Here is a 57,671-nt window from a genome sequence, read left to right as displayed (position 1 = left end):
TAACGCCACGCTTGAGCTTGCAGAGCCGGGGAAAATAGCCACAGGAAAACTGGATGATTCGGACAACGATGGCCTTTGGACTTCCATGTATTTAGCTTCGCAGGGTTTTAGATATGCCATGACCAAGGATTCGGAAGCCCTTGTTCAGATCAGACAATCCCTACTGGCTATGGAGCGCCTATTTACCATTAATCCTGTGGACGGATTTCCTTCCCGATCTTTTGAAAGGTCAGGCTATATAGAAAGACTGTCAGATCCCGAAAGATGGCAACACTCCCCGGATCCGGAATGGGACTGGAAATCCACTACCAGTAGCGATGAAGCAATCGGACATATGTTTGTCTATGGAGTGCTTGCTGAACTTGTAGAGGATGAGTGGGTGAAAAACAAATCCATTGAACTGATGGATACCCTAATGTCGCACATCGTGGCTCATGACATGTATTTATATGATTTTGATGGGAAGCCTACACTTTGGGGCAAGTGGAATCCGGATTATGTCAACAACTTCCCTATTCAGGTGGGAGACAGAAAACTCAACTCTTCCAATATCATCAGCATGCTTCAGACTGCTTACCGCTTCACCGGCAAGGAGAAGTATAAAGAAAAGGCATTCGAACTGATGGAGGATTACGGGTATTTGGAGAACCTTATGAGACCTATGAAAATCATCGGAGAAGCAGGAGACGGAAGCGATTCTTACAGCCAAATGCTTTCTGAGGCATGGAACCATTCGGATGATGAGATGTACTTTTTAGGCTATTGGGGACTTTATAGGTATGCTTTTGATGCTGAGTTGAAAGCAAAATTCAAAGAAGCAATCATAGACCACTGGGAATCAGAAAGACCGGAAAAAGATGCCTTGTGGAATATCATTACCGTTATAGTTCAACCTGAAAAATTTGACTTGGAAGAATCCATATGGTTCTTGCAAAAGCATCCTATAGATCTGATCAACTGGAATGTGCAAAACAGCCACCGTAAAGACATCCAAAACCTTGAAGCCAATTTCAGAAGACAAACCACTTCCAAAGTGCTGCCTCCTTCTGAGAGCAAAGTAGCAAGGCACAATGCCAATCGCTTTAATTTGGATGGAACAGGAAACGGAAGATCTATCTACAGTTCTGGCGACATTTGGTTACTGCCTTATTGGATGGGACGTTATTTAGGGGCAATCGAATAATTTCAGGCAATAAATACCTGTAAAAAAACAAGGCCTAAACTACAGCAATGAGTTTAGGCCTTTTTCATATGCTTCCGAAAGCCATGTTTATTAACGATAAGTTAACAATCTGATTATTAATCGGTAACCAATTCTAAATTTTCGCAAATTGAGGATTTAAATGCGTGATTTACGTATCTGATTGGGTTTATTTTTTCAAAATTGAGTAAGCAAATGAACCAAGCCCTATGACAGCACCTACTATAGAAACTATTGAAGATTTCAAAATGGGGAAACAGGAGGCGATTGAGTCAGTTTATTATTCCTATAAACCTACCGTGGTCAGGTTTATTTTATCCCTTATTAAAGACGCTGAAGAAGCTGAAGCTATTTTTCATAATGTGTTTCTGAAAATCCTAAGAAAGAGAAAAGAACTGGATACAGAAAAAGGAATCCAATCCTACATTTTCACCATCTCAAAAAACGAGGTGTTAGATTACTTTAACCATTTAAGTAGCGATAGAAAAAAAGCGAAGGATTTTTATAAAAACAGGATCGAAAGTTCGGTGGATCTGAAAATGGAAGAAGAAGCCCTTATGGTCCGGTTGGAAGAGGGGATAGAAAAGCTTACAGACCAAAGGAAGCAGGTTGTTAAACTTTCCTACTTCGAAAATCTTTCCTATCAGGAGATCGCAGATCAGATGCTTATTTCAAAAAATACCGTTAAAAACCATTTGATCAAAGCGAGATTGAGCCTGAGAAATTATTTAATGTGATTATCCGCAATGATGCCAGTAGCCTCATTTTCTTTGGTATAACGGCAGGAAGACCGATACTTCGACTACGCTCAGCACGAGTGACAGAAGACCGAAGTGGCCTCGACGCTAGTGTTTTCCAAATCCTATAATGCTTTAGTCTCTTTACTGGCAGAAAAGCGGATATACATAATATTTAATGTAAGCAAGTTAAGGATCAAAGGGGAATGGTTTAAAGATTAAAGGTTAAGAGATTAAAAGATAAGCTGGCAATTGGTCCTTATTTCTGGACTCCTGGATCTAAAATATTGGTACTTGATGCTATTATTGAAGGTTAATGGTTAAAAGATTAAGGTTTAAAGGTTAAAACGAAATTATGCCGTGACTCCAAATTATTCCTGACTCCTGTCTATCTTCTTGGTTCTTTGTCTCTTGGTTCTTGATACTTGGCTCTAAAATCTTGATACTTGAATCTTGTTTCTTGCTACTATTTCACTCCCTCCAATAATGATATATGTAAACCTTTTCCTTGAGTTTATATCCAAGTGATTCATATAGTCTACAGGCCGGCACATTGGCTTCTTGGGTACTCACAGTGATGGTTTTAGCTCCGTTTGAAAAGGCTTTTGCCTCAGCAGCTTTCATCAGTTTCTTCCCCCATCCTCGGCCGCGGCTTTTGTCAGATACTGCAATCAATCCTATACCGGCAGCCTCCTCTTTCAAATCATAAGATACCATGCCTTGAAGATTGACTGCCTCTAGTATGGACCCTGAATTCAATGCTTTTTTGATCCAAAGTTTATAGAGTTTTTCAAACTCATTTTGCGCTAATCGGGAATCCAGCTTAAATCTGGAATAGGCTCCACTTTCCAGAGCCAGTTTCAGTAAGTCCTCATTCATCTCTCCTCTATAAACAGCTATGTCCGAGCTCATTTCATCTGATTCAACAATTGATTTATAGTAGGTGATTTTAGTATCTACCAGCTGAATTGATGCATCAGTAATCGGCAGAGGCAATTCGGAAAAAATATAGACCAGCCGGTACTTAGCCGAGTTCTTCAGAAACTCCTGCTCATCCCAATCACCGGGAACGTAAATTTTACCCACGGGGTAATTGAAAAGGCTTGAGTCGAAGGAAAGATGGTTGATTTCTTGTTTCAAAGTTTGGATGGAGGGTTAAGCTGGTTAAAGATTAAGGGTTAATAGTTTAAGTGACAGTTTTGGTTCTTATGTCTTGGCTCTTGGATCTAAGATCTTGATACTATTAGAAGGTTAATGATTAAGGGTTTAAAGGTTAAGCAACAATTTTGACTCTTATGTCTTGTCTCTAGGCTCTTGATACTTGCCTCAATTATATTTTCCCAAAATCTACCCAATTCTTTTCTCCACAATATAAATAGGCCTATTCTTCACTCCTTCAAAGATTTTTCCGATGTAGAGTCCCACCATCCCAAGGGTTACCAGTAAGAAGCCGGCGAGCATCCAAAGCGAGATAATCAAACTTGCATAACCGGCTACAACAATATCTCCGTGCAAGTACTTGTATAAGGTATATAAGGCAAACAAAAATCCTGTCAGTGCGATTAGAAAACCCAGCTTAACAACAAGACGAATGGGTTTGTCGCTGTATGCCAGCATAATATCCAGTGTAAGATTGAATAAGCGTTTGAAATTGTAATTGCTCCTTCCCTCTCCCCTTTCAGCATGAACCACATCAAGGGTTGTTTGACGGAAACCTACCCACTTGACCATGGCAGGAAAATAGCGGATACTTTCGCGCATACCTACTATCTCCCTGATGACCTTACGATGATATATTCCGAAGTTGGCTATGCTCTCGTCCTGTGAGGAACCGGTCAGCCAAGCCAGTGTTCTATAAAACACTTTTGATGCTAGTCTTTTGAAAAAACTGTCTTGTCTCTTAACCCTTCTTGCGAGCACCACGTCGTATCCTTCCTGCGCCTTTCTCCAAAGATTGGTAATTTCCTCCGGGCGGTCTTGCAAATCACAATCCATCACCACTACCCAGTCTCCTTTTGCAGCATCCAGTCCTGCTGTAATGGCGTAATGCTGACCAAAATTACGGGAAAGTTTGATCCCCTTAACCTCTGGATGGATGCCCGAAAGCCTTTCTATTTCTGTCCATGAATTATCGGGACTATAATCATCTACCAGAATAATTTCGAATTCCGGCTCAGGCATAGCAGATTTGATTTTAGTGACGAGTTCAGCTAAGATATTTTCTGCACGGTAAACAGGAGAGACTATGGAGAGCAAAGGGAATTTGAAATTTTCGAATTTAAAATCTATACAGTTCTGCCAAGAGGGTGGATAGTGATCGGATTGTCATTGGTAGCTTATGGTTGTGTTTTGCACAAAAGTCCAATCGAAGAACTGCCGTTGAATTTAGAGCTGAATCCGCCATTTTACCAAACTGCTGTTTGCCGAATGTGCCTATCCTATCATCTCAAGTGCTTCGGTTTAAGATTTTGCCTCGCACTTTCCACAACTTCGTCAATGCGTTTTTGTCGCGTTTCCTCTCGTTTGGCAAGGGTAATCCAGCTTAAAATTATTTTTCTTGTCGATTTACTCAAACTTAGAAAAAAATCCTTTGAACCCTTGTGCTTGTTGAACGCTTTTTCCAAATTTTGGGGAATTATCAGTTCTTCAACTTCGTCTAAAATTGTCCAACTCCCGTTTTGTTTTGCGATTTCGATGCTTTGGTAACCTGCACTTGTCATCAGTCCATTATCGATGAGTTTCTGAACTTTCTCTTTATTGATTTTTGACCAAGTACTGTTGGGTTTTCTTCTGCTGAAAAATTGGTGTGAGGTTTCTTCGTCAATCTTTATTTTTTTGCTGTCTATCCAACCAAAACAAAGTGCAACATCAACAGCCTCATTCCATGAGATAGATTGTTTTGCCGAAGATTTTTTATAAAAGACAAGCCATACAGCTTGTTTTGAAAGATGATTTTTGTCTAACCATTTTCTCCAAGATGTAAGGCTTGTCGGATAATATATTTCCACTTCCTTATTAAGCATTCTGTTGTTCTAACCATTTTAAAATCACTTGGGTTGTTTCCTCCGGCTTTTCTTGCTGAATCCAATGACCACAATCCAGACTTACAACATCCAAATCAGAAACGACATTTTTTAGGTTTTTAGACTTTGGAATCGTGTCCTGTTCACCATATATCATAAGAGTCGGCTGATGAATGATTGGGGTTACGTCCGCCATTAAGTGCCAGTTTCTATCAAGGTTTCTGTACCAATTTATGCTTCCAGTAAACCCTGATGATTCGAAGGCAGAAACAAACACAGACAGTTCCTTGTCTTCCATTAAGGGTTCCCCAAGTGGTTTTTCTGCTCTTGCAAGATTTATCATTAGCATTCCCGGCTCCGGTGGTGTGGGAGGTACGTTTTTGCGGAATATGTTACGCAGGAACCGGGATGCGTTTTCATCCATTATAGCATCTGCTACTCCTGGCTGTCGATTGAAGTGAACAAAATAGAAGTCGCCTCCAACTATTGCTTCCATAAACTCAATCCATGGCTTTTCTCCACGCTCTTGATAAGGCAAAGCCAAATTTATTACCTTACTTACCCGTTCAGGATGCAATAGTGCCAGACTCCAAACGACATTTGCTCCCCAATCGTGACCAACAAAAGTGGCATCTTCATATCCAAAGTAATCGAGTAGTGCGACTAGATCACCTGTCAAGTGTTCAATATCATAATCCGTAACTTCGGTTGGACTGGATGAGTTGCCATAACCTCTCTGGTTTGGAATGATGACATGATAGCCAGCTGCAACAAGTGCCGGCACCTGATAACGCCAAGAAAAAGCATGTTCCGGAAAGCCGTGACAGAGTACAATAGGTTTTCCGGCATTTTGTTTACCTGCTTCAAAGACTTCCAGCTCCACACCGTTAACTGAAATAAGAGTGGGTTTTGGAAAATTGGTTGAATTAAAAATTGAATTAATTTCGTTTGTCATTTTTATCCTTTTAAAGATTAATTAATGATGCAAACTTCTACCTGTCAGGTGACAGCCCTATGTCAGGAGTCAAAAATAAATTAGTGATATATGATTATCCGCTTTTCTACCAGTAATGGAAGAAAGGTGTCATACTATTCGGCAAAGCCACTTCGGTCATCCGTCACTCGTGCTGAGCGTAGTCGAAGTATCGGTCTTCTGTCCAGTAAAACAAGGGAAATATGGCTATTTGCATCATTGCGGATAATCATATAGTGATATCTCTCAAAACACTCTTGCAAGGTCATTTTGTGAGGTTCAAATTTGTAAAGAACTTTAGGCAACATCCGCGAATATGCGTTTTACCCCGCCCCCTAAAGGGGAGAACAAGCCCACTTGACAAACTGTTATTTGGAGGAAAAATCCTTTTTTAACTTCTCAATTTCCGTCAAAATCTGCCAAAGTACTTCGTCTGTTTCATGAATTACAAATCTATTTTCGAACCTAATTATGTGAATTCCTAAATCCTTTAAATCCTCTTCTCTTTCTTTATCCCTTTCTATTTGATCTTTTAGCCGGTGGATTTCTCCATCTAATTCAATTGCAAACTGAAATTGGTGACAATAAAAATCGAGAATGTATTTAAAAATAGGATGCTGTCTTCGAAAATGTAATCCATTCAATCTATTTGCTCTTAATCTCTCCCAAAGAACAGCTTCTGCAGGAGTAAGTCTGTTTCTGAGTTCTTTTGCACGACGAAAAATTTCAGGTAAGGCTTTATGATGCATAGAGTCAATTATAGCGTAACAGTTATGAAAATATTTCTCAGACCTAATTCGGGACTTGCTCCCCTCTCACTTTAGGAGAGGGGCTGGGGGTGAGGTTAAGCTACATCCGCGAATATCCTTTCCATTCGGCGGAAATATAGCATGCCGAAAATAAAGAGGGCAACTGCTACAATGGCTCCGGGCCAGATCCATTCCCAAGGCATAGGGCGGTCAAGAAATGCTGCTCTGAACCCTTCGATAACCCCCACCATAGGATTCAAAGCATACAATTTCTGATATTGCTCAGGAACAGCGGTAGTACTGTATACAACCGGAGCAGCGTAAAGTAAGAGTTGCACCACAAAAGTCAATGCATGCTTGACATCCCTGTATTTTACCGCCATGGCGGACAGAATCATTCCCATTCCCAGACTGCACATCAGGAGCTGGATGATAAGTAGTGGCAACACCAGCAATCCCCAACCGGGAGTAACCTGATAATAGATCATCATCCCTATCACCACCACAAATGCGATCAAAAAATCCAAGAGCTTGGAAAGTATGGAGGAAAGGGGGAGCACCATTCTTGGGAAATAGACTTTGGTAATCATATTGGCATTCTGAATCAGGGAATTGGCTGATTCAGTGAGTGTGCCCGAAAAGTAATTCCAAGGCCAGAGTGCCAGATACGAAAAGAGTGCATATGGAATCCCATCTGAATCTACCTTAGCCAGATTGCCGAATACAATGGTAAACACAAGGGTAGTAAATAAAGGCTGGATAATCGCCCAAGCCACTCCCAGCACAGATTGTGCGTATCGCGCCTTTATTCCCCTTAATGTCAGAAAGTATAGGAGATCCTTATACCTCCAGAGTTCACTGAAGTCTACAAGCTGCCATCCGGAGGTCGGTTGGATGATTTTGATGTGTTCTTTGGAGCTCAAGTTTTGGGTAGAGAATTTGAGATGAAAATCAACTGCCGTCAGTGGATTTAATATATGGAGTTAAGAATGGACTAATAAACTGACCACCACAACTGAATTTAGAAGACTTATTATTTGGCATACACTAAAATACCCTGAATATCTCTAGGGTCAACCTCCATGATGGACACTTCTACTTTCCGCTGAACTTTCTCATAGGTCTTTTCTCTAATAAAGTCCAGGTATTCTTTGTCCAGATCCTTGCCGATAAGAATCATCTGCACGGTTCCGGAATCTATCCCTTTTGCATAGTCTCCTACGATATACGCCCTTTCCACATCCCCCATTCTTTTGACGATTCGCTCGATCAAATCATCAAGTCCAAGGAATTTAGAAACCATATTTTTGATTTCGTTAAAAAATGGATGGGCTTCATTGGCTTTGTAAAGCTTGGTTTTCCCATCTTCTTCTGACACCAGTAGCCCTGCATCCGTCAAGCGGTTTAATTCTACTCTGACAGAATTGGTGGACTCATCGAACTCCTTGGCAAGAGATCTCAGATAGCCTGAGTTGGTATGCGAAAAGAACTTCAGGAGAAGCTTGATTCGGGTTTTGGAAGTGACTAGAGATTCGAGCAATGATTTATTGAAAATGGGGGAATTGAGAATGGAGAAAGTCGGAATTCTATGCTAGCCTCCTTATAATTAAGGTTATGAAGACTTAGAATAGTTAATTGTTTTTAATATGTATATCTGCTTTTCTGCCGGTAAAGAAACAAAAGCAATATAGGATTTGCTAATCCCGATAGCTATCGGGACATTGAGGCTACTTCGGTCTTCCGTCTACTGTCTTCCCTCCCGTAAACCAAAGAGAATATGGCTACTGGTATCATTGCGGATAATCATAAATTAATATTCGAAACAGCTTCGCTCCCTCACTCCCATCTCAGAAATTAGCATCATCGAATAAAAAACCTACTCACTGAGTAACAAATTTACTCGGGTAACTGGTTTTTGCAAATTCAAGAAAATTTAGAGCGACAAATAACTCAGTGAAGGAAGGGCGAATAACTGCCAGCGGATTAAACTAGCTGTAATCAATAAAAATAGGACCGCAACACATTTGTTTGATTTCACTTTCTCCAAAACACCTTAATTAGTTGGTCATCTTTTATAGCGTATGTTGCATCCTCACTCCATTCACTCTTATCGAATGGAAACTCAAAGGTGTCATTGTAAAAAATAACAGCAATAGCTTCTGAATTGGAAAAAAAATATCTCAATTGATCACTTGACCATAGCCCCGGAGTTTTGGGATGCCTCTTACCTACCATATAAACTAGTCCGGGATTTCTGTAAATAGGCAAAACAACTTGCTCATCGTACTCAAAAACTAAGTTCGACAAATCGCTGTACAAGCTCACTTCAGGGAGTGGAAGTCTAATAAATTTATCTTTCCGATATTCCCAAAGTGCGGTTTCATCTTTATACGTGTACGAATTGAAAGCGTAAAGGGAAATACCGTTAACTACTAGAGCCATGGAAAATAAAGAGCAGAGCATATAAAGTGCACCTCTTTCTTTGATGTGTTCTTTCCTTAATAGGAATAGAATGGCTAGGATCCAAAAGACCCAATAATGTATCCCAAGTCTCAAAAAATACACGTTACTTCCAAAATGGAGAATAAAGGGAAATCCGATCAGAAGTAAAAGAAATCCAATTTGCCGTTTATCCGGTTTACAGGAAAAAGATGAAGCCCCAAGAAGGAACCCCATCGCAGCCAGTGTTCCTAATAACAAATAGTGATTAACCTCTCCGGTGATAGTTGTAAAATGTGAAATGAGGAGAAAAACAACAACTCCAATACCTGTTAAAATTTTAAAGTAAAAATTGTTTTTCCGCTTTAGGTATCCGGCGATTACGAATGGAATAACTACCAGCCCACACCAAAAAACACCAACAGCAGTATATTTTATAATAGTCAAAAGATGGTAGTCAGGCCTGTAATCTAGCATTTCTTGCGTAGCAATAGCCCGTGTCACGCCGGATTCACCCAACACTAAAGTGAAAACCAATTCGACTAGCAAAAATGGTGAACAAAGTAATAGAAGCTTTCTGCCGGCAGTTTTCCTATGACTTATGATTAAAAAAACAACTGTCAGTAAACTGAGAATTAAGCACACGGTCACTTTACTGTAAAAAAGTAAAGTGAGAGTGGCTCCAAGTAGGATTAATCTAGCCGTGGTAAGTTGACCGGATATTAATGCGAGCCATATACACCCACACATCAAGCTAATGGAATTATAAGATAAGGTTTGGGGCAAAAAACCATAGCTCCCAAAAACACCTAATAGGACTAATAGGAAAACAGATGATTTTTTAATAGTCTTCTGACTGAAATTTCCCCAAAAAACGGTTAGAGAAGCTGCTGCAATAAAGCAGGTAAAAAGTCTCAAAATTCTCAACCCCACTAGTCCAAACTCAATCCCCGTCACTTGGTAGAAAAGCTTGAAGAATAGGTCGTAATTGAAAACACCCGCAATGTTTTCCTGATCAGGAACAGCCAGTAAAGCATACATCCCTTCATCCGAAAGATCAAATCCACGGTTTGCTCCCAAAAGAATAATGAAAAGAGCAAAAATCGCAGATCCCGCTAGAATTTTGTTCAACTTGAATTTGAATTAATGATTTCCATGAGCTAATTTTTTAAGAGCAAAATAATAATAAGCACATAACCACTTTTAAAAGTACAATTATGTGGAAAACTTTATGCTCGTTAAACAAAAAAATACCCTGTACAGGGTATTTTTTTGTGACAGAACACTGCCTACCTTTATGTCAGGGTGATTAAGCAACTTTTCCAGCATTAGTTTTTTAATGAAAATATTAAAGGGATTTTTTATCAAATTTTTTAATCCCTTTTACTTCTCCTTCTACGAATAGGATTTAAACCAAGTGATTTGAAGCAGACGTAGAGAATACAAAACTCAGCGGATAATTCCCGATTAGAAATTCGCAATAGTGGTACTAGCGGAGCCAAGCCCTACTTGGTACCAGCTACTTGCATCTTGATACCTACCCAGTACGCCTTTTATCTCTCCCCTTTAATAGTACCTTACCTCACAATCAGGATTTGATGACTTGAAGCGATCTACCGTTCTGCTGTTGAGTCGTGTATTGAAGCAGGAAAGTTTCCGAAGGTTTGGCAATCCCTCTATAGGTTTGAGCGAGCGAAGATTTGTACTCGCAACGTCAAGCTCCTTCAGATTTATGTTACTCTCCAGTCCTTTCAAGGCTTTTAAATTGGTTCCGGAGACATTTAGAGTCTCAAGGTCCATCAGACGGGATAATGGGCTCAAATCCTCAATGCCTGAATTACTAATGTCCAGCTCTTTTAATTTGGTCAGATTTCTCAATGGAGAGAAATCCACTACAGGTACCTGAGAAATTCTCAATTTCTCCAATAAGACAAGTTCTTTCATTGGAGCAATGCTACCGATAGGTGCATCGAAAATGACCAAAGAACGCAAATTAACAAACGCTGTAAGCGGACCAATATCACTGACTGAAATACGCTCGAAAGTCAGTGATGACTTTTCCGTCATTGCATGAAGCTGCTCAGTATTAGGATCCTCAGGAAGTGAAAATTGTTTTGTGAAAATTTCTTTCCAAGCCTCATCCATGGACTCCCACCACGAATTCAATTCATCAGTACGATAGACTATTGTTAAGTTCGGCTTGTTAACTACTAACTCAGGTACTTCTTCCGCGAATATCCCGGAACCGTTGACATTCAGATATTCCAACTTAGGGAGATCCGCTACACTAAGAATACTGGATACGGGACTTCCCTCCAAATCTATTTTCTCCAATGCTTCATTTGATTTCAATGGAGAAATATCCTCCACCTGTGAATTTCTGCCCGTAATTTCCACCAGTGTTTTTACCTCACTTAAGGAAATCACCTCGGTCACCGGGTTATCTGAGAAGTCAACTTTGGTAAGTTTCACAAACCTAGTGATAGGATTGAGAGATTCCACTCCTGCTCCGCTCAAATCCAGTTCTTCCAGTCCAATAGTACTAGTTAATGTTTCTACACTCGGATCGTCCGTGGTAATTCCCGGGTTGGCCTTTTTCAAACTGGCTTTCCAAGCATCTGATAATCCAGCCCACCAGCTTTCAAGATCCTTCACATGGTGAATCAATAACACCTTGGGATTATTTCTGATAAAATTGTCAGAGGCTGCTACCGAAAGCTGTGTCTCGTCAGCCAAAACCTTGTTTAAGTGGGCTTTCCCGTTTAGGGAAGAAATATCGGAAACTTCTGTACCTGTGATATCCAGGACTTCAATATTCTTAAGTGCTTTCAAAGGCGAAAGATCCTGAATATTTGTTTCTGACAAATTCAAGTTCTTCAGAGATGTTAAGTCTGACAACTGGCTGAAATTAACCAAGTAATTCTTACTCAGGTCAAGGTTTTCCAAGTTTGCAAGATCCTTGATGTTCTCGGTGTTGTTAAATCCGCTTTGGGCTATATACAGGCTTTTCAGACTGTCAAATTCATTTAATACTGCAAAACTGAAGATCGGCGTTTCTTCCATACGAAGCGATCTTATGGATTTGAGGTTGACCAGTTCACTGATATCTCTGATCTTGGTGCCGGAAATATCCAAGTGTTTCAGTCGGTCGGAATACTTGATAAACTGAATATCAGAAGTAGGGGTATTGGACACGTCCAGGTATTCCAAGAAAGTGACGTTGGAAATAGGCCCCAGCTCGGTGATCTGTGTGTTGCTAAGGTTTACATACTTGAGATTTCTCATGGCTTCCATAGGACTGAGATCCAAAAGAGAATCTGTTCCGGAGATATCCAGAGAATCAACCTCTACGAACTTGTATAATAACTCTACACTTACTGTGTCAAAATCACTCACCGCAAAGCGATCTTTGAAGTAAGCTTGCCAGTGAGGATTGAGTATTCCCCACCATTCCGTCAGTTCTTCATCACGGCTTACTTTGGTGGTGTAGACGCTTGCGATTTTTAGTTCCTGGGTTTTACTGTCCAAATTAACCTCTACGAAGCGTGGTTTGGTATTATTTACTTTTTCATTGTTGATACCTGTGGCAGTGATCGTCCTGTCAAGTGACGCTGTAAAGTATACATCCCCATTGTCTTTCTGATGAGGTTTTACATCCCTAATCTTAAACTTAAAGTTGATGTCCCTGTAAAAAAATTCAATGTCTTTCAAATAGGCAGTAACATTCTTATTGGTCACAACCTTCCTATCGAGTAAGAGATCATCTTCAACCTGAACTTCCCCGTCCCGGAAAATCTTCAGGTAACTTTCGCGGATCACTACATCCTTATCCCTAGGCTGAGTCTCCGCAGATCCTATGGTATTGAGGATGTATTCCAAAAAACGGATCTGATCCTGCACTTTAGCCGAATAGTCATCTATTTCAGCCTTAGTATAGCCTTTTATGGTTTGAGCCATCCCGGAGGCGCTCACACAGAATAGAAGTAAACTTAGATATATGGCCTTAGTTCTGATCATAAATGTATTTCTGAATAGTTTCCCTGTCGCCGGGGTTAAGTTTGACAAGGTTTGAAATCAGCCATCCCGTGTTGAAACCAGGGCGGTTGAATTGATGTACTTCAAAATACCAGCCTTCTATTTGGAAGAAGTGAAATTTAACATTGGTTACGGTCTCATAACGAATGTTATTTTGCTTCATTTCGTACAAAAACAAGGTAAGGTAATCCGGTTTGTAACTGGATTCCGTATAAGCTTCGGGCGATTTTGAGTCTTGGAATGCCCGTCTGAGATTCATAAAACCCAGCTCATGACTAAGCGGGTGTAAGAAATCCTTCCTGTCGCCCACAGGTTTGTTAAACACATTCTTGAAAGGGGGAAATGACACTTCATCTATGACCCATTCATATCCTAGCCCTTCGGGCTGTAATTTCAATATCAGCGTAGCAGATTCTCTTTTTCCTTTGTAGGTAAAATCCGCCTGTACCTCAGCAAACCACCCATCTTTGTGGAAATTCAGGTATTGGGGATAATTTGGGGAAAGCACAGTATTGGTAAACTGGGTTTTCAAATCCTGACTTACTGAGGAAGTTTGATTGTCAAAAAGTATTTGAAGAAACCCTCTTCTGAGTGCTACACTGTGATAAGCTGTATCGCCCGGATAATAACGGACATTGCCGTCTGTAGGGGATTCTTCGGCATTAAATCTTCTGAAGAATTGGTTTAGTTGTTTGGTAGAGGCAGCAAATTTGCCATCATCTTTAACTGTCCCGGGGCTGCCTATGCCCTGCCCCGAGACAATTGAAATGCTTGCGATCAAGATCGCAAAAATAAAGGTTACTATTCTCATGCGGAAGTTTCGGTCACTCTCACGTCACCTAGCATGACGTCCCAAAATTCGATAGTTCTACCGGCAATCTGGGTTTGCTTTTTCTCAACGTAGATAGTGATATCCTTTTTGGTTGTGTCTTTGTAATTCATCCCTGTTTCAATAGAAGTACCTTCGAAACGCTGATACACTGTAACTACACCCACATATCTTCCATCAGGCTGTCTTTCCAAGTCTGAGATATACTGGATATCATACCATGTGATATTTACTCTATCGTAGTTCAACGCCATCAAACGCTCAAAATAACGTCTTACCTTGTAGTAAGCGATTTCGTTTGTATTGATGCTGGATACGCCCATTTCAGCCCCGGGAGAGAACAGTTCTTCTGCACGGTCCATTACTCGGTTTGCCTCAGAGAATTGAGTCTCCTTGCTTCCTATGATGCTGATATACTTACTTAAATCTTTTACTTTTTCAAGTGCAAGGGAATCAATTGCTTGCTTTCTAGCAGGGCTAATTGTTTCTGACTGGGCTAGTACGCTTACTGAAGTCGCAAGGAATAAGCCCAGGAAAAGGATCATTTTATTTTTCATGTGTAAATTAATTTTTCAGATGGGCAATTATTTTCTTCTAAGCTCCAGTTCAGAAACCTTGCCATTGGCATCCATGCGGATATCGCTGATGTAATTAAGGTTCTTCTTCGTGTCTTTCAAATATTCCAAATACTTCTTTATTGTAGTAGGCTCATCGTAATCTTTGATGCCGTTTTCTTCATGAATAACGATCAAAACAGGAGTTTCCTGATTAGAAAACATACCAAGAGCCTCTTGGATAGTCTGGTTTGCAATAGACACATTGCCTGCAGCAGCTACACTGTTAAAGTAATTTTCAAGTCTCTCGGCAGCAATTTCTTCAGCTGACGATACAGGTGCAGCCGGCGGAGCCACTTCTTCTTGAACTTGCTCTACAGGCGCGGGCGGTGTAGGTTTTACAGCTTTCTTTTTACTCTTACATGCACCCATGGCCAGCATAGCCACCAAGGCAATCATAAGTGAGCGATTAACCGAAATTGAGAACAATTTTTGCTTCATTTTGGGGATTAGATTAAGATGATAAGGTATTTTTTTAATTTTTTAAAAACAGGGACTCCCCTACTTTTTGATTTGGATACAAAGTAAATAAAATCATGTGATTAAGTCGCCATTGCTTTTCCAAATCAAAAGCACTTTTTGTTAATATTTTCAAATGCTTTCCAAGCGGTTCAAGTATTTGAAGAGAGATTACTCTTTTTGAACTCCAAACGCACCCATTTTAGCAAGCACTATCATATCAATAAGTGATCCAATGATTTTTGGAATTGCGAAAATCAGGGCAAAATCGGCCGAATTAGTCCCAAAACTCTTAAAAAATACCCTATATAGGGTATTTTTATTGTGTCTTTTATGGCCCAACTTTGACTGGATGTTAAGTTTTAATTAGGGCAGTAGCCGTACAAAAAGACCCAGAGCTTCTCTGGGTCTTTTTATTTGGGTGATTTTCTTGTCTTTACAAGCTATCGATTTATGCAGCTCATCATCTCAGAAGTTAATGTTTACGGGTTGATGCATCGATCAAGAAAAACTTCTCGTGGTCATCCACATGATGAAAACCGGTGAGATTAGGCCGAAATGAGGGATAGGCCGAAACAATTTTCTCTTCTCTGTAATTCTCCAGGGTAAGTTCTTTTATTTCATTGATATTCAACCCAAAGCCATACTTTCCGAAAACATTTCTTTGGCTTGGACGGAAGTACTTTCCGTCTTTTTTATAGATTTTGCCACCATTTCTAGCTATACGGGCATCAATAATCACCGGATTCTGCATATGTGGGTATATAATCCCCATCTTAGGCGAATCTACCTGATAAATGTACAGGTCAGAATTGAGATCAAACCAAAACCCTTTGCTGAAGAAAATCCAAGCCTTCCCTTCCTCATCTCTCATAAAGTTGACATCCGCCAATACTTCTCCCTCAAATGCAGTGGAATAGAGTTCCCATTGAAATGGAAACTGAACTGCCCGGTAAACTTCCAATCGCTTTTTGGCACAGGTTTCAGGTATCATGAAAATTTCTCCCTGATCCTCAAAAACATTTGGATAAGACATATGGGTGCCGTCGTCGATTACATCCTGTACATTTGAAACTTTACCGTCTTCCAGTACCCCCACACTTATACAGGCTATCCCTGTATCAAATTTATAGCGTTCGAAAAACAGGTATTTTACCCCATCTTTTTCGAATAAAAATGGATCTGCCCAAAATTCTCCTTTAGGCAGAGGAATTTCCTTCACTCTAAACAGGGGAGCGTGGAGAAAGTCTCCTTTTCCAATATATACTTTCCACACATTCTCGCCTTTGGACGGTGTGAGGCGGAGGATGAACGTTCCGATGAGTACTTTATAAAACTTATAAAGATACACTAACGTCGCTAACGCTCCGGGCGATCGGTACAAAGGATAGCTATAGGTAAGTGAATGTGTAGTGGCAAATTTACCAAACCTCACTTTTCTAATATTCTTCAAAACCAGCTGAATAGACGAAAACTGGATAAGCTGTCGGTTCTTATTGTGCGACCAACCGTTATTATAGAACCCCTTCTCTATAATTCTTCCTCCGTCCAACTCCGGGGTAAGCTGCTGCAGCGTCACTCCTATAGACTCGTGCCCTTCCACTATTTCCCAAAATCCCGCCGGACCTCCTCTATTTACAAAATTATCTCCGTGATGCAGGCTCCAAACCCCATATTTGGGTACGTTTAGAATATCTCCTTTGATAATATTGAATTCATGCCTGAGCACAATATCCAAATCCAGATGCCTGATTTTTTCACTCTCCGCATCTTCAAAAAAATCCACAAATCCACGGCGTATAGGAGTCATTGAACATTGGGGTACAGTATCAAACAGGAGTTTGACCCTTTCAGAATGTACTTTGACCGGTGTGAAGAGTTTCTTCTCAATGGCTTGCTGCCATCTCCACAGAAAGTTGCCCGGCCACAGTCTTCTGAGTCCTTTTGCTTTTTTTTGTACTATAGGTTGTGTTCTCCCATCAAAAATCAGAACAGAGATTTCAACAAACTCCAATTCAGCCAATTGGTCAAAAAGTTCAATCTCCCATGGATCCAGCAGGGCAAAAGGTTGTGTCAAGATCCCAATTTTGATCTTTTCAGTGTCTGGCATTATACAGTATATATGATTGTTTTTGAAACAGGATTATCCGGAACGGCTCAATTCATGTTGATAGGCCAATTCTCCAATCCATCAGTTTCCACCTTAGGTTTTGTAGGCTGAGTGACTCCCCATCCTCTCAGGCGAGGAAGCTCTCTCATGATCTTCATCTTAATGAATCTCGGAGTGATAACTTCCAAGACTATTCCCGTAATCAGGACAAGAAGGCAAACAAGAGGCAGCACCAGATTATCGGAAAAATCCCGCAATACAAAAACAACAAGTAGCACAACCAACTGCCCAATCGCCAAGATTGAAACTACCTTAGGTTGCTTCATCCCGAAACGGACCAACAAATGATGAAGGTGGTTTTTATCGGCCTTCATAGGATGCTTGCCACTGGAGATTCTTTTGGCAAACACTCTAGCCATATCAAATAAGGGAATCAGCACCATCGCTACGGCGAAACTAAAATTAGGCGTGATTTTAAACATATTCTCTACGGGTAGGTCCGCATTGATATTCATAAACGCAACAATCAAAATCGCAAGCGCAAATCCCACGGGTAACGAGCCGGTATCCCCCATGAATATCTTGGCGGGGTGCCAGTTAAACGTTAAAAATGCTACGACGGCACCCAATAATCCAAAACAAAGAATAGAATATCCTACATAGCCAACTGAATCGAACCAAAACCCCATGATCAATAAGGGTAGCATGGCAATAGTGCCTGCCAACCCGTCAATCCCATCAATAAGATTGTAAGCATTGGTAATAGCAAATAGAGTCACAATAGTAAACAGGAAGCTGGCCAACTCAGACAATTCATATACTCCAAGAAATCCATAAAAATTGGTAATACGGATATTGGCGAAATAAAATATCAGGAGCAAAGCCCCTAACTGCATTATAAGTTTGTGAGCAGCACTTAAAGGAGAGAAATCATCCCGTATCCCTATGAAAAACATAATGACAATGGATAAGAATACGAACCTCATAGATCCGGGAGACATATACCATCCCCATATCCCAAAAGATGCCAGACCTGAGAAAATAATGGCAATCCCCCCCATGGAAGGAGTAACCTTACTGTGGATTTTTCTTCCACCGGGAATGTCACCTATATTTGCCTTTTTCAGGATAATGATAAGGATAGGCAGGATAAGCACACACAGCCCGAAAGCAGAGATCAAGGATAAAAGTTGGTTCATTTAGCAGTAGAAATTTAACTTGCAAATACTTGATTCAGATTAATTTGAAAGCACAAAATAACGTCAAATTTTGAAACAAAACAATGGATATGCTTTATTTCAAACAAATAACTACGATTCACTTTTTTTGTTCAAACTAAAGATCAATTTAAAGTAACATACGGGTTATACCCTTAATTGGATTGAAAGTCATGCCAAGAAAAATCATCGTAGTGAGCAACGATTTTACTTGAATATCAAAAGCTATAAATCTTTCAAAATAAGCATGATATGAACTAGGGTAAATAGCCTCCCCTATTCGCGTGAATCTCAGATTCTATCTCCTAATGAAAATTTTTGAAGCTGGATCAATGGGAAAACTTACTGTACTATAAATTAAGATTATTCATTATTTTTTTTCTGTAAATGCGCTCACACAGGATAAACGTGGAATAAACATTACGGGAATTATAGTTCACAGAATGTGGTTATTATCCCCCAAAATCAAGATCTGTTTTCAACACCAAGGCATCATCCATGCATTGCCACCTAGCTTCCTAGCTTCCATATTCACCTGTTAGGCATGGAGTCCATCAACCCTTATTCTTCTCCGTAACCAATGCGTTGAAAATCCCCTCATATTGACTGACTATTTGGGCAGGTTCTACCTCTGACCAAAGTCTGTTTTCGTGGTTGGGCTGGCTAATGTCGGGGAATTGCAGGAAAAGCTTTTCCAAACCATTTTCTATTTGTTGCTGATTGGTATTATCGAATAGATGGAAGCCTTTTTCATTGGAAAAATAATCCGCTGTAACCCCTTTAGTTGGAGATAATGCGATAATTGGCTTTTTCAACGAAGCATAATCAGATAATTTACTAAGCATCAGGATCCCTTCAGGATATTGAGCTTCGAGTATCATCAAAAAATCGAATTCTGCTAGCCGTTGTATCATTTCAACATACGCTAGAGGATCATGGATGAAAATCGACTTGTTCAGCCCCCTCGATTCAATTTCCATCAAGAATTTCTCCTGAACTACTCCAAATACATGGAATTCGAAAACTATGCCTTTCTTTACCAACGAATGAAGAGATTGCAGCAGAAGGTCTAATTGAATATTGTTCAGCATATTGCCCGCATGGGCGACTCTGGGAACCTGACCCGGATTATGGTTCAACGAAAATTCCGGATAAAACCCGATATGGGGAATGATCTGTACTTTGGAAGAAAGGCCTTTTAAATTGGTATTCAAGAAATGGCGGTAAAGTCCTTCTGAAGGGAAAGTATTCATGTCTACCTCACTGAATGCCTTTCTGGAGATATATCTAAAAAAGAACGAGCTTTTGGCAGAGACGGGATGTCCTAAAGGCCGGATATCATCTGTAGGATCGTTCCAGTTGGAAATAATAGGGATACCCCAGCTTTTGGCAAGTCTCAACCCCAGCAAATGAGGAAAAAGAGATGGCATGCGGGTCATAATTAAATCAAATGGCTTATCCTGACTCAGTTTATAGGCTATTTTCTCCGCATCAATCCCCCATCGAATACCCTCCACAGGAAGTTTATAGTTGAGCAGCCCCTTCACAGACATGAGCACATTATTCAAAAATGATCGCTCTTGGATTTCAGGGTAATGCACTTGATCTTTCAGAGAAGCCCATGCGGCTGACCATGCATCTGCATAGTAGGTAGTTGCGGGACGGGCTATGACTTGTATATCATGCCCCTCATTTTTCAAAGCCATCGCCAACTTTGCATTTACCAACGCTTCAGAAAATTCGTATGGTGGAAACGCAGTGGTAATAAAAAGGATTCTATAGGTACTCATTTGTAAAAGCCGAAGGTCCGAAGTGTTTTCCTGACAGGCCTGATCAAAAACTGTGGCAGAGATGGGAAATCCCCTAGGATTTCTTTCTCTAATACCTGCGTACGTTTTGCTTTTGGGGCATCCATTCCCTTTTTAATGACCTTCATGTAGGACGCTATAGTAGTATCAATTGAATATTTCTCCACTATTGTCCGAATAGCCTTTTCTCTCATTTTAAGAACTCTATCCGGATCATTATAGATTTCCAAAATATTAGCAGCAAACTCAGCGGTATTACCCGGAGTTGCCAAAAAGCCATTTTCACCATGCTCTACAATCACATCAGTTTGTCCCACAAGCCTATAGGCTAATGGAATCAACCCACAGACCATTCCTTCCTTTATCACTAAGGGACTACCTTCAAACTTGGATGGAAAAAGTAAAAAATCATATGCTGAGAGCACTTCATACACCTTCTCAGGAGCAATGGGATCCTTAATATGAAGGCTGTCTTCTAAACCATTGTCATTTATCCTTTGAATCAACTCTTCCCTGTCGGGCCCCTCACCATAAAAATCCACACAAATGTCTCCAAGTTTGTCTGAGAGCAGATGAAAGATTTCAGGTATATCCAATACGCCTTTCTCGCTATTTGCAAATCTCCCTAAAAACACGAATTTTTTATTCCTGTTTTCTATTGTTTTAAGGCTAATCTTCGGGATATCCAATCCGTTTTCGATTACGTGAACCAAGTCTGCATTCACTCCGTATTCATCGGTCAACCTGTCCGCCAGCAGTTCACTCACACTGATAACAGATTGGACTTGAGACAAATTGAAAGATGCGTTGTATAACATGGAATCCAAATTACCGTGTACAATTGGGAAAATCCTCGTTGATTCGGGTAATAATCCTAAAATACTCTGCACGCAGGGCACATCATTCAAAAACAATAATTGATACTCTCTTAAGTGCGTCAAAACTCTATACGCATGGCTAACCTTACTCTCATAAGGACGGGGAAGTATTCTCACCACTTTCACCCCCATACTTTCAAATTTCTCACTCCAAAGACCTTTCTTGTCTACTTCAATAACAGTGGGCTCTAGCCCCTGCAGCTTAAAACCTTTGTAAAGGTTAAGAATAACGCGTTCTACCCCTCCTATCATCAGAGCGTATGTTACTATTCCTACTTTCAAAATATCTGGGATTGAATGGATGATTTTTTATAGAAATTAATATAAACCCAAACTAGGACGAGCAAATAAACCAGAAAAGCAATAAGTCTTGCGAGAACCAGCCCCATTGAAGAAAGGGATAGCAAGGCAAAGGTAAGGCCTATAAAGCAAATACTCCAAGCTCCAAAGATCAGTAAGCTAGTCCAGGTTCTTCCAGTTGCTACCAGCACATTATTCAATACAATACACAGTGACTGTGGGATTAGGGTAAATACCGATACAAATATCAACATCCCTGTTCCGGCGTATTCCGGACCATAGATCGTGGCTATACTCTCACCAAAAATCAAGAAGACTAGGCATATAGGAATGAAAACGGCAATGATCGTAAGTGAGGCACTTTTAACGATCCTGTTGACTTGGTTGTATTGTTTCTTGGCCCATAAGTCGGCGAATATGGGCAGAAAGCTGCTAACCAGAATATACGTAATGAAAATCAAGACATTGAACCATTGGTTTGCCACATTGAAATCCGCCAAATCATCGTAGCCTCCTCCACGGGTAGCCAGTAGTGACATTGTGTACCAATTGGTGGGGAATATCAAAAGTCCTGACAACAGGGAAGGCAAGCTATAGTTGAATAAAATCTTGTATTCCTTCAATGCTCCGGAAAACATAATCTTCAATCTGGAGCGGGTAAGAAGTTTTCTGACCAAGTAGAAGGTAGCCAAATAAGTAATCAATGGCTCTACTGTCATGCCGAGCACCGCACCGAAAAAACCAAACCAATAAGTCAGAGCAATCTTGACCAAGGTGAGAAAAATTCCCAGTGCAATTCCCAAAAATGAATTCTCCTTAAAAGCCTCAAGTCCATTGACGACACCATATTGTGCTCCATTCAAGGAGCCGAACAGCATACCCGCAGCCATCAATCGTAGACTTCCCTCAAGGTGAGGGGCTTCCAAAGAATTCTCTGCCAACAGCCCGGCAGTCAGCTGGACTATAATAAAAATCAGGAGGCCTAAAGCACCCGAAAACAAAAAGGACAACCCTATAATTCTCCCTGCCCTGGGTTTATCCAAATCCCTGAATTCAGCAATATGCTTGGTGGCTGTCTGAGAAATACTGAATGTAGTAAACATACCAAACATGGCAATTGTACTGTTCAGCATACCGAATTCACCATATGCCTCCTTGCCTATCAATCGGATAATGATCACCGTTCCGATAAAGGAAACCCCTTTGCTGAAAAAATTAAGAACCGCATTCCAAAAAGAACCTCTAAGGATTCGTTTGAAAATCTCAGATGAAAAGGCCCGCTGTAAAAGAGCATGTATTTTAGGATAAGCGTGAAACTTATCAATCCAATCGTTATTCATTAATTAAAGGAAAACCAACATAGAGGTGTCTGCGCGCCCGGCGATGTGCCGGATTACTTTGTAATGGTGGATATGAAATTGATACACTGTGGATTTTTCACTGAAATAAGAGAATTTCTTTCAATTGTAGTTTGAAAAAAATGACGCTACAACACTGCCAAACCGTAAACTAAGTGGAAGCGGAATAACGGGAATTGATTAGATAAAAGATGAATTTTGGGCTTGAAATAAAAGTCCTTTTCCATAAGCGTCTTGGTTCATTCACCAACCTTGGCAACCATTCAAGACCAAGATCAATCCAGACTTTGCTTGGCCGCTTGACTGTGCCGGCATAGAAGTCAAAAACTGCACCAATTGAACAGATAATATTCACATCAAGCAGGGCTTTATTCTGAAGAACCCATTTCTCCTGTTTCGGTGCTGTCATCCCCACAAATAAAACATTCGGATTAGCATCGGAGATGGCGTTCTGTATATCCATATTATCCTGCTCATCAAACTCCGGTTTGAAAGGAGGACTATAGCAATGGAATTCTATATTGGGATATTCGCTTTGTAATCTGATTTTGATTTTCTCCAAAGTCTCATCCGTAGAACCCAAATAAAATGCCTTGCCATGATTTTGGTTTAATAATCCAAGCAAATGTAGATGAAGATCATATCCGGCTACCTTCCTGATTTTGATGCCATACAAAAATCTACTAGCCCATACGATCCCAACCCCATCAGGTAATAGCAGATCTGAAGTGGTCAAAGCTCGTTTGAACTCAGGATCTTCTTCCGCTATACAGTAGGAATGCGGATTTATAGTATTAATTACACATTGATTGCCCGTCAAAGAGACCGGCAACTGGGTTTGTATAATATAATCTTTAAATCTTACCTCCATTATTTTAAACTTATATCTTAATCATTTACTTACCAAGGCTCTATTTATCGTAGTTAAAAAGTTTTTCTCAAACTTCTCAACGGTGAATTTTTGATTGAAATCCTCTAATGCCTTCTTGCCTAGGGTAGACCTCAGATCTTTTTCCTTAAACAATTTAATAATTGCCACTGACAATTGCTCAGGATTTTTAGAATCAACAATAAGACCATTTATACTATCCTGAATAATAGAAGGGATTCCGCCTTCACCCGTAGTAATAATAGGGAGTCCAAAAGACATAGCCTCCAAAATCACCAACGGGAAACATTCCTTTCGATAGTAGGTAGGAAATACGAATATATCAGCAGACCGGATCAGTTGGTCTTTTTCTTCGCCGTACTTTTTACCCAGATACACGGCTTCATCAGCTATCCCCAAGCTATCAATTTTCTCCTGTAACTGAGCAGAAGAAAAATCCCCCTCGCCTCCTACAATTTGACATTTTACCTCTATTCCCGCGGATTTAACCAGCACGAGTGCTTTGAGCAAATCTACCAATCCTTTCTCAATAAGAAGATTTGAAAGGAACAGGATTGTAAAAGGAGCTTTCTCCGGCTTATTACCTGAGCTGAGTGGAGAAGTGGGAATTCCGTTGGCACAAATGTGAACTCGATCCGCAGCCACATATTTACTGACATCGGGATACAGCTCCTCTGCCAGTATGATTACTTCTGTATTCTTGAAAAAACGTTTGTATAGCCAATCATCAAAACCTGAGTCATGAAATCTGGCAACCCCCTTATTATGAAAATGAACTATAAACTTATTTGAAAGCAGTTTACACAACATGGCTAGAGGCCAGTCTTTATAAAAGCCCATACCACCGGCAGTCGGGGTCATGTAGGTGAATTCGGGCCGGACTCGGATTAATTGAATAAGAAGCCGGAAAAATAAACCCGCGATCCTGAAATACTTTGAAAATCCCTGCCCTCCGATTTCATCCACAGACAAGGAGGTATTCAAATTGATATAAGTAATGCTGTAGCAGTCATTTATTAATTTACTGTCTTGGAGATACTTACCCATCATTGACGCCCCATGAACAGGAGGAGGAACGGACAATAAAAAGAGGGCTTGCTTCATGCTGCTAAATCCAATTGGGGCACAAAGATAGTCCTTTTTCTTCTTCTCAATTGAAGAGGGTAGTTAAACTTCCGATGCTTGTGAAATCCGGCAATTAACCACACTGTAGAACGGGCTTATATGTCGGATAATCCTTTACAATGAGTCCTGACTGGCAGAAATCCCGTAACGGTCAACTTGACAAAAGGTAAAAATCATATACAATTCATTCATCAGCGGGGAAAGGGATTTCCTACATCATGAGATAAAAGTCCAAGAATCTATTTTTTTGCCGACTTGACCTTATAATCGGCAATAACCTTTTTGTAATACTCCAAAAACTGAGGGACAATCTTCTTATCAGAAAAATTCTCAATTACATGTTGGATAGCATTGGTAGAAATAGTGATTTTCTCCTCATGGGATAATCCCAATACATGTTCTATCCTTTCTGCAAGACCTTCCGCATCTTTGGGTGTTGCCAAAAAGCCATTTTTCCCATCTTCTATCAATTCACTCATCCCACCTTCGGAACTTCCAATCACCAGAGCTCCAGAGTACATTGCCTCTAGTGTAACCAATCCCATGGCTTCCCAATGTGAGGGAAATACAGCCACACTGTGAGTCTCATAGACGTGTACCAACTCTTGCTTGGTAATATGACCTATAAAAGAACACCAGGTATCATCCTTTAAGTCTTGTTGAAGATTTTTGCCAAATGTACCCAGCTTGCCGGCAATGGTAAGTGTCAGATCCACACCTTTCCCTTTCAAAAGCTTACAAGCCTCTACTAATTCACCGACTCCTTTTTCGTAAGAAACAGTCCCTACGTAAAGAATCTTCAAAGCAGCTAAGGATTCCTCTGATCTGGTAAATTTCCAGTTTTTTAAATTTATAGGATTGTAGAGTACCTCAATCTGATTTTGGGGAATATTAAAATAGGTGGAAGTCCAGTCCTTTAGACTATTGGAGCATGAGGTTATGTAATCAGCAAACCTCAGCATCCTTTTCTCAAAATAACCTGTGAAGAAATTGGGGATCATCCCCAACCTAAACTTGAACACTCCCCCATTGCTCCGATCCAAAAGAGAAGAAGTATGTAGACGGTAAACGACCGGAAAATCAAACTTTCTAAAAAACACAGATTCCGCACCAAACTCGGCAACTTCCAATACATCCACATTTTTTAATTTTAAAACTTCCCGAAGTACCTTCATGCGATACGAAAAAAATCTAAAGAAAATTCTAAATTTCTTCATCTGTATCATTCCCGGCTCTACTTCAGGAATTATAAAATCGCCTCCTTCGAGATTCACCTTGGTAAATTTACCGTTTACGGCCACAGTATATTGTCGGGTATCATCAGAGGCAGTAATCAATGTAACTTGATGTCCCTCCTCCAAAACCAAGGTAATTAGATCATGGAGATAGGTGGCTATTCCCCCTCCTCTTTTGGAGTCATGATATTCTCTTGAAACAAAAACAATATGCATGTCTATACCTATTTAACTTGTAAATTTCCCTTGTGTGCCAATATAGCTGAGGCGATCCTCTGGGCTACCTCCTTAGGTGAATAATTACTTTCGATTTTCACGGATTCCTTACCCATTTCAGATAAATCCTGCGAATGGAAATATTCTAGAGCCTCAAGAATAGATTCAGGATTTAAGGAGTCAAACACCTTACCATTCTTCCCCTCTTTGACCAACTCCGGATAGCAGCCATTATAAAAGGTGGTGGCTACAGGCAGGCCACATGCCATTGCCTCAGGCACCACAAGACTCCAGTTGTCCTCCAAGGTAGGCATGATAAATACATCTGCGTTCGCATAGTGTTGATAGATATCATCATAGTCCACCGAGCCTAAAATCCTCACTGAGGAATAAGAAGAAATAATTTCCTGAATCCTCCCCCGTAAGTCCCCATCCCCTATTACCAGCAAGACATCTTCGGGAAACCGTTTCGTATGAGTAGTCCAAGCCTCACACAATTCCAGTATTCCTTTTCTGAATATCAGCTGGCCTACAAAAAGATAAGTAATCCCTTTACCCTTTACTTCCTTTGTCTCTTTTTGTTTTATTCCTTCTACTCTTGAAGATAAATTAGCACCATCTGCAGACATGCAACCTTCGATTATAGGTCTATTTGCAGTGTTTATTTCAGCTTTTAGGTATTCAGCAGTCAATGAACCATTGGCGAGATAGCCCGTCACGAATCTATTGATCACCTTTCGGTATATTTTCCTCCAAATAGGACAATTTCTCTCTGTATGAAATGTGCGCTCATAGGCTATCCAAAAAGGAATTCCTCTTTTTCGGGCATAATATGCTACCACAGGCGTCCATTGAAAGAATCCCTCTCCTATTATTAAGTCAGGCTTGATTTCTGTAATAGCCCGAAGTAATCCTGATTGAAACGGGATTTGTACCCCCTGATTTGACAATTCGCCCTGACGGCCCAATCTCAAAAACCGTTCTCCTTCCAATCCATAAGAATTTGCTCCCAATGCCCGTGCTACTTTCTCGACTACACGTTCTGGAATACGACTTTTGGAAAAAAGCACATGAAAGTTCCCATTAAAGCAATTATTCAACTCTTCATAAAGTGGAACTCTATAATCTAAAAATGAGGGGTTAACCCAAAGTACTTTCATCTAAAAGGGTTGATATATTTTGGAAATTAACTTTTTGGAGATCTGGGCTGGCAATAAAGTTATGCAAAATAGTATCACCAATTTAAAACGTTCTCCCGAGTAGGCAAAGGATTGAATGAATTTCCTCCTGGCATGGCTGTTTTTCCCTACCTCCAGGAGTAAGATCCCCTTACTTTTCAACCATCTGCCCAAATAAAGGCTATAGCCTACCTTTCCAGCTTGCAGAGCAAAAGGTAATAAGTCCAGCATCTCTTTTCCGACCGGATCATTGTCTGTTTCACGAATAGTCGAGGCTCCTTCATTGGCAGCGTGAAAAATATACTTGCCTAAAGGGCGGGTGGAGTAAGCCAAACGATGACGAAGCATCAGGCGTGTCCAGGTAATCAGATCTTCTCCCGATTTGATCCCTACCGGAAAACCTCCCACTTCAATTAATGCATTCTTCTGAATGGCAATAGCCGAAGAATTGATAGGTGGGTGGGAGGTGGCAGCCACTTGAAAATAATTATCCACTACACCCTGTGTTTCTGGGAATTGAATATGATTTATAACAGCATATTCTGTTCTACCGGAGGTATAAAAAAACTTATACGATGTAGCCAACACTTTTTCATCAGGAAAAAGCTTGTGTAAATACCTGATTTCCTTTAGGAATTCCAGATCCCACTGATCATCAGCATCCAGAAAAGTAACCCATTCATATGAAGCTAACTCAACTCCCCGGTTTCTCGCTGCAGAGACACCCTGATTGAGCTGAGTCACCAGTTTGATAAGCGGATTATTCAGCTGCTCCACTAGCTCATGGGATGAATCTTGACTTCCATCATCGACTATAATGATTTCATCAGGGATTTCGATCTGATTAAATACAGATTTAAGGGTCTCTAGTATCGTCTCCTCTTTATTGTATAAAGGAATAATTAAGGAAATTTTCATAACTACAGATATGCCAGCCCTTTCTTGCTGGTAGAATACGTTATACCTATCATCGTGAAAAAGTAATTGGGAAAGAAAATGGTGTATTTGAGGATATTGTCCGAGTACATAAAGAAAATAAAACCGATAAAGAGTGTCAGTGTGGTGCCTAAAATGATCTTAAAGAGAGGTATAGTATCTTTAAAGTAAAGCTTCATAAGCTGAATAAAGGTTACCCCAAAAGCGCCCAATAGGCAAATCAATCCCAACCATCCATAATTATAACGCACAGATAGATAATCATTGTGAGCTTCGGCAGATTCCTCTCCTGCCAGTTCACTCAGCACGGCATTGTCGGATCTGGGTCCGTTTCCAAACAGAGGATTTCTCGCCAAACCGGGTTCCAAGCCTAATTGCCAAGCAGTTCTGCCGTTTGTATTAAGATCATTGCCAGCCTCGTAATAGTTCACGCTCAAGTCTGAAATTTCTCCTTTCCCATCGTGGAAGGTCTTTTTCTGAAAGGATTCTGAACTGAAAACTATTGCAAACAGCACAAGACCCAATAAAGCATACGGGATTTTTGAAGAAATACGCTCGTTGGAAAAGTGGGCTACAAAAGAAGTTACAAAAACCAAAATTGCCATTCTGGTCACGGAAAGGAAAGGCATCAGAAAAAGAATCAAGAAGACGATCAGAAATTTCTTATCCCTAAAAACGTAAAACACACCCAGCGAAACGATAGCCATAATATAAAGCAACATCGGGGTAGATGCCATATGCGGGGAATACCCCGTGACAATAAAGTACACTACAAATATCAGGAATATTACGGCAATCAGTCTTGCAAACTGCTGATAGGCCCAGAATAGCTTGGGCCAGGAATAGGTAAATGAGGAGGCGACAATACCGACAAGTATGGGCAGAACATATTGGATGGTAAGCTGTAATCCTATAAAGGAAAAATCAACCGATAAGGCGATAATCAGGTAAATAATCCAGAATATCCAATTGAGCAAAGGGAAAACAGGCCTTTGCATTGTGAATAGCAGATAAATCGTGACTAAAAAACAAATAATCCATGAAATCCCAGTCCAGTTAAATCCGAAAAACAGTCCCGGTAATACGGGAATTATAGAATTCAGATAAGGAATCAAAGAACAGAGAAACAGAGTATTGAAGAATAGTTTAAAATTCTTATCCGGAATTTCTGTCCTTATACTAAAAAAGGTGATTATCTGTTCCATCCGATAATTTGGAGTAACTCAGGGTTTATTTGTTGCAAAATGTAGAGAATAAGTGCGCAAGTTAGAAGGAAAATCTTTATGAATCAGACAAAAGGCCGTAAAGCTTGCCTACCTTCTTTTTGTAGTCCGAAAAATCAAATCTTGATTTGATGGATTCACGGGCTGCCAGCCCCAATCTGTCTCTAAGGGGTGCATCCTGTATCAAACGCTCCAGTTTTTCAGCAAGTTTAGCAGCGTTTTCCACAGGAAACAAAAGGCCTGTAAGTTGATCCGTAATTACCTCGGCTAAGCCAAAAGTATCTGCTGCCACTACGGGCTTGCCTATGCACATAGCCTCCGCAGCATATAGGCCAAAAGCCTCAAATCGCGACGGAACCACCACGATATCCATCTTTGCTGTAGCAGGCAAGACCTCACCGGGAGCCAATTTCCCGGAAAAATGAACAGCCTCGTCCAGTCCAAGGTCTGAGACCATTTTTTTTAGCCTGGGTTCATCCTCTCCTTCTCCATAAATCAAAAGCTGAATCCGCTTATTTTCTTTTTGTCCTAAGAGATGAAAGGCCTCTATCAAGGTATCCACCCCCTTTACGTAATTAAGCCGGCATACCGTCCCGATCCGGATTATTTCATCTGTCGGTTTCACAGGGGATAATTGCGATACTTGGAGATCAATAGCCCTTGTATCCAGGGAATTGTATATTGTGCAGTGGGCGGGGACCTTCTTGTAGTGCTCTTCCGTAGAAAACACATGGCTGGATCCAAACCAAGACTGCTCAGTACTCTTGGATACTGACAAAAAGGATGTACACAAGCTGGCGGCAGACCTTAAAATCATTCCCGCAAATCTGCCGTGGGATGCAGTTTTGGGTTGATGGACAGTAGCAAGTATATTCTTCACTCCGGCGAATCTGGCCGCTACAATGGGTAGCGCACCGGGAGCCACATATTGCACATGGAAAATAACCGGATTGAGTGTTCTGATAATAGTGGTTAGATCCCTGATAAATTGGACCGCTCCCAGTGAACGTGGCCATTTGAGTAAAGTGACGCCGGCTCCTACTTCTTCAAACTCCCGAACCATCACCGGATCAAATTCAAAATAGCAAATCAGATCCACCCGGTAATTTTCAAGCACCAGTGCTTTTACCAAATTTAAGGTTTGGATTTCAGTGCCTCCTACAAGGAGACAGGGGATACCTATTCCTACAAGTTTTTTAGACAAGACTTTTCAAATGATTGGCCAAAATCAATGCTTGATTTTTCCGTGTAAAGAAAGAAGGATCGGTATCCAACTTAGTTTTCCAGGTCCCTTTTAGATATTGCTGTACCGCATCAGTCAAATAAAACTTCATCTTCTCGACAGAATCAATGGTTTCCCCTACTTGATATGTTTTTATTAATGCATCGAGCTCAGAGGAATCTCCGGGGACGCATACAATGGGCTTTTTTACCCCTGCATACTCAAAAAACTTCGTAGTCAATACCCCTTCTCTCCCCTGATTGGTGATAAGAAGCAAAGCGTGGCTGTTATTCATCACAGAGACAACCTCACTTAAGGGAATTCTTGGAAGAAAGTTTACAAAAACCTTGTTTTCAGGGGTTAGATATTGGGTTATCTTGGAATACTCTACTCCATAGAAATTTATCTGAAAATCCTTTTCAGCCAACTTATTTTCCCTCTTCAACTCGGTAAGGGCTTGGAATAACACGGTTGGGTTATGGTACCACTCCCCTAAGATTCTACCTAAGTAGGATATGGTAAACTTATCCTGTTCCGGTGCTTTATCTGAAGGACGGAAGAGCTCATCGTCGTAGCCGTTGAAGACCACTTCTGTCTTTTTACCCAACTTCTTCAAAAGAACACTTTTGTGAAACTCCGATACGGTAATAATAAGATCGGCCCTTCTAGTACAGATGTATCTTCTGAAAAGCATTCTATTTTCATGAAGCTTTTCTCTCAGCCCACGTTTTTCGAGCATTTCCTGCTCGTAGATATCGCGAAAATCAACTACAAATTTACAACCCGTCTCTTTAGCCAATTTTTCCCCCAGGCTTATTCCCCATTGATCCGGAGCCGATGCGAAAATCAAATCAAACTTCTGCTCGGAAATCAACTTCCTCCCAATGGGTAAGGCCTTCTCATAAAACCCGGGAGGCGAAGAGTATTCAGGAAAAATAAAATGCTTGATTTTATCTTTCAGTGATCTTTTTTTAAGGTATGAATCTCCATCAGGAGTGCTTATCCTAATGACCCTATCATCAAGACCATCAGGAAGTGCCGCAGCCATACCTTCATTCATCACTTTATCCTCAGTAGGAAGAGACCTTGTCAAAATCCAAACTTCAATATGCTGAAGTGTCAGGTATTTTGCAAACATAGCCGCCCTCACCCCACCTACATAAGCCTGTGGGGCAAAGAAAGGACATATTATTAAAATTTTATTCAAGCTTTACTCATGTTTAACATGCCACGTCTTGGCAAGGGCTTAGCATAGAAAGGTAAGTATTATTGTTTTTTCTTGCCAAACAAACGACTTAGCTTGCTGGGTTTATCATCATTGTAATATCCGTAATCTTTCCCATAGCCATAGCCATAACCATAGCCATAACCATAGCCGTATCGGTGGTCAACTTGGAAATCATTTAGAACCGTATAGAGCTTTTTGATTTCTTCCTTCTCTCTCAGGCTCTCTACAACCCTAATATTGGCCTTGTCAGAATATTTATGTCTGAAAACAAAGATGTTGATATCCGAATATTTAAAGAGCTCTTTGGTTTCCGACACAAGACCTACAGGTGGGCAATCCATTATTACTATATCATAGCTTTCCTTGATTTCCTGCATCATTTGGGCAAAAGAATCCTGAAGGATAAGTTCAGCAGGATTAGGAGGGACAGAACCTGAAAGCAGGATATCAAAATTATCGAATCCACTGCTTTTCACAGCATCTCTCCAATTCATCTTCTTACTAAGCACCGTACTAATACCTTCTTTATTGTCCAAACCAAAATCCTGCGCAATTTTCGGTTTTCTAAGATCAAGACCGAGTAAAATTACTTTTTTACCGGAAAGCGCATATACTGAAGCCATATTAATAGCACAGAAAGTCTTACCCTCTCCCGATACTGAAGAAGTAAACAAAATGACTATTTTACTTTTTTCAGGCACCAGATATGACATGTCAGATCTCAATGATCTGAAAGATTCGGTCACCCCGGATTTAGGGCTTTCCAACACTACTCTGGAATGATCCATATTTCCTTTGCCTATAATTCCAAGGAAAGGAATGTCTACGTGCTTCTCAAGGAAACGTGGATCATCTACTTTATTGTTAAAGTAAGTCCTGATGGTAATGAACAGGAACGGTATCCCCAATCCGACAAAGAATCCAATGATAAGATTAAGTGTCTTTTTAGGGAAAACAGGCACCAAACTGGATCTGGCAGAGTTCAAAATGGAATTTTTCGGGAAATTCGATGCCTTGGTAATTTGGGCTTCGTAGAGTTTCTCCTGCAAGTAAACGTAAATAGACTCGTTTATTTGAAACTGACGCTGAATTCCGACCAACCTACGCTCTGTTTCAGGAAGTTTATTGATCTCTCCATCGATAGCATTTATTCGCGTAGTCAATTGTACGATGGTGGCCCGGATATTGGAAATTGCAGAATTGACATTTTCAGAAAGCACCTTTCTGGTATTGGCAATTTTGAGATTAATCTCTACTACTGCAGGGTTTTGGTCTGAATACTGAGCGGAAAGTCTTGTCTTTTCTGACTGAAGCTGGATAAGGTTGCCTACCATAGTGTTGAGCAGGCTATTATCCATATCCGAAATAGAAGGAGCCATAAGGGCATCAAAATTCTCCCTTTCCAGGTATTCCTTAAGCTGACTGTAGTACCTGAGTGATAGTTCAGCCTTAGCACGTTCATTTTCAAGATCCAATAAGCTCTCATACACTCTTGAGCCCTCTTCACTTAAGTTGAAGATCTTATTGTCAGTCCTGTATTGCTGTAATCGATTCTCAAAAAAGGTAAGAGAATCCGTAATACCACTAAGCTGATTTTGAATAAACGAAATGGTAGCATCTGAAGCACGGTTTTTCTCAGCAAGTTCCCTTTCCAAATAGGCCTCCATCAGATTGTTGAGGTAGTTTTCCCCTCTTTTTCTGATTCCGGAGTGAAGCGAAAGTGATAAAATCGAAGCTTTCTCATCTACCAACTGAACGGAAAGGTCATTCGCCATTTCCAATGCCAATGAAGGAGTATCAGTTATCTTAAAATAAATTTCCTCACCGTGCAGGCCTCCTGCATTTTTGACCGTAAACTTGCTGAAACTATTGACAATAAGAGAATCAAAATAGTAGGTTCCATCTAAAAGATGCTGATTGCTTAAGGCTGAATTATAAAATGGATCTGCCGGATTATAAACGGACAGTCCCTCTTCTGCTATATTAAGTTGAAACTTAGTATCATCGATCACTTTAAGTTTGAACAAGCCACCTACTACTTGAGGGTGCTTCCAGTCCACATCCAGCATGACGGGCGTATTCCCGTATACCTGAGCTTTCTGAAACATCCCCTCTCTATAATAGGAAACATTAAAATTAAGCTCTTTAAGCGCCTCTTCAGCTAGGAAAAGAGATTTTAGAATCCAAACTTCATTTTGGGTATTCATCTTACTGTTACCCAGACCTGCCGAACTGAACAAATCCGCCGTAATATCAGGCTTCTCCTCATTCAAGATAACCGTGCCATTGATCAAATACACAGGCATCGCATACTTATTGAAAAGAAATGCCAGGGCTACGCAGATAACAATGCATGCAAGAAACCATTTCCAGTTCTTGGTGTAATTGATAATAATGGCTCTGAGATCAAAATCCTCAGTGGATTTTGAAACCGTAAAAACGGGATAGTTAAATGGGTTATTTGGCTGATTGGTGGACATTTAGAATTACTTTGAAAGGTTTAGCACCAAGGCTGCAAAAGTGAAAAGGGTGATCAGAAGTGTAAGGGTTTGGGCGGCAGTTTCTCCCGCTCCTACTTCTCTCACCTTGAGCGGCTCAGCGTAAATCTGGTCATTCGGTCTGATAAAATAAAAATCGCTGTACAACAAGTCACGGTCATTGAGATTTATATCATGTATTTCACTCCCATCAGCATATTGCCTGATCAGCTTTACATTGTCTCTTCTAGCCAAGGTGGTCAGATCACCCGCATTGGCGATCGCCTCAAAAATAGTCATTCTATCCTGAAGTATCACATATTTTCCGGGAGCCTTAAATTCACCAAAAGCACTATATCTGATACCTCCCAGTTTAACGCGAACAAAAAAATCACCCCGAATATAAGCTTTAAGGTTTTCTCTGATTTGCTCCTTTGCCTCATCCAGTGTGAGGTTTCCTACCTTAACCTGTCCCAATAGCGGTATTTCTATAAAACCGTTTTTGTCCACAGTATAGCCTGTCATATAATACACATCTCCTCCACCCTGTCCAGGCTGCATCCCCATGGTCTGCCCTGTTTCTGTGGTATTAAGACTAAAGCCTTTTCTCAGAATCTCATCATTGGTCAATACCTTCACATCCACGATATCGTTGAACTGCAATCGGTAATCCACCATACGATGAGGAATTCTTTTACCTGATTCCAGCGCCTCGTTGTTGTCTTCATTTTGAAGATAAAGGATTTTTTTATTGGAGATACAGGAACTTATCAGGCCGAAAAAGCAAAGAAGTAAAAGTGACTTTAAGACAAAATTTGCCTTGATGATAGTATTGGTGCTATTCATATTTATTCAAGTGTGTCCATTTGGAGTGCAATATTATCTAATTAAAATAAAAACACCAGAAGTTTCTCCTGCAAACCCTCCACGGCTTACATATTTCCCCCTATACACATAATTCCCGTTCTTTGCAGGTGTGTCCCTAAATGTTCCGTCCCATCCCTTATCTTCTAATGACGAAGATTCATAGATCAATTCGCCCCAAGTGGTGAACACGTAAACCTTCAAAGAAGCCAGTCCCCGGAATTTAGGGAAGAAATAATTGTTTTTCCCATCTCCCCGATCCGGGGTAAATGCATTGGGGAAAATAATATCAAAATCATCCGAAATCTCCAGCTCTCTTACCACCACACTTTCACAGCCAAGATCATCCCAAGTCTTCAAAATTATCAGATATGTTCCTATATCATTGAACACATGGGTAGGGTTAGCTTCAGTTGAGGTAGTTCCATCCCCAAAATCCCATTCCCATCTGACAGGATTACCTTCACTTCTATCCACAAACTGTACCTCATCTCCTATTCCCACCTGCTGATTTGTCACCGGCTGTCCAGCTACTACTTCTACTTCATAGTCAAACTTGGCCACCAGTTCTGCTTCACTGATTCTTACTAATATACGATCAGTAGCACTATAACATTTTGAATTTTTGTGCTTCATTCTGACTTTATAAGTCCCCGTTTCAGATATCCGTTTGATATCCTCCATTCTCATCTGATTATCTTTTTCATCCAAGACTTCATAATCATAATTGGCGGGATCGAAACCATCAATATATAAGGATAAATCCACTGTCTGGGTGGGGTCGCAGACGAGAGATGGGTTTCGAGTACTCAGATTTGGAGGAGTCAGTACCGTCACCACAGCTGGAGCAAGCTTTCTGCCGCAGGGTCTATTGATGTCTAGTTCTGCAAAGTAGGTCACGGGAGAATCAGAAAGAGTTAAGCCTGTGATGGTAAGTTTCCCACGGGAATCCACCTCGTAGGTAAGATCTCCATCAGTGCTTGTGCCTACACTAATAGGATCCAGTCCCTCGCTATCTTTAAACCAGGTGTAGGAAAGTCCGTTTCCCTGACCAGTTTTCACCCCGGGAGTAAGCTCTGCTACTTCACCCTCACAGATAGTTAGGTCATCTGCGTGCACTTCGAGCGGCTCATTCGTGATAGTCAATGCAGGTTCTATCTCTTCACATTGGTTCGCATCTTTCACTCTCACCTCATAGCTGCCCAGCGGTTGGTTCTCAATCGTGAAATTATTGCCGTTCAAGCTAATATCTGAGGCCGGCACCGGACCTGCATCTCCTACAGCCTCTACGGTATAAGGAGGTGTGCCACCGGAAATGGTACCTATTATCATTCCATTGGGACTGAGGCAGCTTGCTCCTATAGCACTAGCCCGCAATTCCAAAGGAGCAGCCGGTCCGTTAATAGTGAAGGTTCCTACTTCGACCACACAGCCACTGGAGTTTTGAGCCTCCAGCTTATACGTACCCGGAGCTAGCCCCCCGATGATACCATTCGGATAAGACTGATAAGCGCCGCCATTCAGGCTAAATTCCAACGCTTGTCCTGCGGGTACATTCAGTTCAAGGCTTCCTCCTTCTCCGAAGCATAGCTCATGAATTGGATTCACTTGCACTCGCGGGTTTCCAAAAACTCCTATATCCACTTTCTTTTCATCCCCTGGGCAAACTCCATCTCCTGCCACTGTCACTCTAAGTTCAAATGGCGCATTATCGACCGTGATACCCGCCATGCTGAGATTGCCTTGTGCATTCAGGGTGAAGGTAACACCGTCTATAACCTCTCCATCCGAGATTTTGTTGGCTGCGGAGACAGTACCTCTGTACCAAGAGAATACCGCATTGGAATTTGCGGGATTTACCCGGGGACTAATGGAGATAGGGTTACCATCACAACTGGAATAGGCCGGATCTACAATGATCTCCGTAGGTCCGTCGGCCACAGTGATGGGATCAGCTAAAGAGAATATGCAGTTTTCATCATCTCTAACAGTGAAAGTATAGCTCCCCTGTCCAAGGTTGTCAAACGTATATTTTGTATCTGAAGTGGTATGTGTAAGCTCGGATCCGGTAGCCGGTGTGAGCGTCAGTACATAGGGTGGCTGTCCTCCCTCCCATTCGAAACTCAGGTAGCCGTCCGTCAATCCACAGGCAGCATTTTTGGAGTCTACCAAATCTCCCTTGAGCTCAATCGCCGGGTCTATGGTCACTGTGAAGGACTGCGCACACGCAGCTCCCTGTGCAGTTATAGTGTACGTGCCGGGAGCAAACTCTGCAGCTGCCAAATCGGCTGCATTATAGGTGGTATTGCCTATTCTGAAGCTCATTCCAGCCTCTGCTGTACCGCCCAAAATGATTTTTCCATCTGCTGCCCCATAGCAACTCTCCTTTTCTCCCGTAAACGTCAAGACAGGAAAATCAAACACCTCAAAAGAAACAGAAAGCTCCACGTCTGTACATTCTACCACCAAATAATAGGTATATTTTCCCGCAGGGAGACCATCTATTTCCAGTGTGGAATTCACCCAATTATCAGGATCTACCACAATGGTATAGGTAATATTGGAATTTGCAGGATCTACGCCGTCACTGATCAGACCGGATTTTCCCGATCCTTTATACCACGTCACGTTAGTTCTGGCCACAGGGGCATTGGGATCTCCCGGTGTATGAACAGCTTCCAAAGAAATCTGCTCACCAAAGCATTCATCAGAAACAGGATTAATTACATAAACAGGATCCGGAGCGATTTCTATCTTAAAATCAAAAACTTCAGTACATCCTTCAGCATCAGTGACTGTAAGAAAATATACCCCTTCTGCAAGGTTTTTTATCCCGGTAATAGGCCCGGTGATAGGAGTTCCGGTAGGACTGTCTTTTGTCCATTGATGAGTATAATCCCCCCAGCCTCCGGAAATAACCACATTCATAATTTCCCCGTTGTCCTCACCGCAACTGGCCGGGATGGGCACATTTGGAGCCATTTCAATTGGTCCTGCAGGTCCTTCTATAGTAAAGTCTTCTGTGAAAGTACAGCTGCTCAGTCCATTGGTGTCACGGATAATCAGTGTGTAATTCCCTGCCGATAACCCCTCAAATAAAGATTCTGTTTGCCAGGCTGTTCCATTGATACTAAACTCAAACGTTCCGCTTCCACCGGAAACATTTTGTACTAAAAGCTGTCCATTGGAATCTCCAAAGCAAACTATCGGAGAGGGATCGAGCGAAGCTTCAATCTTATCCAATATCTTCACGGAAGACTCGGAATCTACGGCACAGATATTTGTTCCGCCTACTCTGGCATAGTAGGTAAAATCACCCGGTGTAAGACCTCCAACTGAAAGACTGTAATCCTGTAAAATTGTGAAAGATATCTGACCATCCTGAGTTCCATCTAAAATCTCATCAGTATAGTTTGGATTTTTATACCAGCGGATTGCAATCGGAGCACCTGCAGGGGCATCAATATCCGGCCTCAAGACTGCCTCCGTCCCTGCACATATCTCCAGGTCTGTGGGGCTGACATCAATTTCTATCCCATCGTTATTGGTCAACGTAATGGTAGGCAAAGATTTCTCGCAGCCATTCTCATCTACTACTTTAATATCATAGGTATCAGGAGCCAAGTTAGTAATGGTGTACACTGACTCAGCCTCGCTCATATCAAAATCGGAAAGCGGCGCTCCATTAACGGTAATTACATAATCCGGCGTACCGCCCTCTACCTCAAAGCTAATTTCACCGTTGGGAGCTCCACAGGTAGGATCGTCTGCAGAGAGTAGTACAATCAAAAGTTCCGGTGTCGGCTCGATCGTCCTATCGATTTCTACCGAGCAGCCAGAGAGCTTATTGGTGATCAGGATGGTGTACGTTCCGGCAGCCAATCCTTCGAAGGAATTGGAAGCGGAGGTGAATGAAGTTGGATTTCCAACCAATTCATAGGAGTAATCAGAAGATCCTCCCGAAGTCAATAGAAGACTCCCGGTAGCTTCTCCAAAGCACAAAGGGGAAACCGGCTCAAAGTCTGCTTCGGGAATCGGGCTGACCGTCAAAGTCACCGCAATGGGCTCAAGTGGACAATCATTCAAAATATCCGGCTTCAGATAGAACGTGTAGGCACCGGCATTTGTGATAGAACTGACTTCAAGTTGTCCGGTGTTTGCATCTACCACGAACGTCATGCCCAAGTCTGTATCCTCTCCCGAAAGAATTTCATCAGCTTCGGCAGCATTCTCATCCTTGTACCAGCGGAAAACAGGCGCAGCATCCGGTGTGCCGGGATTATCTATGGAAGGAATAAACGTGTGTGATTCATTTAAACAGATTTCTTCATCTTCCAGGGAATACTCAGGCAGAATCTGGGCAACTAAATCTCTGCTATCCTGAGCAGGACAGGAATTCTTATCTTCAATAAGAATAACATAATTATCTCCGGGCAGATTTTCTACCAAGAACGAATTTGGACTTGTTTCAGTGAAATCATAGGTAGAAAGCGCATTTCCATTTATGGTGATCGTATACCCACCTTCATCCAATGGAGTGCCCCCTGATACTTCGAATAAAATCGTACCATTATCAAGATTACAGGAAGGGCCAGTTGAATCGAGAATAGTAAAGACAAGTTCTTCAGGATCCGTCAGAGTCAGTTCTTCTGTACCCTCGCAACCGGTACTTAGATTTCTGACGCGTATGGTATAGTCTCCTTCAGTGATTCCGGAGTCAAAAACAGGACTCGACTGATATCCTGTAATTCCTACCAGCATGTATTCGAAATCAGCCGCATTACCATTGGTAACTCCAACCTCAATAAAACCATCGGACCCACCGAAGCAAGAAGCAGATTGTGAGCGCACTATTTCTATTATCGGAAGAGGATTCACAGTAATAGTGGCTGGAAGTATGGGTAACTCACATATCACTGGATTATCCGGATCAGTAGGATCAATGGAAGGCCTGAAATACACAATATACTCCTCTTGATCAGGGGATTCGGGAAAATCAGCGGCAGTTAAAGTCCCGGTAGCAGGATCTACAGTGAAAGTAATATCCCAAGGATTTGTATTGGTTCCCCCTATTTCCTGAGTTGCATCCTCATCAGAATACCATTTGAAATCGGCAGGAAGATCAGGATTACCGGCATCTACGCTTACAGAAATTTGTATGGTATCATCTGCACAGACACTAATGTCTTCCAGAGAAAATACAGGGAGAATCTGAGGTGTTATTGTTTCTGAGGAGACAACAGTACAAAGTTTATCATCTCTGTTGCTATCCCTCACTGTAAGGGTAAGACTGTAAGGTTCTACTTGAGAAGGTAATGGAGATACAGTGAATGTAAATCCATCTCCATTTCGGACTACGTCTGCAATACTCAGATCAGGATGCCCTTCGAGGTCAACTATTGAGTAATCTCCATTCCCTCCTTTTACTTCCCAGGTAATTGATCCGCTGTCTACTTCACAGGTAGGATCAATAAGTTCCGTCACTTCCAGTTCTAGTTCCTCATCCGGACCTTCGATTTCAAAGGGATAATATGCCTCACAGGTAGGATTATCGGCAATGGCCCGTACAATATATAATCCTTTGGACAATCCTTCAAAAACGCCGGATGACTGTTCTGGCCTAATAATTACCTCAGGCTCACCATCAGGTACAGTTCCATCCAGCAATTCGTATCTGGTAATGGGTTCATTTCCACGCTGGAAAACAATAGCTATGCTTCCTGTATTGTCCAAGCACCAATCCTGAACAATAATCGGTTCATTAGGCTCCACCGCAGCGTAGGCGGTTACTGTGGCTCCCACTTCTAAATCCCCAATCATACTACATAGATTTTGACCGGGGTTTCGGTCTTCTCTCAGTTCTGTAAAAAACTCGTAGATCTTTGGACTTCCATCAGCGTTGGGACTTAGATTTTCAATAGTAAGGGTTCCGTCGGATTGTGTACTATAAGTAGCTCCGTCCCGCTCCACCGAAGCTGCATCGGAAGAGGATATAATCAGATCATTCTTTTGAGCATCTGCATACCAATTAAAAACCGGAGTGACTCCATTGGACAAATATTGCTCATCCACTTCCGGGGTAAAGCTTACGGTTTCCCCTTCACAAATAATACGGTCATTATCTTCAACAGTGACTGGGGTACCTGTCTCTACATCGACTACAATAGCATCCAATGCGGTATAGCAAAAGTCTCCTGAAGTAGTGGGGTTCCCAATCACGAGAACATATTGACCCAAATTTACATTATTCAATGAAAATCTAACTGAATCCGCCTGTAATGGACCGGCTATATCTTCAATTTCACTCGGTAAAGAATTTCCGGAATCATTAATAAAATCTACTCCCGTAAGGTCTTGACCCAAAGGATAAAATTTCCACCTGTAATCAAATCCATCTATCAATTTGGATACTGTTTGTCCTATACTCCCATCATTTTGTCCATCACACGTAGGGTCTCCTATTTCCGGATCTCCTTTGAATTCGGGAATTGGATTAATTTCAACGGTAATCACTCCCAAATCAGAAGTAAATCCAAAATTATCAGTAACAGTATAATAAATTTGAGTCGTTCCGGGCAGCCCGCTGGTATGAGTAAACTTGACTCTAATTTCTTCCTCCTTTTCAAAATCATCCCGATCCAAATCCTCGAGAATTACTTCAAATTCTCCAAGATCCGTTTCAATCATTGTTCTTCCATTGTTACACACATCACATATCTGCGCTATGCCACAATCCAGATATTCCTCCAAGAAATTAGGACTAGGACGAAACATCCATGGCTTGGTAGGATCATTTATGTCGTATTCGGTAGTTTCGTATAGCTGAATACACTGAATAAATGCTAAATCCGAACTTCTTAAATCTATAGGAATATCAATTTCAGCGGTTTCTCCGATACAGATACGGGTATCACTTGGAGATACGTCAGGCACTACATTTTCATCTTTGGTGGATACATTCACCGCAAGATTTGCGATCTCATGAAAGTTGGAATTCCAGCCTGTGGCAGCTGAAAAACCGATCTTAATATCTCCGGGTGCCGGGAAATTATATGGTAAATTGTTAAAAATTTGGTGATATTCAGTACCTGTTCTCACCCAGAGAGTAATCGTGTAATTCCCACTAGGCACCCCGCCAACTATTACCGGTTGGATATCCAAATAAACTTTTCTGTAATCTGGGTCCAAACAATCCGTAATTCTGGTGTTTCGATCAAATGCGTCTATGTTAAAATTAAATGGAGCGATATCCGTTTTAACAAAATAATCACCCTGCGCTACTCCATAAACTCCACCGGTGGGAGCATTCCAATTTCCCAGAAATGGATATGGAAAAGGTGCTGCATTATGCGGACCACGGATTACTATATTTTGGAAATAATTTCCGTTGGGTTCAGGTGCAGGAGCGGCTATGCCTGTATTGTTTTCAAATCCAGAGCCTCTTCCCTGAGAACGAGTGATAAATCTACCCCACTCATCAAACGCAATTCCCATGTATGCCCCGCTTAAACCAGGAATATTTGTGGCGTTTTGGATTAACGGTGAATAGCCAATAGATCCTCCAAATCCACCTACTTTAAATTCATTAGGTGAGCCATTTGCGGGATCGCCATAATCAGCATCAAACATAAAAAAAACAAATCCATCTGCTCCTTTGTCAGGCACATAGGTAGGGCTAGCAGGATCCGGATCGTAAGAAGTACCTCCATAACTGTAATATTCAAATGATACCTGAATTCCATATTTAATGGAAAAAGGGATATCGATATACATAGCCCCCGACTTTTCCATACCATTATCTGTAAGCCGAAAAGCATTGCCGGCAATCCAGGTAGCGTCATTATCCGGGATAGTATTGAAGATTGTTTCCGGGCGTAAACCTTCCGCAGCCGATTGTGTAAAAGGTTCACAATAAGGAAAACCTTCTCTGGAAATTTGAACTCCCTGTCCATTCGAAAAACCCGGCAAAAGCAACAATAGCGTAGTACTTATCCAGAGGAAAGTAGAAATGCACTCTGTAAAACTATGCCGTTTAGCTGCTTGGATCATTTATGGCCCATTGAGAAATCCCTAATATCAAATATAAACATATACAAGACAATGGATACTTCCATAGTTACTTTTGAATCAACCAATTTGAATTAAAGCCTTGCATCTATCCTGTCTTTTTCCAAAATCCCCTTGACATCAAATACCACCTGACGGTCGGATTTTACTATTGGAAGTTTTAGAAATTCCCTGTGTGCCACGGCAAGTATCACTGCCGAATAAGAGTCTAGATCAGGCGCTTTATTCTTATCCAATATAGTGATTCCATACTCATGTGCCACTTCTTCCCTATTGGCCCAGGGATCATATACCTCTACCTCCATATCATAGGTCTGTAGCTCCCGGTAAACGTCTATGACCCGTGTATTCCTCACATCAGGACAGTCTTCTTTGAAGGTAAAACCAAGTATCAAAACTTTTGAATCGATCACCTTGATATCCTTGCGCATCATCAGTTTCACCACTTCAGTAGCTACATGCTTGCCCATACTGTCATTCAGCCGGCGTCCTGCCAGGATGATTTCCGGATGATACCCCATTTCCTGAGCCTTCTGAGCCAGATAAAAAGGATCCACTCCTATGCAATGCCCACCAACCAATCCGGGTTTGAATTTCAGGAAATTCCACTTGGTGCCGGCGGCTTCAAGTACTTCGTTGGTGTCTATACCCAGCAGATTGAAGATCTTTGACAGTTCGTTTACAAAAGCTATGTTGATATCCCGCTGAGAGTTTTCGATCACCTTGGCGGCCTCGGCCACTTTGATAGAAGATGCTTTGTAGGTGCCTGCGGTAATCACGGTACGGTAGAGCTGATCTACAAACTCCGCGATTTCGGGTGTAGAACCCGAAGTGACTTTCAGAATTTTGGACACAGTATGCTCTTTGTCTCCCGGGTTGATCCGCTCGGGAGAATACCCCGCGAAAAAGTCCACGTTAAACTTCATTCCTGAGTGTTTTTCCAGAATAGGCACGCACTCATCTTCTGTGACTCCCGGATACACGGTGGATTCGTAGATGACTATATCTCCTTTTTTAAGGTAGTTACCAATATTCTCCGAAGCTTTCAGCATTGGAGTAAGTACAGGACGGTTATGCTTATCTGTAGGAGTAGGTACAGTTACGATATATACCGTACAGTCAGCAAGATATGCGGATTGGGCGGTGACAAGCAATCCTTTTGCACCCGGTTCATCGAAGTCTTTAACGATAACGGACTGGAGCAACTCATCCTCAATCTCAAAGGTGTAGTCCCTTCCAGCATTTAGCTGCTCTATCCGCTTGGCATCTATATCAAATCCGACGGTAGGGTACTTTTTGGCAAACTCTACAGCGAGCGGTAACCCCACATATCCCAATCCGACGACGGCAATTTTCACGTCTTTCAATTCTGTGTTCATAGTTAATTAACTTTCAAAGGAATTTAGTTGATACGAAATTCCTATTGCATTCATATTATAATCTTCTCCCCTTCAGACCCGGCAATCAGCATTGTTGTATTGGGCTTAGCTCTCACTAAATACCCCGAAACAGATTAAATTTATTCCCTTTGCTCCCTATTCTATACGGGTTCGGTACTCGAACTACTATTCCGATAGAGAGCGCAAAACTAGCAGATTTGGAATGGGATTGAGCTTTTCCTTAGGCTACTTTTGAAATTGGTAGATTAGACTCAATGTGCCGGAGAAGGTCCAAAGCTGTTGCCCTATTGGGAAATCAGGCTTGGAATCGGCAGCATTTTCCCATTGGTAATTTGTCGCCCTGGTTAACTGGGTTTTGCTGCTTAGGATAAATCTTTCCCACTGATGATCCCAAAGTAAGCCCATAGTTAAGTCAATCCAGGGTTTTTTCTCCTGATAGCCTTCAAATGATCCGTAGAAAAAATCTTGATGGTTTTCTAAACGCTGAACCAACAATCCGATTTTGTTTAGCCCGGAAATTCTTGAAAACTCCAGCATTTGAACATTTCCTCCTACTCCGATGCCCACTCCCATTGACTGTCCTTCATTTGTAAATCCTCTTGCCTGGTAATGCGTATGCCAAGTGGCATTGAAGGAATTCAATATTTCGTATCTGACATACCTATTGACGGATTCCTGCTGGTGCACTAGCTCCCCTCTTATCTGATACTGAACATGTTCTTTACCGGTCTTTACCAATTTGGAAAATCCGAACAAATATGCCCGGGCATGCTCCGGATTCATGATAAATTCTCTCCAATCATAATTATGATCTCTCTTTCCGTATTCTGCATACAATTCAATGTTTGCTTTAGAGTTTAAATACCTAACTGACAAAGCTATTTGCTGATCCTGCCCGTTCGCATCGTAGTCAATTGAGTGATTATCTTGAAAAAAATTCTTCTTCTGAAATGACTGAAATATAGGAAACCTCCCAATAAATGTATTTTCAACCTTGTCACTATATTGTTGGAACGTTCTGTTAAAGCCGAAGAAAAAATTAGGCAGAAATACCGGCTGATAAGTCAACGAAAGCCCCGTAACATACTTCCAATCACCGGTAAACGGAAGAGCATATAGGATGTTGAATTCTTGATTTTGTGAAGGTAAGATCCCGGTATCGTCCGCTCTTCCCACAATAATTTCTGATTCCAGCTTTCCTATATAAATATCAGTAGGCTTGCTTGTCCGCAGGAAAAAATGCTTCATACCTCTGGCATTATTACTGAATGTCAAGGAATTAAACTGACCGGGTCCCCACCAGATATTTTGTGTACCTGCTCCCAGTTCGACCGGCCCTATATCCAAACTGACACTTGATTGTCCCCACCAGAAAAATGAGTTGTACTCTTCGGTAAATTTTTCCGGATGATCGCCATAATTCCAAAACCTAAAACGATTTCTGTCTATCCCCGCCCCAAATCCATCTCCATATCCTTGATAGCCTTTGTTTTGACTTCTGACATATTCGGGACGAAACTGAAACTTGAGAAAAAAAAGCTTTCCGGAAATACCCGGAGAGATCAGGGTTTGAATTCCGGCACTGTTCATCATACTATAATTACCCCAACCGAAGGGTCTGTTGGAGTTATACACTGTAGTACTCAAAAGAGGCAGGATTTCCAATTGGATTTTCTTTTCCTTAGTTGGAATAGAGTCCTTTAAATCTCCGAAGCGGTCCTGCTTCAAACTTACTATGGGTCTCAATCCGAAGGAGAAATCTTTGAGCTCCTCATCTCCCAATAACTGTTGCCTCCTAAGATTCTCCTCCAATACAGGAAAACCGGCCGGAATAGTCTGGGAAAAAGCTACCTTGGCAAAACCCAGTCCTACAGCAAGACAGCTTACGAAGATATAATAGTTTACTTTCAAATTGATTTCAGCATTTTGACGTACTGCTTATTTATGGCCTTCCAGGAGTAATTCTTACGGGCAAGTTTATACATATTTTTGGAGATTGCCTCTCTGTCAAACTCTTCCAAGCGCAACAATTGCTCCAGTAGCTCTTTTGAATCCTTGAAATAAATAGCCTTATTGAAGGTGGTTTCTCTGTTGTAATTCACTCCAAAAGCTATAATAGGAAGACCTAAGTACATCGCCTCTACCAAAGATGGATTAGTGCCGCCGGCACTGTGTCCGTGCAGATAGTAGTGACAATTTGATCTTAACACATTTATTTCATCACTGGTATATATAGGATTGTAGAGAATTACATTGTCCTTGGTGGAGTACTTCTCATACAACCTCATACCGTACTCACTGGCATTCCAATTCCCTACGATGACATACGGGATGCTTAGCTCATTTTCGGAAAAAACCTCAAGCTGCATCTCTATGTTATTTTCAGGCTCAATTCTACAAACAGTGAAAATGTATGGGGAAGTAATAAACGAATACTTCCTCTTGTATGGACTGGGATCCACGTAGTTTGCGTGATTAGCCCCATAGGCAATCAGATGGGAATCTTTCCCGTATTCTTGCTGTACGTAATCGTATATGTGCTTATTGTCTGAAATAACTGCATCAGAGAACCTCACGGCCAAGGCTTCCGAAAATTTCAAAAATCGCTTGGCGAAAAATCCCCATTTATCACGCTTCCATTCAAGTCCATCTATGTGTGTGACGATCTTCGCATCGGTAAATGGCCTTATCATCGGAATAGTAATAGCTCCCGAAATTCCCAGAATTAGAATGTAGTCGAAGCCTTTTACTGATTTCCATAGTGATACAGAATCATATATCACACTTTGAACACCATTTGCTTTCAAATTCAAATAGCGAAGCTTTGCTCCCTTATATATATCCGGTTTGTGAGAATAACTGTGACTTTGGCAGTAGATCGTAATATCGTAAAATTCGGGAAGCATATCCAGCAGATATTCCACCAAAGTCTCAAATCCTCCGTAGTTAGCAGGAACCCCCACTATGCCTACAATGGCAAGCTTTTTCTTAATCATTTATTTAAGTAATTCTTCATGGTATATACCATACCGGACCTTTCCTTTTCATTATTAAGCAAATAATAACGGGTATGTAAATTCAACAACTCCTTAGTCGTATGTGATTTGACCTTGACATCAGCTTTTAGCACTTCTTCCAATGCATCTATTAGGATCAAATACCTGAGGGAAACCTGCCCTTCCGGATATACAAAATGGCTATCTCCCGATGGCAAATCCGGAAATATGGCTGATTCCATAATCCGGGGAGACCATAGATTAAACGCCCATCTCAACATCCCATTGTATCCCCTGGCTCTAGAAAGCATCACCAAATAATAAATATCACCATAATTGGAGCCCATCAACATATTGGGCTGGGCCTCATAGCAAGAAGTATAATAGGTGGTTTTATACCCTTTTGATTTCCTGGCAGACAACTTATCAGGAGCAAGAACGATATTGCTTGCCAGGGAGTAATCGTAAACCAATTCTGACAAGCCGGGGCTGAATCTCCCGGAATACCCGAACTTAAACGCAGGATCTATGCTCTGCACGTATTTTATTAACAATGCAGTACTGTTTGCATCCCGCTCATCCACCCAAAAAACAGTTTTATCCATCCAGTTTTTTGACTTAAGAAAAGAGGCGAAATCCACTAAAAAAGGCTCCCAGAACTTAGTATAAGCTTCTGTACCCGGTTCAGATTTAAAGGTCCTTACAGTACCTGATGCTTCATCGAAATAAAAATAAGTCAGATTCCAGGGGAAAAGATTATGAACTGCAATCTCTTTATCAATTCCTTTCGAAGCTGCGAGCTCTATGTATTTTACAAAGGTAGAGTAGTCATATGAGTAAGTTCCATCGGGCTTTTTACGGACCTGAATCATCATTTGATCTACCGGTTTGATTGAGGTATTAAAGAGATCGTAAAAGACCGAAGTGGTAACTACCGTTTGATTTAGATCTTTCAACTGCTCAAACATTCCTTCAATCAGATCCCAATGTTCTTCGGAGTAGGGTGTAAGATTATAATAGGTGGAAATGGACAGCGGAAACTGCCAAAAGTCCATATCGTAATCAAGCGAAGAAAAATCGGGTAAGGTCCTGCCAATGACATGTAAGGTTCTTTCCAATTTCAGTGAACTTCCATTTTGATCAAACGATAATTCCAGCCGGTATCTTCCGGATTTCAGTTTTTCAGGGATTTTGATTTTCACCGCCCCATAAGAAGTGCCTCCTTCGGCCTTAAAAGAATTTTCGGTTAGAAATTCTGCCCGGTCCGGGAACATTTGCTTTTCAAAAGTCCCGTTAGCCTTGGCAGTGCCACAGTTACCCGCAGAAGCATCCCCTTCTACCGCATGAAGCTGAACTACTTCAAGTTGTATATTTTCGCCAGTAGAAGTAAGTCGAAAATTCAGATCACTTACAGTCTCGGAATTGATGACAAAAGGAAGAATCACAGTTTCATTTTTCCACGCTTTGGTTACCTTATTGTCAGGGAACTCAGCTCCCCAATCTTCAAAAGTGGTAAAGTGTCCAGTAATCTGAGCTTGAATACCAGTCGCCTGAATAATGCAGATCACCAGAAATAAGACAGCACTTTTCATCTGTTTATAATTTGATTTTTAGAGGACAGATAGCCTGTCCTGAACTTGATTCGGGAGAATCTCGCATGTATTATAATCATTCCAGTGTGTGTTCCCGTAGGCACGGGATCATGCTTGATTTCACGATGCAAACAATTCAGAGATTTTTGCGCCAAAATTCTCTCTGGAAAAATAAGCTCTTTTAAGCATGGCTCCCCGGCTTAATTCCCCCCAATAGATCTGATCATTTGCCATTTTATTAATTTCCGCAGCTATCCTATCCAAATCTGTATAGTTGAGCTGAAAGCCATTAATTCCGTTTTCCACTAATTCCGTAACTCCGCCTTTTGTAGGTACAATAGCCGGTAGTCCATAATACATTCCTTCCAGAATAGTCATCCCAAACGTCTCTACACAGTCTTCAGGATGAGTCAGATTTATAATCAGAGAAGCCCGCCTGAAAAATGGATGAACATCGCTTTGAACGGGGTAAACCTGAAAATTGGAAGGCAAAGACTCAGACAGTATAAACCGGTTCACTTGAGTGATTTCGTCACTGAGTACCAGAGTAAATCTTACCTCCGGCAGGCTCCTAGCCAGCACAACAAACTCCGCCACGCCCTTATAAGGACGCAGAGAGGCGAGCATCAGCACTTCAAAACCGGTGATTGTTCTCTGCTTATCCCCTGCCCTCTCCTCAAAATCCTTAGTCACACAATTGTAAATCACCTCACTTTTTATTCCCTTATTGCTGAGATTGTCTCTCAAATAAGTAGATACTGCCAATACCTCTGTGGAGAAATTGCGCACAACCCAAAACAAAAAATTACTCAGAAGTTTGGGACTGACCTCATTTTCATGCACATGGGTGATTACTCTTTTCCCCAACAATCTGCCCATTAGAATTGCTCCAAACGGTAGAATAGTATTTACATAATAGATTTTATCCTCCTTCTTATTTTCCAACAATAACCTGATCGCAAGTAAAAACTGACTAAAAAAGAAGGCGAAAAGCGTAAGTAATCTATGCTCGGATCTTTTATAGAAATTACTTCTACTCTCAAATGCAGATAAAAACCCTTTCGTTCTGCTTGTATAGAGTTTCACCTCATAGTCATCCTCCAGCGCCCTATTTATCACGCTGGAAAGAATCTGCGGGCTCCCCGTAAAATTATTCAGTAGATGAAAAAATATTATTTTTTGCTTCACCAGGTGATTTTGAATATAAAATTATGAGAAAGATGCTGATCATCAGATAGAGTGTGGTAGCATAAAACTCATGCGTAAACTGCTGGGCTATAATGAAAATATAAAAAAACATGGCTGCATAGAATATTTTATTCCTGACAAATAGCATAACTGAGACTAGCATCACAGCAATCAAATAGGCTATGTATCCAATAAACCCATAGGTGTATACCAATACCGATGTTCCATTTTCTATGTATCCTGTCCGGTACTTTGTCGTTCTGGCTATCACATCACCTACTATGTTGTTGCCATGCCCAAAGAGGTAATGCATCCAGCCGGAATGATCAAAGAAAGAGATTCGAAACGCCTGAAGTAAATCAGCCCGGGAGCTGATTGTACTTACATTGAACAGTAGCTTATTGATAAACTCAAAATAGTATAGGTAGAACAATACTGCGCATACTACAGTAAAAACAAATATTTTTCGGTGTTTGAAAAAAAGTATCAGGTAGAAAATGACAACTGTATTTCTATTGAAAGTGAGAATCAGCCCAAGAATAACAACACAAAATGCGATAGAGTCCAGCTTTCCGTTTTGCCCATTTTCTTTTTTCCAATAATAAATTAAAAACCAGCTTATCAGAAGGGTGCCGTATGATTGTACTGTAGTGGTAAAGCCCTTCGCAGCGTGTAGAAACGGCAATCCCTTATCATACATCTGATGGACATAGGAGTTCATCCCGATCAGGTAACTGCTAAATACCAATACAATGCCCAGCACAATATGAATAAATAGTGCCCAGTACACTATAGTCAGAAATTCTTTATGGGAAGAAACCAGCCCCGCAAAAAACAACCCAATCACCGGAAAAAAAATGATTAACGAAGAATCGGGAAGATTTAGTAAAAAAGGAAGGAAACAGTAGGCAGCAAAGCCAATTATCGGAAATAAAAGATTTTTGGAAAGTGGTGTGTTTTGAACCACCTGATGGAACAGTAACATGACTATTACACCCAACATCGCCACCTTATCCAAAGGCAAGCTGATCAATTGGGAACAGGAAACTAAAAAAACGGATAAAACCAATCCTACTTTTCCAATTGCCCTGGTGGAAAGAATAGCCAACGGAGAACTACTCACCCAAAACCTCCTTAATCTTTTGCAGCTGACTGAATCTGGAATATTTTCCGATTTTAGACTTGGACAGCTCTTTCAATGCTTCAATTCTTCCTGTTTCGTAATCGTCTCTAAGACGTTTGATCTGTTCAAAACATTCTTCTACAGAATTTGCGATGAAGCCTAATCCAACGTCAGTGACCATTTGCTCCATTATGTCACCGTCTGATGGACAAAGAAGCACAGGCTTGCCCAATGCCATGTATTCATAGAGTTTACTACTGGGGATGCCTTTCATATTCCCATATGCCATGGCCAGAAAAGCATGGGATTTCTGCAGCTCGACCAATGCGTCCACTCTTGGAAGTCTATCTGTGACATTTACATATTGCTTCAGTCCCGAAGGTACCATTTCATCAATTCTTATTTTCTCTTTGACATCATATCCTGCCCCCAGGAATAAAAGTCTAAAAGGTATTCCTGCATTTTTGGCCAATTGCAAGGCACCAAGGATTACAGCTATATCTTGTGCAGGATACAAAACACCACTGTAGACAATCGTAAATTCGGCAAACAAAGGCTGGGGTTTGAGTTCAAGTAATTCTTCTTCAAAACCGTTTTCAATAGTAATGCCTTTGTTTCCAAGAAATCCTGCAATTCGATCCGTATATACCTTACTTACTGAACTAATTGCACTGGCTGTCCCTACCCACTTCTTTTCATACCCTGACTCCACTTTCGCAATCCATTTCCTCACTCCACTCCCACGCCTAAGCACCTGTAGTTCATTTGTACTCCAGTCATCTCTATAATCCGCTATCCATTTTAACCCCACTTCTTTTTTGAGAAAGTATCCTATTCTAAAAAGATAGAAAGGTTCGCCCGATATAATGGACGTGTCAAAACTCTTTTCATTGACCAGCTTGTTAATGAAAGGAAGGAAGTTTGCAAAAGATGTGTATCTGAGTGTAAATCGAACCAGAAACACGTCAAGAAGTTTGACCATCAAGAAGAAAGGACGCAATGCAGATTCGCCAAAGCGAAGGTAGGCCTTATCTAATATGCCTGGCCGAAATGGAAGGTAATAAACTTCATATGAATCAAAAACCTCATGTCGTATCCTATCCCCCAGCTCCTGCTTTATATCTCTATGTGAACGGGTTTCAGCAGACCACTCCCTCGTCACGACTGTGGGATAATATCCCAATTGATGCATGTTTTTGGCCCAAAAAGTAATACGCTGAGAGGGAGTCAGCGTACAAGGGGTAAAGTAATTTGTAATGAGAAGTATTTTCTTCATTCGGTGTATTTTGCCATGGAAAAGGTATAGTTCTCCAAGTGCTTAGCGACTTGCCCATGATTATGCTCAGATGAATAATTCTGTGACCAAAATCCCCTAACCCCTTCTCTAAAACTCCTATTCCTGCTAATACCGCTCAGCAAAAATTGATCGAGTTGAGTTGCAATTTCTTCTACAGAAAGCCCATCCGGTATCAGCAATCCTGTCTCGTTAGTCACTATTTCAGGAATTCCTCCAACTGAATTGGCAAAAACCGGTATACCGAATGAAATCGCCTCCATTATAGAAACAGGAATTCCTTCCGTAGAACTTAAATTGATGAATAGATCTACATGCTGAGCCGTATAAAAAGACTGCAAATCCTCATTCTTCACTCTGCCCTTCCATAGGATTTCCAGATTATCCCGAAGCGCGGGCAGCGTATTTTTCAATCCACTAATGGATGAATCCTCTCCGCCAAAATGAGTCCAGCAGACAGGCACTTTACAGCTGTTTAGAACTTCTGCGATGAGGCCTACTCTTTTCAAGGAAATCAAACTGGAACAAGAGACAAGTTGAAATATTCCAGGAAAATCTGAAGTTGGCCCCATGCCATTATCCTCAACTCCCAATCTAAACAGTTTCATTTTGGGCGAATATTCAGGATAATGAGCCGAAGCATATTTTTTCCCATGTTCGGAAATAAAAATGAGTGACTTGGATTCCCCGTACACAGTTTGCCGAAATGCCACTGTACCAGCTTGCTGCCTTTCATTGTAGAGATCACCGCCATGGCTTCTTACCACTAAGTTTATTTCGGGATTCTCCTTACCCAACAATGCTGCAGCAAATGCATTGGTGTCCATCCAATATGAATAGAGAACAAAATCTCCCGATGTATCAAGCTCTTTGGCTATGGTGGATTTGATCTGCAGCGCGTAAGGGATATGGTAAGTGTAGTACTTCAATAACTTCCAATTCCAACCTGATTTTTTCAGCTCAGACCTCAAAATACCGGCAGTCTGAAAAAAATTACCCAGCAAAGAGCCCACGATATCTTTCACTGTTGCCGGATTTTTTACTATCCGGACTTGAGTATTGTCTCCGGTCATCCTCCTCTGCGAATAATCTCTAACCGCAGTCGGCAAGATAATTACACGGTCAAAAGCCTGCTCTAGAAACTTCAACTCAGTGGCAAGGAACTCTTCGCCTGACTCAAAAGGATATTTTTGGGTTAATAAGATTAGATTCCGCCCCTGATTCAATCTTCTATGGTGTTTAGTATTTCTTTGATTTTCACAGAAAAATCCAAATTCTCCCATGCATAATTTCTGATCTCATTAGGCGTGCATGTCAGATATTTTGAATCAAATTCTCTGAAGAAATCAGTGAGGTCATTCCGGTTTTCCCGGTTAGGAAGCTGTATTCTAAACTTTGTTTCTCGTGGAAAATCAGGATCATCTCCTACCACAATAAATGGAATGCCCACAGCGCAATATTCTCTCGACTTCAGTTCGGAAGCAGACTGTAATTTTTTGCGAAATAGTGCCAAAGATCCTACTGCCATGTGAGCACTTTCGTATTCACGGTAAAGATCATCCCCTTCCAAAAAACCTAAAAAACTGATATACTGCTGTAAATCCAAGTCCTCTGCCAACGCTTGCAGACTGGAGAAACATGCTCCTTTTCCTACGACTTTCAAGTAAACTTTTAATCCATTTTCCTCTGCATTGAAAGTAGAAATGGCATGGATCAACCGGTCCACTCCGTGCCAGTAGTTCAGCGATGCCACGCAGATCAATTTCAGGCTAGTTCCATCAAAATGAGGGGCTTCTTTTCTTTCCGGTACTGAGGCCACTTGAATTCCATTTCCAATATAAGATGTTCGCCTTCTGTTGCCCATTGAAAACCAAAGACCTTCTTTTGCATACTGCAATATCCTGGAGACGAACCAAAAAGGTATAGATCCCGGGAGAAGTAGATATGTCAGATCTTTTATCTTTCGTATCAACCCTGTATTGCCATCTGCCAACTCTCTAACCGCCACCGCGTTTGGAGTGGGAACATCAAGTATTATCTTTTTGCCCCGGGCTCTAGCCCTTATAAAGGCTGGAATTAAAGAAAAATTGTACTGACAAAGACTCCGGATTATTAAAATATCTGCATCCGAATGATCGATTTCCTCCACAAACTTCTTTAAAAACCCATGCTTAGGAGCTAGGAGTTTTAATTTTGCCGAATGCCCTGCTTGCTTAGCTCCTGCTACAGTGCCCAGCATCTTTTTGAACACCCCCGGACTTTGATTTTTATCTAAAGAAGCCAGATAGGTTATGTTTTTCACATGCATATCTGTACTTATCTGACTGACCACCATACAAGCAATATCATACTTTGGCAAACCTGTTGCTCACCAATCTTTTCAAGAACAAGAATTCCCGTTGAAAAAGTAGAATTGACACAAATAAGAATACCCCAAAGGTGCAAACTTTGATCAGTACTCCCTGAATCACAGATACTCCGTTTGAGAAGTAATATCCTAGAAATGCTACCGAAAATAAAAGAAGCATATAGGAAAACGACCGTAGAAAATCATAGGGAATAGCGTATGTTTTCTGAGAGAAATAAAAGACGAAAACAGGCGTAAGGAGTTGGGAAACACAAACTGCAACTGCCGCCCCATAAACTCCATAAATGGGAATAAGGTAAACGTTCAGCAAGATTAGGATAATCGAGGAAAACGAATAAACAATACCAAGTGGAGCCGTTTTTTTACTAATAGCAGATCCCAAATCCGCAATATTTGTGAGCCCGGCAAACAAGCTGCTAAATACCAAAATGCTTGCGATGTTTGCAGCATCGTAGTATTTCGGAGTAGCGACAATCATCAGCGCCTCTAATGAAAATAATGAAGCCAATAAGGTTAACGACCCTATTGATAAGAGGTATGCAAGAAGTATTTTGCCATAAGTTTCTTTAGCATTTTCCTGATGAATAATAGAAAAAGCAAACGGTGACCAAGCTTGCTGGAACGCATTGACCACTATTCCGCTAAAGCCAGCGATGGCGAAAGCTATTTGGAATAGCCCCAATTCTTCATTAGACACCTTCCCGTTTAAGAAAAACACGGCTGATAAATTGATAATCCATATAGATAGACTGGCAGGAAGAAAAGGGAGACTATACTTTATCATTTTCACTAAGAGCGGGAAATCAGACAATTTAATCTGTCCAAGCCAACGCTTCAAATAGTACATGGATAATGGAAGCATAAATGCAAATGCTACCAGCCTTGCGGTGAAGGCCCCCTTCAGCCCCTGATCCAGGATTAAAACAAAAATCACATTGGCAATGATCAAAAACAGAGCTTGCAAAAAGGTGAGTAAAACTGTGCTTTTAGGCTTTTTCTCGAATCTCAGCACTTTGGTGGCTACCACGGTAGCTACGGATACCGGAAGTGAAAATGCTAGAATTTGGATATACTGTATGGATTCTTCGGAATTGTATACAATAAACTGAGACCAGTATGCAGCTGTGAAAAAGAAAAATGCAGCGAAAATAAATGATATCAATAAATAGAACCAAAACCAGGTGCTTATGATTTTTTTCCTGTATCCATAGTCCTCAGTATCGTAAAACCAACGGGCAGTAGAATTATCCAAGCACAATATTAAAAGTAAGGCAATAAGTGAATAGGCATTATTCACTAATCCAAAAACTCCGTAATCATCAGGGGTGTATACTCTGGTGTAGAGCGGAGTAAGCAATACTCCCATTACTCGGGTGGCAATACCGGCAAGTCCATAGATCATGCTGTCGGATGCCAGATTTTTGATGTTTTTGAGTACGGTCATCAGGCGATGTATAGATCACGGTAGTAATCCCGGATCTTCTCCTCCTTAAAAAGCAAGCTGATTATTGCCCGATTTGATTCTACTTCCTCAGCAGAAAGGGGATTCAACAAGTCATCCTGTGTCACCTTACTGTAGTCAAAAACAATGATGTTATTGCTGGTTAATTCTATATAAACCGGATTTTCAGGGTTTAAGAAAACCTTTACTCCCATAAAAATAAGTCCCAAAATATTGCCAAATGCCTGCTGGATCTTATGGTTGAATATAGCAATAGAGACTTCTGATAGTTTGTTGTAATAGATCTCCCTAGGGATAAAATCTTCCAGCGTCTCGAAATTATCTCCAAAACACTCATTACCCATGGATTTCACAGCCGATATATAGGATGGGTCGCCGTAAGACAATGGACTGAAGATTTTTACTCCATTTTTAGGCAGAAGATTATGGATTTGATGATATACGTCCAAGTGATTATTCTCAGGTGAACCGGAGTGCCCCACCATTATTTTATTCCCCAGCACGGGTTTCTTTCTCAGATATTCTTCCGAAAACATCTCCTCCAAAGACAAGAAAGCAAATCGAATCCACTTTGCTTTTACCCCTAATACTGATTCAGCTTCCATCACGTCTTTTTCGAAAATCGACGCTACATAATCAAAATTGGCAAATGACTTCTCAAAACTGTACTTATTGGGTTTCCCTAAAGCTTGCAACAGACGATGATGAACAGATTTTTTCCATGCCTGAACAAGTTTCTTGGATGGCAATACGGCCAGTGTTCTGGAAGTGTAGGCTTTGGAAGAAAAACTGGGATGCTTATACAGATCTCCGCTCCATATAATCCAGATAAGTTTTGCTTGGATCAACTCGGATTTT

At 41.1% G+C, this 57,671-nt stretch carries 41 protein-coding genes (2 of these 41 cut by a window edge); 2 read left to right on the top strand and 39 right to left on the bottom strand.

The genetic code is table 11. The features are described 5' to 3' along the window. Positions 1-1,183, top strand: the 3' portion of a protein-coding gene (locus J2X69_RS14015) for a hypothetical protein (RefSeq protein ID WP_310104339.1). The gene continues 1,028 nt to the left of window position 1, outside the view; 1,183 of the gene's 2,211 nt are visible here — the last part of the coding sequence; the start codon falls outside the window, past its left edge; the stop codon is at positions 1,181-1,183. 227 nt (positions 1,184-1,410) lie between these two features. After that, positions 1,411-1,938 (top strand): sigma-70 family RNA polymerase sigma factor, encoded by a 528-nt coding sequence (locus tag J2X69_RS14010; RefSeq protein ID WP_310104335.1) that lies wholly within the window; start codon positions 1,411-1,413, stop codon positions 1,936-1,938. Between the two features lie 471 nt (positions 1,939-2,409). Here J2X69_RS14010 and J2X69_RS14005 read toward each other — a convergent pair whose 3' ends face one another. From J2X69_RS14005 to J2X69_RS13815, 39 genes are all read right to left on the bottom strand, one after another. Continuing rightward, on the bottom strand, positions 2,410-3,078 hold the full coding sequence (locus J2X69_RS14005; RefSeq protein ID WP_310104332.1) for a GNAT family N-acetyltransferase: 669 nt from the start codon (positions 3,076-3,078) through the stop codon (positions 2,410-2,412). 207 nt (positions 3,079-3,285) lie between these two features. Next, positions 3,286-4,194, bottom strand: coding sequence for a glycosyltransferase family 2 protein (locus J2X69_RS14000; protein WP_310104328.1), 909 nt, complete (start codon positions 4,192-4,194; stop codon positions 3,286-3,288). 185 nt (positions 4,195-4,379) lie between these two features. Next, a complete protein-coding gene (locus J2X69_RS13995) occupies positions 4,380-4,961 on the bottom strand; it encodes a YdeI/OmpD-associated family protein (protein ID WP_310104323.1) in 582 nt (193 codons plus the stop codon). Further along, positions 4,954-5,916, bottom strand: a complete 963-nt coding sequence (locus J2X69_RS13990) for an alpha/beta hydrolase (RefSeq protein ID WP_310104321.1) — start codon at positions 5,914-5,916, stop codon at positions 4,954-4,956. Before J2X69_RS13990 ends, J2X69_RS13995 begins: the two co-directional genes overlap by 8 nt. Positions 5,917-6,302: 386 nt before the next feature. Then, positions 6,303-6,683 (bottom strand): DUF559 domain-containing protein, encoded by a 381-nt coding sequence (locus tag J2X69_RS13985; protein ID WP_310104317.1) that lies wholly within the window; start codon positions 6,681-6,683, stop codon positions 6,303-6,305. Between the two features lie 95 nt (positions 6,684-6,778). Beyond that, a complete protein-coding gene (locus J2X69_RS13980; RefSeq protein WP_310104315.1) occupies positions 6,779-7,606 on the bottom strand; it encodes an ABC transporter permease in 828 nt (275 codons plus the stop codon). A 110-nt stretch (positions 7,607-7,716) separates the two neighbouring features. Next, positions 7,717-8,223 (bottom strand): winged helix-turn-helix domain-containing protein, encoded by a 507-nt coding sequence (locus J2X69_RS13975; protein WP_310104313.1) that lies wholly within the window; start codon positions 8,221-8,223, stop codon positions 7,717-7,719. Positions 8,224-8,717: 494 nt separating this feature from the next. After that, positions 8,718-10,253 (bottom strand): hypothetical protein, encoded by a 1,536-nt coding sequence (locus J2X69_RS13970; protein ID WP_310104311.1) that lies wholly within the window; start codon positions 10,251-10,253, stop codon positions 8,718-8,720. A gap of 435 nt (positions 10,254-10,688) precedes the next feature. After that, positions 10,689-13,187, bottom strand: a complete 2,499-nt coding sequence (locus tag J2X69_RS13965; RefSeq protein WP_310104308.1) for a leucine-rich repeat domain-containing protein — start codon at positions 13,185-13,187, stop codon at positions 10,689-10,691. Further along, positions 13,126-13,968: a hypothetical protein gene (locus tag J2X69_RS13960; protein ID WP_310104305.1), complete on the bottom strand. Its 843-nt coding sequence runs from the start codon at positions 13,966-13,968 to the stop codon at positions 13,126-13,128. Before J2X69_RS13960 ends, J2X69_RS13965 begins: the two co-directional genes overlap by 62 nt. Further along, positions 13,965-14,543 carry a hypothetical protein gene (locus J2X69_RS13955; RefSeq protein ID WP_310104303.1) on the bottom strand — a complete coding sequence of 193 codons (579 nt, stop codon included), beginning with the start codon at positions 14,541-14,543 and terminating at the stop codon, positions 13,965-13,967. Before J2X69_RS13955 ends, J2X69_RS13960 begins: the two co-directional genes overlap by 4 nt. Before the next feature lie 27 nt (positions 14,544-14,570). After that, positions 14,571-15,041, bottom strand: coding sequence for a nucleoid-structuring protein H-NS (locus J2X69_RS13950; RefSeq protein WP_310104300.1), 471 nt, complete (start codon positions 15,039-15,041; stop codon positions 14,571-14,573). A gap of 493 nt (positions 15,042-15,534) precedes the next feature. Next, the gene (locus J2X69_RS13945) at positions 15,535-17,169 is read right to left on the bottom strand and encodes a hypothetical protein (protein ID WP_310104298.1); all 1,635 of its coding nucleotides are present in this window, start codon (positions 17,167-17,169) and stop codon (positions 15,535-15,537) included. A 47-nt stretch (positions 17,170-17,216) separates the two neighbouring features. Then, positions 17,217-18,368 (bottom strand): MraY family glycosyltransferase, encoded by a 1,152-nt coding sequence (locus J2X69_RS13940; RefSeq protein ID WP_310104296.1) that lies wholly within the window; start codon positions 18,366-18,368, stop codon positions 17,217-17,219. Positions 18,369-18,940: 572 nt separating this feature from the next. After that, positions 18,941-20,176 (bottom strand): hypothetical protein, encoded by a 1,236-nt coding sequence (locus J2X69_RS13935; RefSeq protein WP_310104293.1) that lies wholly within the window; start codon positions 20,174-20,176, stop codon positions 18,941-18,943. Continuing rightward, on the bottom strand, positions 20,173-21,354 hold the full coding sequence (locus tag J2X69_RS13930; RefSeq protein WP_310104291.1) for a glycosyltransferase family 4 protein: 1,182 nt from the start codon (positions 21,352-21,354) through the stop codon (positions 20,173-20,175). The genes J2X69_RS13935 and J2X69_RS13930 overlap by 4 nt, the downstream gene beginning before the upstream one ends. Beyond that, entirely contained in the window at positions 21,351-22,712 is a 1,362-nt protein-coding gene (locus J2X69_RS13925; RefSeq protein WP_310104286.1) for an oligosaccharide flippase family protein, read from the bottom strand. Before J2X69_RS13925 ends, J2X69_RS13930 begins: the two co-directional genes overlap by 4 nt. A 169-nt stretch (positions 22,713-22,881) precedes the next feature. Next, the gene (locus tag J2X69_RS13920) at positions 22,882-23,601 is read right to left on the bottom strand and encodes a WecB/TagA/CpsF family glycosyltransferase (RefSeq protein WP_310104284.1); all 720 of its coding nucleotides are present in this window, start codon (positions 23,599-23,601) and stop codon (positions 22,882-22,884) included. 21 nt (positions 23,602-23,622) lie between these two features. Beyond that, positions 23,623-24,723, bottom strand: a complete 1,101-nt coding sequence (locus tag J2X69_RS13915) for a glycosyltransferase family 4 protein (protein WP_310104283.1) — start codon at positions 24,721-24,723, stop codon at positions 23,623-23,625. Positions 24,724-24,983: 260 nt separating this feature from the next. Continuing rightward, positions 24,984-26,195, bottom strand: a complete 1,212-nt coding sequence (locus J2X69_RS13910) for a glycosyltransferase family 4 protein (protein WP_310104281.1) — start codon at positions 26,193-26,195, stop codon at positions 24,984-24,986. 8 nt (positions 26,196-26,203) lie between these two features. Further along, positions 26,204-27,355 carry a glycosyltransferase family 4 protein gene (locus tag J2X69_RS13905; RefSeq protein ID WP_310104278.1) on the bottom strand — a complete coding sequence of 384 codons (1,152 nt, stop codon included), beginning with the start codon at positions 27,353-27,355 and terminating at the stop codon, positions 26,204-26,206. Beyond that, on the bottom strand, positions 27,356-28,291 hold the full coding sequence (locus J2X69_RS13900) for a glycosyltransferase family 2 protein (protein WP_310104275.1): 936 nt from the start codon (positions 28,289-28,291) through the stop codon (positions 27,356-27,358). Positions 28,292-28,293: 2 nt separating this feature from the next. After that, positions 28,294-29,514 (bottom strand): O-antigen ligase family protein, encoded by a 1,221-nt coding sequence (locus tag J2X69_RS13895; RefSeq protein ID WP_310104272.1) that lies wholly within the window; start codon positions 29,512-29,514, stop codon positions 28,294-28,296. Positions 29,515-29,590: 76 nt separating this feature from the next. Continuing rightward, on the bottom strand, positions 29,591-30,736 hold the full coding sequence (locus tag J2X69_RS13890) for a glycosyltransferase family 4 protein (protein ID WP_310104269.1): 1,146 nt from the start codon (positions 30,734-30,736) through the stop codon (positions 29,591-29,593). Continuing rightward, positions 30,729-31,961: a glycosyltransferase gene (locus tag J2X69_RS13885; protein WP_310104266.1), complete on the bottom strand. Its 1,233-nt coding sequence runs from the start codon at positions 31,959-31,961 to the stop codon at positions 30,729-30,731. The genes J2X69_RS13890 and J2X69_RS13885 overlap by 8 nt, the downstream gene beginning before the upstream one ends. Before the next feature lie 59 nt (positions 31,962-32,020). After that, positions 32,021-34,462, bottom strand: coding sequence for a polysaccharide biosynthesis tyrosine autokinase (locus J2X69_RS13880; protein ID WP_310104265.1), 2,442 nt, complete (start codon positions 34,460-34,462; stop codon positions 32,021-32,023). A 6-nt stretch (positions 34,463-34,468) separates the two neighbouring features. Continuing rightward, positions 34,469-35,305: a polysaccharide biosynthesis/export family protein gene (locus tag J2X69_RS13875; RefSeq protein ID WP_310104262.1), complete on the bottom strand. Its 837-nt coding sequence runs from the start codon at positions 35,303-35,305 to the stop codon at positions 34,469-34,471. Between the two features lie 33 nt (positions 35,306-35,338). Beyond that, positions 35,339-43,372 (bottom strand): PKD domain-containing protein, encoded by an 8,034-nt coding sequence (locus J2X69_RS13870; RefSeq protein WP_310104259.1) that lies wholly within the window; start codon positions 43,370-43,372, stop codon positions 35,339-35,341. Between the two features lie 92 nt (positions 43,373-43,464). Further along, the gene (locus tag J2X69_RS13865; protein ID WP_310104257.1) at positions 43,465-44,769 is read right to left on the bottom strand and encodes a nucleotide sugar dehydrogenase; all 1,305 of its coding nucleotides are present in this window, start codon (positions 44,767-44,769) and stop codon (positions 43,465-43,467) included. A 246-nt stretch (positions 44,770-45,015) separates the two neighbouring features. Continuing rightward, positions 45,016-46,701, bottom strand: coding sequence for a capsule assembly Wzi family protein (locus tag J2X69_RS13860; protein ID WP_310104254.1), 1,686 nt, complete (start codon positions 46,699-46,701; stop codon positions 45,016-45,018). After that, positions 46,698-47,786: a DUF1972 domain-containing protein gene (locus tag J2X69_RS13855; protein WP_310104251.1), complete on the bottom strand. Its 1,089-nt coding sequence runs from the start codon at positions 47,784-47,786 to the stop codon at positions 46,698-46,700. The genes J2X69_RS13860 and J2X69_RS13855 overlap by 4 nt, the downstream gene beginning before the upstream one ends. Continuing rightward, on the bottom strand, positions 47,783-49,378 hold the full coding sequence (locus J2X69_RS13850; protein ID WP_310104249.1) for a glycoside hydrolase domain-containing protein: 1,596 nt from the start codon (positions 49,376-49,378) through the stop codon (positions 47,783-47,785). The genes J2X69_RS13855 and J2X69_RS13850 overlap by 4 nt, the downstream gene beginning before the upstream one ends. A gap of 120 nt (positions 49,379-49,498) precedes the next feature. Next, a complete protein-coding gene (locus tag J2X69_RS13845) occupies positions 49,499-50,566 on the bottom strand; it encodes a glycosyltransferase family 4 protein (RefSeq protein ID WP_310104246.1) in 1,068 nt (355 codons plus the stop codon). Next, the gene (locus tag J2X69_RS13840) at positions 50,529-51,689 is read right to left on the bottom strand and encodes a hypothetical protein (RefSeq protein ID WP_310104242.1); all 1,161 of its coding nucleotides are present in this window, start codon (positions 51,687-51,689) and stop codon (positions 50,529-50,531) included. Before J2X69_RS13840 ends, J2X69_RS13845 begins: the two co-directional genes overlap by 38 nt. Further along, the gene (locus J2X69_RS13835) at positions 51,682-52,965 is read right to left on the bottom strand and encodes a glycosyltransferase (RefSeq protein ID WP_310104239.1); all 1,284 of its coding nucleotides are present in this window, start codon (positions 52,963-52,965) and stop codon (positions 51,682-51,684) included. Before J2X69_RS13835 ends, J2X69_RS13840 begins: the two co-directional genes overlap by 8 nt. Continuing rightward, positions 52,962-54,209 carry a glycosyltransferase gene (locus J2X69_RS13830; protein WP_310104237.1) on the bottom strand — a complete coding sequence of 416 codons (1,248 nt, stop codon included), beginning with the start codon at positions 54,207-54,209 and terminating at the stop codon, positions 52,962-52,964. The genes J2X69_RS13835 and J2X69_RS13830 overlap by 4 nt, the downstream gene beginning before the upstream one ends. Continuing rightward, positions 54,206-55,318, bottom strand: coding sequence for a glycosyltransferase (locus J2X69_RS13825; protein ID WP_310104234.1), 1,113 nt, complete (start codon positions 55,316-55,318; stop codon positions 54,206-54,208). Before J2X69_RS13825 ends, J2X69_RS13830 begins: the two co-directional genes overlap by 4 nt. Positions 55,319-55,328: 10 nt before the next feature. Continuing rightward, positions 55,329-56,795, bottom strand: a complete 1,467-nt coding sequence (locus tag J2X69_RS13820; protein ID WP_310104231.1) for a polysaccharide biosynthesis C-terminal domain-containing protein — start codon at positions 56,793-56,795, stop codon at positions 55,329-55,331. Next, positions 56,795-57,671: the 3' portion of a TDP-N-acetylfucosamine:lipid II N-acetylfucosaminyltransferase gene (locus tag J2X69_RS13815; RefSeq protein ID WP_310104229.1), read on the bottom strand. The gene runs 266 nt beyond the window's last position; 877 of the gene's 1,143 nt are visible here — the last part of the coding sequence; its start codon lies off the right edge, out of view — the gene reads right to left on this strand; it ends in the stop codon at positions 56,795-56,797. Before J2X69_RS13815 ends, J2X69_RS13820 begins: the two co-directional genes overlap by 1 nt.

Origin of the sequence: Algoriphagus sp. 4150, from assembly GCF_031457395.1 — a bacterium.
Lineage (GTDB): Bacteria > Bacteroidota > Bacteroidia > Cytophagales > Cyclobacteriaceae > Algoriphagus.
Note: the sequence above shows the minus strand (reverse complement) of the source record. Positions and strands in the feature narration are given on the sequence as shown.

Excerpts from the sequence above, each read along its gene's own strand:
- J2X69_RS14010 (WP_310104335.1), top strand. The coding sequence starts at position 1,411 with ATGACAGCACCTACTATAGAAACTATTGAAGATTTCAAAATGGGGAAA.
- J2X69_RS13995 (WP_310104323.1), bottom strand. The coding sequence starts at position 4,961 with ATGCTTAATAAGGAAGTGGAAATATATTATCCGACAAGCCTTACATCT.
- J2X69_RS13990 (WP_310104321.1), bottom strand. The coding sequence starts at position 5,916 with ATGACAAACGAAATTAATTCAATTTTTAATTCAACCAATTTTCCAAAA.
- J2X69_RS13985 (WP_310104317.1), bottom strand. The coding sequence starts at position 6,683 with ATGCATCATAAAGCCTTACCTGAAATTTTTCGTCGTGCAAAAGAACTC.
- J2X69_RS13960 (WP_310104305.1), bottom strand. The coding sequence starts at position 13,968 with ATGAGAATAGTAACCTTTATTTTTGCGATCTTGATCGCAAGCATTTCA.
- J2X69_RS13955 (WP_310104303.1), bottom strand. The coding sequence starts at position 14,543 with ATGAAAAATAAAATGATCCTTTTCCTGGGCTTATTCCTTGCGACTTCA.
- J2X69_RS13950 (WP_310104300.1), bottom strand. The coding sequence starts at position 15,041 with ATGAAGCAAAAATTGTTCTCAATTTCGGTTAATCGCTCACTTATGATT.
- J2X69_RS13945 (WP_310104298.1), bottom strand. The coding sequence starts at position 17,169 with ATGCCAGACACTGAAAAGATCAAAATTGGGATCTTGACACAACCTTTT.
- J2X69_RS13940 (WP_310104296.1), bottom strand. The coding sequence starts at position 18,368 with ATGAACCAACTTTTATCCTTGATCTCTGCTTTCGGGCTGTGTGTGCTT.
- J2X69_RS13935 (WP_310104293.1), bottom strand. The coding sequence starts at position 20,176 with ATGAGTACCTATAGAATCCTTTTTATTACCACTGCGTTTCCACCATAC.
- J2X69_RS13925 (WP_310104286.1), bottom strand. The coding sequence starts at position 22,712 with ATGAATAACGATTGGATTGATAAGTTTCACGCTTATCCTAAAATACAT.
- J2X69_RS13920 (WP_310104284.1), bottom strand. The coding sequence starts at position 23,601 with ATGGAGGTAAGATTTAAAGATTATATTATACAAACCCAGTTGCCGGTC.
- J2X69_RS13915 (WP_310104283.1), bottom strand. The coding sequence starts at position 24,723 with ATGAAGCAAGCCCTCTTTTTATTGTCCGTTCCTCCTCCTGTTCATGGG.
- J2X69_RS13910 (WP_310104281.1), bottom strand. The coding sequence starts at position 26,195 with ATGCATATTGTTTTTGTTTCAAGAGAATATCATGACTCCAAAAGAGGA.
- J2X69_RS13905 (WP_310104278.1), bottom strand. The coding sequence starts at position 27,355 with ATGAAAGTACTTTGGGTTAACCCCTCATTTTTAGATTATAGAGTTCCA.
- J2X69_RS13900 (WP_310104275.1), bottom strand. The coding sequence starts at position 28,291 with ATGAAAATTTCCTTAATTATTCCTTTATACAATAAAGAGGAGACGATA.
- J2X69_RS13895 (WP_310104272.1), bottom strand. The coding sequence starts at position 29,514 with ATGGAACAGATAATCACCTTTTTTAGTATAAGGACAGAAATTCCGGAT.
- J2X69_RS13880 (WP_310104265.1), bottom strand. The coding sequence starts at position 34,462 with ATGTCCACCAATCAGCCAAATAACCCATTTAACTATCCCGTTTTTACG.
- J2X69_RS13875 (WP_310104262.1), bottom strand. The coding sequence starts at position 35,305 with ATGAATAGCACCAATACTATCATCAAGGCAAATTTTGTCTTAAAGTCA.
- J2X69_RS13870 (WP_310104259.1), bottom strand. The coding sequence starts at position 43,372 with ATGATCCAAGCAGCTAAACGGCATAGTTTTACAGAGTGCATTTCTACT.
- J2X69_RS13865 (WP_310104257.1), bottom strand. The coding sequence starts at position 44,769 with ATGAACACAGAATTGAAAGACGTGAAAATTGCCGTCGTCGGATTGGGA.
- J2X69_RS13855 (WP_310104251.1), bottom strand. The coding sequence starts at position 47,786 with ATGATTAAGAAAAAGCTTGCCATTGTAGGCATAGTGGGGGTTCCTGCT.
- J2X69_RS13850 (WP_310104249.1), bottom strand. The coding sequence starts at position 49,378 with ATGAAAAGTGCTGTCTTATTTCTGGTGATCTGCATTATTCAGGCGACT.
- J2X69_RS13835 (WP_310104239.1), bottom strand. The coding sequence starts at position 52,965 with ATGAAGAAAATACTTCTCATTACAAATTACTTTACCCCTTGTACGCTG.
- J2X69_RS13825 (WP_310104234.1), bottom strand. The coding sequence starts at position 55,318 with ATGGTGGTCAGTCAGATAAGTACAGATATGCATGTGAAAAACATAACC.
- J2X69_RS13820 (WP_310104231.1), bottom strand. The coding sequence starts at position 56,795 with ATGACCGTACTCAAAAACATCAAAAATCTGGCATCCGACAGCATGATC.